The organism is Streptomyces sp. NPDC025638, from assembly GCF_055558775.1.
In genome coordinates this window covers 111069-167506 of record NZ_JBVHLX010000009.1, presented here as the reverse complement: position 1 = coordinate 167506, position 56438 = coordinate 111069, and the positions used below count along the sequence as shown (strand labels likewise).

Genomic DNA, 56438 nt, shown 5'->3' with positions numbered 1-56438 from the left:
GGTCCTCGGTCACGGTGGAGTAGAAGGGAATCTGCGGCGGCCGCGGGGCCAGACCCGACAGGGCCTGGTGCAGATCGGTCAGGAGCGGGTCGACGTGGGAGCTGTGAGAGGCGACGTCGACCGCGATGGGAACGGCGCGGATCCCGTGCCGTTCCCATCTGCTGATCAGCTGGGCGATCTGGTCGGTGTCGCCGGAGACGATGGTGGTGTCGGGTCCGGCCAGGACGGCGACGGACACCGCGTCGGTCCCGGCATCGGCCAGGGCGGCCCCCACCGAGGCCTGGTCCAGGCTGACGCTGGCCATCGCGCCCGTCCCGGCGATCCGCTTGAGCAGTGCCGAGCGACGGCAGATGACGCGGACACCGTCGGCGAGGGTGAGCGCCCCGGCCACGACCGCGGCCGCGGCTTCTCCCATGGAGTGGCCGATGACGGCGGCGGGTTGGACGCCGTGGGCCTTCCAGGCCGCGGCCAGGGCGATCTGCAGGGAGAAGATCGCCGGCTGGATCTGCGCGCATCCGGAGAAGGGTTCGCCGGCCCGGATCAGGTCCAGGACGGAGAAGCCGGCTTCGCTGCGGACGAGCGTGTCGACGGCGGACAGAGCTTTGGCGAAGGCCTCGTTCCGGGCAAGGAGTTCGCGTCCCATGCCGGGCCATTGGGAGCCTTGGCCGGAGAACACGAATACCGGCCTGCGGGGGGCGGTGACATCGGCCGTACCGGCAATGAGGGCCGGATCCGGCGTTCCGTTCACGAACAGCCGTAGCGCATCGATCGTCTCGCCGCGGGAACGGGCGATGACCGCGAGACGCCCTCGGCCGGGGCTGCGGCGCAGCGTCAGCGTGTGCGCGACGTCCCGCAGCGGGATGTCACCGCCGTCGGTTGCCAGCCAGTCGGCCAGACGGCGGGCGGCGGTCGGCAGGGCCCGGTGGGATCCTGCCGCCACCAACACCACCTCGGGTGGAGCCGTCCGGGGCCGGCGGGGGGCGGACAGGCCGGCACGGCGGGACTGCGGCGGCTCCTGCAGGATGACGTGGGCGTTGGTGCCGGAGAAGCCGAACGAGGAGACGGCGGCCAGCCTGACCGGCTGCTTCTTCGGCCATGGCGTGGCTTCGAGGGGGACGAAGAAGCGGGTCGCGTCCGCGTGGATGGCCGGGTTCCACTGGGTGAAGTGGAGGTTGGGCGGGATGATCCCGCGCTGAAGACACAGCACGGTCTTGATCAGCCCGGTGATGCCCGCGGCGGGCTCCAGGTGGCCGAGGTTGGTCTTGACCGAGCCCAGAGCGCAGGGAGACAGGCCGTTGCCGTACACGGCGGCCAGGCTGGCGAACTCGACCGGGTCACCCACGGGGGTGCCGGTGCCGTGGGCCTCGATCAGTGAGAGATGGGCCGGGTCGACCCCGGCCCGGGCGAGTGCTGTGCGGTAGAGAGCCTGCTGGGCGGTGGGGGACGGGGCGGCGAGTCCGTCGGAGCGCCCGTCCTGGTTCACGGCCGACCCGCGTACGACGGCGAGGATGCGGTCGCCGTCCCTGCGGGCATCGGCCAGGCGCTTGAGTACGACGACACCGCACCCCTCGCCGCGGACGAAACCGTCCGCGGCGGCGTCGAAGGTGTGGCAGCGCCCGGTCGGGGACAGCATGCCCATCCTGGCGAAGGACCGGGTGATGCGTGGGGCGAGCATGAGCGTGACGCCGGCGGCCAGCGCGAGGTCGCACTCCTCGCGGCGCAGCGCGGAGCAGGCCAGGTGGAAGGCGACCAGGGAGGACGAGCACGCGGTGTCGAGGGCGATGCTGGGGCCGTGCAGACCGAGGAGATAGGAGACGCGGCCGGCGGCGACACAGTGACCGTTCGTCAGGATGGACCCTTCGAGTTCCTGGGGGTGGCCGGCCAGTTGGTCCATGTAGTCGTTGTAGCTGAGGCCCGTGAAGATGCCCGTCGGAGAGCCGGCGAGCCGATCGGGAGGCAGCCCGGCATGTTCGAGGGCCTCCCAGACGACTTCCAGCAGGAGCCGGTGCTGGGGGTCGAGGACGTCGGCCTCGCGACCGGCGACTCCGAAGAAGTCGGCGTCGAACCGGGAGACGTCCTTCAGGTACCCGCCCTTTTGCAGGACGGGTGGTGCGTCGGTCGGCGCGCCCGCTCCGGGGTCGGTCGTCTCGCGGCCGGGAGGCGGCGCGCCCACCGCTTCCCGGCCCTCGATCAGCAGGCGCCATAAGGCGGCCGGGGAGTCGGCGTCTCCGGGGAGTCGGCAGCCCATGCCGATGACGGCGATGGGCGCGTGCGGGAGGCGCGGGCGATGGTTGTCGTTGGCCACGGGAGTCTCCTTGTCGTCCAGGGGAGAGGTGGGAATGGGTGCTGCTCGGGGAGAAGGAGGTGTGCCGCGTGGCGGGCCGCGCGGTAGGCGGACGGGCACGGGGAGGTGAGGGGGCGCCCCCGTAGCGGTGAGTGGGTCGAGCCCCGGAGGTGGCTCAGACGTCGGGGCTTCCCAGCAGGATCGCGCTTTTCACGCCCCCGACCTGGTAGTTGAAGCTGAGGGCGTAGTCGAAGTCGAGGGGGCGGGGCGCGGTCCCCGGCACCGGATCGAAGGTCAGACAGTCCGCAGGCTCCTCGCAGTTGGCCGTCGGACAGACCTGGCCGTGGTTCATCATCAGCAGGGTCAGCGCCACCCCGAGACAGCCCGCCGGGGCGCCGTTGTGGCCGAAACAGCCCTCCTGCGAGGACATGAGCAGGTCGCGGGACGCGGGGCCGTACAGTTCACGGACCGCGTTCGCCTCGAACGTCGTGACCACCACGTTGCCGTCGCTGCCCCCGTGGAGGTAGGGCACTTGGGTGATGTCCCAGGTGTCACCGAGGCAGCGACGCACGGCGGACACCAGTGCCTTCCCGGTCTCGTCGCAGGCCAGCGGATTGGCAAGTCCGTCGCGGGTGGTGGCCTGTGACAGGACCTGACCGTAGACGTGTGCATCCCGTCCGAAGGCGTGTTCCCGGCTTTCGAGGATGACGGTCGCGGCCCCTTCCCCGTGGTTGATGCAGTCGGCTCGCCGGTCATAGGGACGCATCAGAGCGTCGAACGACGGCAGCAGGCTGGGCATGTCCTGGGATCGCATGGCGTCGTAGGTCTGCTGGGCTCCGCTCAGCAGGCGCTGGATGTTGCGGATGAGTGTGACGCTGAAGACGTCGACCCCGGTCACCACGGCGATGTCGATCTCGCCGGCGGCGATCAAGCGCTGGGCGAGGCCGATCTGCAGGGCCGAGGACGCGCAGCCGCATGACACGGTGAAGTTGGCACCCTTCGACCGGGTGAGCGCGCCCTGGACCAGAGCGACGTCCGAGGGGGTGACGGCCTGTTCCGCGGCGACGAACATCTCCAGTGCCTCGGCGACGGGATAGGTCGCGGGATCGGCTCTCAGCACTGCGAGATAGCTGTCGATGTTGGCGTCCACCCCGCCGCGGCCCACCAGGATGGCGGCCTCTTCGAGATCGCGCTGGACATCGAGGCCGGCATCCGCGCACGCCTGGGACAGGGACACCAGTCCAAAGCGGTGGGCGTCCGTGTAGTGGCGTGAGAAGAACTCGGGAACGCCGGGGACCCGTTCTTCGAACGTGTCTTTCGGCAGGTCGACGCTGCCGTAGTAGACGCCCTTCTTGACGAGGCAGGACGTTCCGGCGGAGGCGATGTGCCAGAGGTCGTCCGCGGTGAACACCGCCGACTCCGTCCCCGGAAGACACAGCCCGATTCCGGTGACCACGGCGTCCCGGGCGCGTGTCCCAGTCCGCCGGCTCACGACTGACTCGCAGATGACAGAGGATTGTTCATGGCGTTTCTCCTTCAGGAACGCGATGGGTTATTCGGCCACATAAGTGCGGCGGCACCAGCGGTAGACGGGCAGGTGCTCGCCTTCCCGTGCGGAGTACGAGCCCGAGAACTCGAAGTGTTCATAGGCATTCCCGCACAGGATCTTCACTTTGGGTTCGGCTTCGAGGGACTCGACTTCCCATACGGCGGGAAGGGGAACCCACTCCGGTCCCTCGGAAAGAATGACCCGAATAGAGTTCGACACGTCCAGCTCCGGTATCGGTGTGACGGGCAGGGGACGGATGCTCACCCGTCATCCCTGCGATTTCCTTTTCCTTGGATGTGCCCTGCGTCACGGGGTGTTGCGTCAACTCCGTCCGCATGCGGCGACTTTGAGCTCTGGGCCGCGGGCGGAGAGCAGGCACGCGCGGGAAGCAGCAACCTGGACGCCCGGAGACAGGCTCGGCTCAGAGAATTGAGAAAGGCGACAACCAGCATGATGACCTCGCCATGTGAAGAATGGAGCCATCGCCAATGAAGGCCCCATGTCACCGGTTGGGCCGGGCATTCACCGTCGCCGCCGCAGCGACGGTGAATGCCCGGCTTTTACGGCCCCCCGGACCGGGGGCGCGTCGGTCCGGGGGGTGTCGATCCCGGCGTACGCCGGGCGGGAGGCAGGGGGTCCCTACTCAGGTACCCGCCTGTATGTACTGGTCAGCTCGCGTTGGCCAGCGCCTGGTCGATCGCGGAAGCGGTTGCCCGCTCGGCGCTCAGGGCCGCGCTGGAGGCGCCGACCAGGTTGTAGAGGGTGGCGCCCGCGTTGGTCCCGGCAGCCGTGACGATGTTGGCCCCCACGACCTGTGGCTGGCCGGCACAGTCGCCCATCGCCGCGACGAGGGAGGTGGCGGTGGACAGGTTGTGGGTGCGGGCGGTCACGGTGTCGCAGACCTGGTCGGCGGCGATGGCCTCGTTGTTGGACGCTTGCGCCGCCTCCAGATCGTTGACACACGGTGAGGCAGCCGCGGCCGGGGCCGCCATGGCCAGGGGGCAATGCCCACTACGGCGCCCGCCGCAAGAACGGCGGTGACGGTGGCGGCGGCAAGACGAGAACGAAACATGATGGCACTCCCTTGGAAAGATGACATACGCGCTCATTGGCAACGACGCCGGCGGGAGCGGAACCCCATTTGTTTCAGGGGACGTCCTGCATCGGGAACGAGAACTCGGCCTGATCGCCGCGCACTTCGCGCGCTGGGAGTGACGACCGGAACGGGTAGCAGTCACGTCCCCGGAAAGGATGGGCAACCCGCCGGTTCATAATCCAGTAATGCAGCACGGGCGAGTGATACCTCAAGAGGAGCGGTCCCTGCATCACTCGATCGGAGTACGGAACGACGTGCGAAACACGTGAAACCACATCCACGGCTCCAACAGAAGTGTGTGCTGAGCCTGGTGGTTGCCATTGTCCTGGCGTGCAGAGAATGACTGAAGTCGGCTGCTGAACCGCCAAGTTGGTCAACCCATCGGAGCGTCCGAGGTCTGGCGGGAGGGTACGAGGGGCACACTCCCGGCCGGTCTTGTGCTTTACTGTGACTTGCTGAAACGTCACGGCTGAGTGGGGATTCACTCTCGGTCTCTTGGCGCCTTCGGGGGCAACTCTTGGCACGGCCTTGGCGCCCAACTCCCCCAGAATATAAGGCTGTCATCCGTTCAGGGCACATATGAACGAATATTCCATCATACGAAGTACGCCATTCGGGTGTTGGAACACCGTCACCTGTTGCTGCCATATGCCGCCTGGACGGATAACGGTTACATCCAACGGTGGGCCGGCTGTCCTCTCCGGGGGAGTGGTTGCCCAACCCATGGAACGCGCCGGCTTCGTGTCGGCCGCAGAAGGACGGGCTGCCACGATGGGCACCCCATGAGAGGGGTTGGATCCGTCAGCCGACGCCGGCGCCGGCGTCGGCTGACGCGCTGCTCACGGCCCCCGGGGCCCGGTGGATAGGAGCAGGTTGCAGAACAAGGAGCTCCGTGAGCGCTCGTACTCACAGCCCACCATCAATCTGACAAGCCGCCGCTCCACCAGGGTGCGGTGGTTTCGCCGTCTCCGGCCCAGGAGAGGGCGGGACCGACGCAATTCGCCGGCACACCGAAGTGCCCTCGCGAGTACCAGGAGAGTCATGTTGACGACTGCACGTACGTGCGTGCCCATCACCATTTCCCGACAAGAAATCGAGCGCTGGCCCAATACGCCTTCGGCTCGCGCATTGACCGACATAGGACCCCGATCGCGCACCATCACCTTCCGACTCCCGGCCGTGGACCGCGCCGTCCCGGTCTGCCGGAGCCTCACTCGCTCATGGCTCGACCAGCAACACTTGACGGACGAAGACATTCGCCATACGGCCCTGCTGATCGCCACGGAACTCGCCACGAATGCCATCGTGCACACCGGCAGCGCCGTCATCAGCGCCAACCTGCAACGAAATAAGAATCACCTGCGGATCCAGGTGCGTGACCAAGGGACGGCAATGTCCGCCAAGCACTGGCACAACGCCCCTGGGTTCGGCCGCGGCCTGGGCATCGTCGCCAGCTCCGCCCGAGCACTCGGCACACGCATAGAACGAGACGGCACCCGATCGATCTGGGCTACCGTCCCCCTCACATGAGGTCCGGCTCACTCGGACATGCGGCGAGGCTGGATGTGCCCGCCGAACTGCCAAGGTCCAGGCCGGTGATCGGGGGCTGGGCGAGAAACTTCATGCTGATCATCATGCCGAAGGAGTGAACCATCACCATCATGACAGGTCAGCGCCCCTTTTCGTAGGAGCGAAGGCACAGCTCGCGCGCATTGTCCGTGCCACTGGGATCTTTCAGAATCGCCGTCATGAATCTTTCCGGGAACGTCGATGAATGCGATGGGTGGGACGCATTGTCCGAGGGGGCGCGGCCCTCTGAGGGCGTGGCGCGGGCATGGCTGAGCGGTCTCGGGCTGAATCGGGAGGCGCCTGTGGAGGTGCTCGTCCGTCTCCTTGACGCGGGGCAGCTGTGGTTCTTGTACTGCGAGGGCCTTCCCGCCGGTGTCCTGGACGCAGCTGTTGAGCACCCTGCCAGGAGGGTCCGGTTGGCGGCCGCCGAGTCGGGCCGGCTCTCGCCCGCACAGTGGGACAGGCTTCTGGCGGTCACACCCGGCCAGGCACTGCGCGAGGTGCTCGAAGAGATGGCGGCGGAACAGGCCGTGCGCCGCCCATGGACGACCGTGGGAAGGGGCATCGAGCGCCCGCCGCATCCCGAGGCGAAGCCGCCCACGACGCCGACCGAGATCGCCGTGCTGGCCGATGCGGTTCCCCATATCGGTCAGAACGACAGGACGTACGCGCTGTGGTGGGTTGCCGCCCTGTACGAAAACCCGGATGCCATGCGGCAGTTGGCGACATCCCCGAAGCGACGGATCCGTCGCAGCGTGGCCCGCGCGCCGCGGCTGCCGGAGGATGTGGTGAGCCTCCTCGCCCGCGACGAGGACCGCGTCGTGCACCTCTTTCTCGCCGAGTCCTGCGACGACGCTCCGGCTGAGATGCTTCTCGATGTGTGGACGTGGTGGTCGGGCAGCTTTTCGTTCCCCGGCCGCCCCCGCAACCACCCCAACTTTCCCCGGCACGATCTGCTCCGCTTCGCGGACGACCCGCGGCCGCGCATACGTCTGCTCGCGCTCGACGATCCCGACTCGCCCGACGAACTGGTCGAGCGGTTCAGCCACGACCCCGACCCCGACGTGCGCGCCCGCGCAGCCGCTGATCCGCGTCTGTCCACCGCATCCGCCGTCCGGCTGGCCGGAGACGCGGAGTACAGCGTCCACCAGCAGGCCTGGCGAAACGCGGCCCTTCCGCCTTCGGTGCTCGTCCCGCTGCTTCTCGACGAGCGCAGTGCCGAGGAGGCGTCCCAGAATCCGGCGATCCCCGTGGCCAGCATGCACCGGATGATTACGGCGGCCAGTCCGCCAAGCTGAGCTTCGGTGCTTGGGCACGGTATCGGCGCCCGACGGGTGAGCCGGACGCCGATACCTGCCGTCGGTCAGCTGTTAGAAGACGCCCGCGTTGAGGGCTTTCTGGAGCTGGCCGGTGGTGCTGGTGTCCCAGGTGTCCTGGGGCGTCAGGCCGAGGTGCTTGTTGAGGGCGGTGGTGGTGGCGGGGCCGGTGATGCCGTCCGCGGTCACGTGCAGATAGGTCTGCAGGGCCTTGACGGTCAGCGGTCCGAAGGCGCCGTCGACCTCCAGACCGGCGGACGCCTTGGTGTTCAGCACCCGCTGCAGGGCCGCGCAGGTGGCCGGCCCGAACTGGCCGTCCACATCGAGGAGTACCGGCACGACGACCACGGCCTTCGGCTTGATCACGCCGGTGCGCCCGGCGAGAGCTGCCTTCATGACGGCGGCGGTGTGCGGGCCGTACTCGCCGTCCACGGTGAGCTTGTGCTTGGCCTGGAAGGTGCGGACGGCCTTGTCGGTGGCGGGCCCGAACCGACCGTCGACGGTGAGGCCGGCCTTCTGGACGGTGTTGAGGTTCTTCTGCAGGGTCTTGACGGCGTTGCCGGCCGAGCCCAGGCGCAGGATGCCGTCGTGGCTCGGCATCGGGGCGGCGTTGTCGTAGGCGGGGCGGCCGTAGCCGACCACGCAGGACCGGCCCCGAACCCGGCGGCGGAACGCGTCGGAGGTGTTGCCCTCCAGGGTGGTGATGGTGCCGTTGGAGTGGACGGCCTCGACCAGGCCGACGTGCTTGATCGAGCTGATGGAGCGGCCGCCGGAGAAGTCGAAGAAGACGACGTCGCCGGGGCGGATGCCACCGACGCCGTAGTGCCAGCGGCCGTGGGACTGGAAGGCGCGGGCGTGGGCGGTGGTCAGGGCGAACTTGCCCATGACGGCCCTGAGGTTGTCGGAGTGTGCGGCCTCGTAGCTGATGGACATGTCGCACCACGGTCCCGAGAAGCCGTACCAGGAGGTGATGAGGTTGTGGTTCGAGCCGGGCGGGTGCTCGGTGGTGCCCAGCAGCTTGCGGGCGGCGGCGATCATTCCCTTTGCTGTTCCCATGGCGGTGTCAGAGCTCCATGTCGTCGGGGAGGGCGTCGAGGTCGGAGGTGACCTCGTGGTCGGGGTCCTGGCTGATGCCGGACTGGTCGGGGTCGACGTCGAAGATGCCGGCGCCGCCCTCCGGGTACGGCGGGGTCTGCTCGTTCTCGCTCATGAACACTGACTCCTTGTCGCTGTCTCGGTTGATGGGCCGCCTCGCCTCCGGCCCGCCCGGCACCACCACCTGCTCGTGGTGAAGCCGGCACCGGGAGACGGGGAGACCGCCTTGCACCACCGAGTTCAGCGAGCCCGGAATTGAATGGGCAGCGGGTTCCGTCACCCTGATCAATGGCCGCACCGCAGGTCATGGGGCCGGCGGCCGGCCGCTGACCAAAGACGGCGCCCCTGTCGACGGCGGGGCGGCCGGAGAGCCCACCGGATCCGAGCGCGGGACCGGTCCTGGGGAAAGGGTGAATCGCCCGGCGGCGGGGGCATAGTTTGAGATGTCCACGACTCGGGAGGGAGCCCGATGAGGCGTACGGAAGCCGCGAGGCAGTTGGGAAGGTTCGTGCGCGAGCACCGTACCGATGGCGCGCGACGCCTGCGGCAGGCGGGTATGTGGCTGATTTCCGGGACAGTGGGCATGGCCTTCGGGGTGCCGGTGGCGATCGCATCGGTGGGCACCACCGAGGGGGCCCCGGAACTGGCGGGGCTACTGCTCGGGGTCGGCCTGGTCGGGTGGGGCCTGGGGATCTGGCGCCTGGTGCAGGCGTTCCGTACCCGGGAGCAGTGCTTCGACATCCATGAACAGGGGTTCACCCACCGGGTGGCGGGCACCGCCACCGTGATCCCCTGGGAGGACGTCGCGCGGGTGAGCACCACCGGCGGTGACGGCCGGCCGCTCGCCGATGCCCGCGGCATGGGCTCCAGGTGCGAGATTCTGCTGCACGGCGGACGCCGGATCCGCGTCGATGCCTTCACCGAGGACATCCGGGGCTTGGCGTCGGTCGTCCATGGCGCGGTTCACCTCGGGCAGTTCCCCCAGGGCCGGGGCCGCTGACCGGCCCTGGCTGACGCCGGTCGGACAACTCCGATGTTCCGCAGGAGACCAGTGCTTACGAAGTCGCGGATCCTACGGTGACGCCTGCACGTGGCTGATCGTTTGCTGCCGCTGTGATGAGGAGTTCGGCAGTCTCGGGGTGAGGGCCGTTGTTCGCCCAGTCCAAGGGGGACCAACCCGTTCCGGACTCTTCACGAAGGTGCGGGTCGGCGCCGTGCGCCAACAGCTCGCGCACTGTCTCGGTGTGTCCCCAGCATGCGGCCGCGCACAACGGTGTGCCCTCCGAGCCGACTCCTCTGCTCTCGGTGTCAGGGAAGGCCCCGGCTTCCATGAGCAAAAGTGCGACCTCGGCTTCTCCCTGCACAGACGCCAGATACAGAGGGGTGGTGCCCTCGCTGTCCCTTCGCTCAGGGTTTGCCCCAGCCCGCAGGAGCGCCTTCACGCGCGCAGTGTCAGCCCCCAGAGTTGCTTCGAAGAGATGACGGGAGAGCTTCTTTTGCCGCCGTTGCTTCATGGTTGGCGAGGCTAGCGATCGTGGACGTGGCGGCACCAGTCGTATCCGTTCGTCGGATCACCAAGCCTCACAGAGCGTGATCAGTCGCGGTCGTGATCCGCTTTCGCGACAGAACGCAGCGGCAGCCGGCCGCCTCGGCGACCAGGAAGTGCGGCTCGTCATCGCAGGACGCGATGAGGATCTGCCGATCATTTACGGGCAGAAGGTCGTCCACGGCTGGGTTTTCATCAACTGGTGGTGTAGATAAGGCAGTTGTTGCGTCTCATAGATCGCGACAGGCGGTGATCGCGGTGGGTGTTCTGTCGCTTTGCCTGTGATCGCCGACCCCCCTCATGCACAGCGAAAGGCAACATCTATGGCGAACAACCGCATGATGCGCCATGGCGGACGGATGCTGGCGCTCTCGGTGGCTGCCCTGGGCGTGGTCGCGGCGATGGCCGCCCCGGCCTCGGCCGATGACCAGCCCACCCGGGCGCAGTTGATAGCCGACTGCGACTCGGGTGTGGGCAAGTGCACCTTCAACGAACCCCAGTTGGGCGAGGCGTACCTCGGAGACTTCCACCGGGTCTCCGACTCGCTCTACAACTGCAGCACTTCGGCGGCCACCCAGTCGATGACCTGGTCCGACACGGTCGGTTCCACGGACTCGGCGGGCGTGTCCGTGACCGTCGGCGGCAAGATCGCGGACATCATCGATGTCAGTGTGACGGCGACTTACAGCCACACCTGGTCGAGCTCGCACTCGGAGACCAGCTCCATCAACATGACGGTGAAGCCCGGTGAAGTCGGCTGGATCTCCCGTGCGCAGGTGATGCAGACCGTCTCCGGCACCTGGCAGACCCACTACGACGACCGGAAGTGGGGCCACTACTTCTGGTTCGTCCCCGACGTCGTCACGGGGCCTGCCCCGAACGGAACGGACGGCGAGAGCAACGCGGTGGTCGTCAAGTCCCGGAAGATGACCGCCAAGGAGAAGCAGTCCTGCTCCAGCCGGTCCGGTAAGGCCAAGACGTTCATCGTCCAGGGCTGACAGGGCTGACAGGGCTGACAAAGTCGACAAGGCCGATCCACTGATCGCACCCCGGCTGCCTCGCGGACCGCAAACCCGCGGGGCAGCCTTTGGGCAGTCGATGCAGTTCGGCAGGCGGTGGGCCGATCCGGGTCTACAACGGCGCCGGAGAAGAAGCCCCCGCGATCAGCAGGCGAGGAGTCCCCGTGCCGTTCGCGGGCACGCTCCACAGGTCGCTGCTGCCGACCTTGCCATCGGTGGGGAGGGCATAGGCGACGGTGTGGTCGTCGAGCCAGGTGGCCTGGTCGTCGACGCTGTGGCGTTCGGCGAGCGCCGTTTCCTTGAGAGTGCGCAGGTCGAGGACGTACTCGTGCCAGAGGGAGGTACCGGACAGGACCCGCTTCTTGAAGGCGACACGGGTCTCGTCGGGGGAGAGCGACGGACACTCCACGTTCTGGATCAGTGTGGTGACCGTATGCCGGGAGAGTGAACCGCGGACCAGGTACGTGTGGTTGGCGGTGTTGAGGGTGGCGTAGAACGTGTCGTCGTCGGAGGCGAAGGTGACGCCCCAGAAGTTGATGTCCGAGGCGTGGTAGGGCTTGCCGTCCTTGACGATGGAGAACGTCTCCAGGCTGGGAGTCAGCCGCATCGTGCGGGTGTCCAGGACCGAGGTCCGGGTGGAGAAGAAGGCCGACGAGTAGGACTCGCCGGAGACGAACACGGTCCAGGCGACGAAGCGGCCGCTGGGCGAGACCCGGGCCCGGCTGGGCGTGCCCGCGAGCGGAAAGGTGCGCAGGGTGCGGAGGTTGGCGTCAAGCAGCAGGGCACGGTTGCTCTGCTTGAGGACACCGGTGACGGACTGGAGGCAGACGCCCGTACCGGCCGCCGCGTAGAAACGCGCGCACTTCAGGCTCGTGGCGATCCGTCCGCCCCCGGGGTCGGCGGACGGCACCGAGGCGACCGCGGTGCGGTGCGGGCCGGCGGCCGCGTTGAGGAAGGCCAGGCGGCCCTTCTGGCTGAGCGTCAACTTGCCCGCGCTGACGGCGGGGCCGCCCGGCTGCGGCTGGTTCGCCCGATCCGCGCGGGCGGCGGCGTGCAGGACCACACCGGTCCCCAGCCCCGCGAGGAGCAGCACCGCCGTGACGAGTATGAGAAGGCGGCGGCGCAGCGGTGTCATCCGGATCCTTGTGGCGGTGGTGGTCATCGGGCTTCTTTCGTCGGCCGCAACACCATGCCCGCCACGGCCGCGCAGCACAGGAGGCCGACCGCTGCGCCGGCCAGCGCCCGGCCGTCTCCCCATGTCGTCCAGGCGGCGCCGAAGGCCAGCGAGCAGCAGAATCGGGCCAGCGCCTGACTGGTGCCGACGATGGCGAGGCCGCTGGCGCGCAGCTGCTCGGGCACGAGGCCGGCGAGGGCGGCGGGGAGCACACCGTCGGTGGCCGCGTAGAAGGTGCCGTGCAGGGCGAGTACGAGACAGGGGAGAGCCGGCGTGGCCGGGGCCCACAGCAGGAGGGCGTAACCCGTGAGCAGACCTGCGTGTCCGGCGAGGAACACCGTGTGCCGTCCGACCCGGTCGGCCAGTGCGCCGACGGGCACGGCCAGCAGCAGGAACACCGCGGCGGTGCCGAACGGCAGCAGCGGGAACCACTCCTCGCCGATGCCCACGCGCCGTTGCAGGAGCAGATAGACGAAGGCGTCGCTGACCGTGGTCAGGCCGAGCAGCGCGGCACAGCCCGCGAGCGCCCGCAGCCGTGGCAGCCGCAGCAGCGCCAGTGCTTCGCGTAGGCGGACGGGCCCTCTGCTGTCCGGTGCGCCTGCTTCGTCCGTCTGAGTTCTTTGCCGTCTGCCGGGTACGAACAGCACCAGTACGAGCACACCGAGCACGGCGACGCACGCGCTCACGCCGAACACGGCGTCGTAGCCGTCGGCGGCCGCGCGCAGGATGAGGAAGGCCGCCAGTGGACCGAGCATCGCGCCGGTGGTGTCCATCGCGCGGTGTACACCGAAGGACCGGCCCTGGTTCTCGGGCGGCGTGGACAGGGAGATCATCGCGTCGCGCGGGGCGGTGCGCAGGCCCTTGCCGGTCCGGTCCAGGGCGAGGACCGTGCCCAGCGTGCCAAGGCTGCTCGCGAGCAGGAGCAGCGGCTTGCACAGCGCGGACAGGCCGTAGCCGAGCCCGGCCATCAACTTGTGGTTGCGCACCCGGTCGGCGAGATGACCGCCGGTGAGCTGGACCAGCGCGCTGACGCCGTTGTAGACGCCGTCGAGGGTGCCGAACCCCAGCGGACTGAAGCCGAGGGTGGTGACGAGGTAGAGCGGCAGGACGGCGGTGACCATCTCCGAGGAGATGTCGGTGATCAGGCTGACCGTGCCCAACACGAGCACGACAGGGGCGACTTTGGGCCGAAGGCCGCGTCTTCGCCCCGGCTCGGAGTCGGCCGCCGGCGGCGCGGAGCGGTCGGTGAGATACATGATCAAGGCTCCAGGTGCGGTGCGATCAGTTCTGCCGGCTGCTCTCGTCCCGTAGCCAGGTGCCGAAGTCCTGTGCCCGGATGGCTTTTCGAGCCCCGCGCCGGGCTACGACCGCCGCCGCGACGAAGACTACGACAGCCGAGAAGAGCCTCGGCTCCCTGCGGAGCAGCGCTTTGAGATCTGTCGTACTCGTGCGTGCCGAGGCCTCTTCCGGGCTCTGATGCTGTTCGACCTGGGCAGTGGACACCGCGGCCCGGATCCGCCGTTTGATCAGATCCCGCCATGTGCGCGGCGGGTGGACCACGACTCGGGCCGAGTCGACCACGAGCCGTTCCTCGGGAGCGAAGGCCAGGGACGCGGCAAGGTCGTCCGCCATGAGGGGCGGCAGCGCGGCGATCCGGTCGTGCCCGGCCTTGGAGACGGCGATGACCCCTCGGCCGAACAAACCCTTGCGTACGGCGGGCAGTTGCTGCCACACCCGGTAGTAGGCCCGGACCCGCCAGGCGCAGGCGTCCAGCGGGATCTGCCGTTCGGGGGCGGCGGCGAGGATGCCCGAGGTGTCGTCGGTCAGGGGCGCGGTGAGCGCTCGTACGTCGGCGCCCGCGATCACGATGTCGGCGTCCACATAGACGCGGGGGAAGCCTCGCGCGTGATCGTCTCCGGCCCGCAGGGCGGTGTGCTTGGAGGGGACGGGGATCTCGACCACCCGCACGCGCGGGCCGCGGGCCGCCGCGATCCGCGCGGTGTCATCCGTGCAGCCATTGCATACGACCACGATGTCCGTCTCGTCCTGGGAGGATTCGCCCTCGGAGGTATCGGCCAGCAGCGAATCGAGGAGCCGTCCGATGACTCGCGCCTCGTTGTGGGCCGGTATCACGATGCTCGTCACCTGGGCAGTATGCCGCCGGTGTCGCTATTGCGATGTGTGTTTCGTCCAACTGTTCCCGCGGCTGCGTCCCGTGGTCTAGATTGAGGTTCGCCGGACCGGTTTGGGTGGGGAAGCTGGTCTTGACTGCTTGTCACGGTTCGGCTTGTTGAGTGTTTTTGAACAGTCAGTAACCAGCATGCTGGGGGCATCAGGCGGTTGGGGACCGCTGATGCTTCCTCGCTTTCCGGTGCCGCTGAGTGAAGGGCACTTCGGTCAGGGGTAGCCGCGCATGTGGGTGGGGGGAGCATGACCATTGAGGTCACGCATGAGCAATTGGTTGTGGAGCGCAGGAGTCCGGAAGCGCGCCGAAGACGTTGGGAACAGAAGTACCGGATCGTCCTGCTGGTCGCGGACGGATTAGCGGCCGCTGCCGCGGCCTTCTTGATCCACGCGGCCTATGGCCGCTGGGCGGTGGCCCTCGTGCTGCCCCCGACGTGGATCGCGGCCATGCTCGCCCATCGCTCCTACGACCGCAGCGCTCTGGGCGTGGGGACCGAGGAGTACCGACGGGTGCTGCGGGGCGGTGTCGCACTGCCGGCCCTGGCCGCGTGTGCGTACTACCTGTTCACGCAGGACTCCGGACTCCTCCATGACATGACCATGGCTGCCGTGCCGGCCACCGCGATCGCCCTGCTGGTCCGGTACACGCTGCGTCGACGGCTCCACAGACGCTGGGCACGGGGCCGGGACAGGAGCGCGACGCTCCTGGTCGGGCCGTCGCGCGGCATCATGGAGCTGGTCGCCGTGTTACGGCGCGGCGGCGTACAGGAGCTCCAAGCGGCCGGAGTGTGCCTGAGCGATCCGGAAAACGCCAGGGACATCCGCAAGTTGGGGCTCCCCGTCCTCGGCGGCGTCGGCGACATGAACGACGTGGTCCGAGCCCTGGGCATCAGCACCGTGGTGGTGCTGCCGGCACCCGAGTACGACGCCTCCGTCCTGCGCCGGATGTCCTGGACGGCGGCCGTGCAGGGAGTCGACTTCCTGCTGGCCCCCATGCTGGCCGACGTCTCCGCCTCCCGGCTGGCGGTACGGCCCACCAACGGGGTGCCGCTGGTGCGGATACAGGCACCGAACCTCTCCCGGGTCTCCCGGCTGCCCAAGGAACTGCTGGATCGTTCCTTCGCAGGGGCGCTCCTGGTCCTGCTCGCGCTGCCCATGCTGCTGATCGCCCTGATCGTCCGGCTGGACAGCACCGGCCCCGCGCTGTTCAGACAGCCGCGGGTGGGCCGGTACGGCGACCACTTCACCATGCTCAAGTTCCGCACGATGCGGCAGGACTCGGAGGCCCTGAGGACGGAACTGGAGCACCTCAACCAGAACAGCGACGGCCTGCTGTTCAAGGTGAAGGAAGACCCACGGATCACCCGGGTCGGCTCGTTCCTGCGGCGCAGCTCGCTGGACGAACTGCCGCAGCTCATCAACGTGGTCAAGGGCCATATGTCGCTCGTCGGGCCCCGCCCGCCGCTGCCCGAGGAGGTGGAGGAGTACACGCCGGACATCAAGCGCCGGTTGCTCGTGAAGCCCGGCCTCACCGGGCTGTGGCAGGTCAGCGGCCGCTCCGACCTGCCCTGGGACGAGGCGGTCCGGCTCGATCTCGGATACGTGGACAACTGGTCGATGGGCCTTGACCTGTCGATCCTGCTGCGCACCGGGTCTGCGGTGGTGCGCGGAACGGGGGCGTACTGATGGACCGACGGAAGAGGAGTCAAGTGACGCGGACCACGGAGCCGTTGGGGGTCGCGGTCGTCGGAGCCGGCTACTGGGGACCCAACCTCGTACGCAACTTCCAGGCCGGCGAGCAGTTCCGGCTGCGCTGGCTGTGCGACCTCGATGTGGACCGGGCCCAGCGGGTCCTCGGCGGCTACTCGACCGTCCAGGCGACCTCGGACTACGCGGCCGTCCTCGCCGACCCCTCCGTGGCCGCCGTCGCCGTGGCCACGCCCGCCGGAACCCACCTCGACATCGCGCTGGCCGCCCTCCGCGCCGGCAAGCACGTCCTCGTGGAGAAGCCGCTCGCGGCGACCTACGCCGACGGGATGCGCCTGGTGTCCGAGGCGGAGGAGCGCGGGCTCACGCTGATGTGCGACCACACCTACTGCTACACACCCGCCGTGGGCCGCATCCGGGAACTGGTCCGCTCCGGCGAACTCGGCGAGATCCACTTCATCGACTCGGTCCGTATCAACCTCGGGCTCGTCCAGAAGGACATCGACGTCATGTGGGACCTGGCCCCGCACGACCTGTCGATCCTGGACTTCATCCTCCCCGACAATGTCGAGCCGGTCGCTGTCGCCGCCCACGGGGCCGACCCGATCGGCGCGGGACAGGCCTGCGTGGCCTATCTGACGCTCCAGCTCAACACGGGCGCCATCGCCCACGTGCACGTCAACTGGCTCTCCCCGACCAAGGTGCGGACCACCATGGTGGGCGGCGCCAAACGCACCCTCATCTGGGACGACCTCAACCCTGTCCAGCGTGTGGCGATCTACGACCGGGGCGTGGACCTGGCCGCGCCGCAGGAGATCGGCGCGGACGAGCGCAGGGAGATGCTCGTGTCGTACCGCTCCGGGGACATGGTCGCCCCGGCGATCGGTGAGAAGGAAGCGCTGCGCAGCATGGTCGAGGAGTTCGCCGACGCGATCAGGGAGCGGCGGGCGCCACTGACCGACGGCCGGGCGGGCCTGCGGGTGCTGGACATTCTTGAGGCGGCATCCCGGAGTCTGGAATTCCGGGGTGCGGTCGTCGGCCTGCGTGCCGGGCGTTGACAGTCCTATTTCACTGAGAGGGCAAGGCAGTTGAGCAGCGTACGAGGCAAGAAGATCCTGGTCACCGGGGGAGCGGGCACCATCGGCTCCAACCTCGTCGACCTCCTGGCCGAGGGCGGCGCCCGCGAGATCGTGGTGCTGGACAACTTCGTGCGCGGGCGGCGGGCCAACCTCGCTCAGGCCCTGCCCAGCGGCGTCGTGGAGGTCGTCGAGGGCGACGTCCGGGACGCCGCCACCGTTCGGAAGGTCACCGAGGGCACCGACCTGGTGTTCCACCTCGCCGCGATACGCATCACCCAGTGCGCGGAGGAACCCCGGCTCGCCAACGAGGTCCTGGTCGACGGCACCTTCAACGTCCTGGAGGCGGCGGCCGAGGCCGGGGTGGGCAAGGTGATCGCCTCGTCCTCTGCGTCCGTCTACGGCATGGCCGAGACCTTCCCGACGACCGAACGCCATCACCCGTACAACAACGACACGTTCTACGGCGCGGCGAAGGCCTTCAACGAGGGCATGCTGCGCAGCTTCCACGCCATGTACGGACTGGACTACGTGGCCCTGCGCTACTTCAACGTCTACGGCCCCCGGATGGACATCCACGGCCTCTACACCGAGGTGCTCATCCGCTGGATGGAGCGCATCGAGGCGGGCGAGCCGCCGCTGATCCTCGGCGACGGCACGCAGACCATGGACTTCGTCGACGTCCGGGACATCGCCCGGGCCAACGTGCTGGCCGCCGAGTCGGATCTCACCGACGAGGTGTTCAACATCGCCAACGGCACGGAGACTTCGCTGCTCGAACTCGCCCAGGGCCTGCTGGAGGCGATGGGCTCATCGGACCTCGCGCCGGTGCACGGGCCCGCCCGCACGGTGAACGGCGTCACCCGGCGGCTCGCGGACACCACACAGTCCGCCGAACGGCTCGGTTTCACCGCGCAGATCGACCTGCGTACGGGGCTGCGGGACCTGGTGGAGTGGTGGCGTGCGGAGCGCGTCGCCGACGCCGCGGCCGGGGAGACCACGCGATGAGCGCCGACCGCATCCCCGTGATGATCCCCTGGCTCGGCGAGGAGGAGGCCAAGGCCGCCTCCGACGCTGTGCTGTCCGGGTGGGTCGCCCAGGGGCCCAGGGTCGCCGCCTTCGAGCGGGCCTTCGCGGAGCGGGTGGGCGCCGAGCACGCCGTCGCGGTCAGCTCGTGCACCACCGCCCTGCACCTGTCGCTCGTCGCGCTCGGACTGGGCCCCGGCGACGAGGTCGTGGTGCCCTCGCTGTCGTTCATCGCCACCGCCAACGCCGTCCGCTACGTCGGGGCCGAGCCCGTGTTCTCGGACGTCGACCTCGCCACCGGCAATCTGACCGCGGCCACCGTGGACGCGGTCCGCACCCCCCGTACCAAGGCCGTCCTCGCCGTCCATCAGGGTGGCGTACCGGCCGATGTACCCACCCTGCGTGCCGCCTGCGCCGACTGGGACCTTCCCCTCGTCGAGGACGCGGCCTGCGCCATCGGCTCGACCGTCGGCGGCAAGTCAGTGGGGCACGGCGCGCTGATCGCCGCCTGGTCCTTCCACCCCCGCAAGGTCGTCACCACCGGCGAGGGCGGCATGGTCACCACCGACGACGCCCAGTGGGCGGCACGCCTGCGCAGGCTGCGCGAGCACGGGATGAACGTCTCGGCGGCGGAGCGCCACGCAAGCAGCAAGCCCGTCCTGGAGAGCTACCTCGAAGTCGGCTACAACTACCGGATGACGGACGTCCAGGCCGCCATCGGCCTGGTCCAGCTCCAGAAACTCGACGCGATGACCGTCCGCCGCCGCGAGCTGGCCGCCCGGTACGACGCACTGCTGCAGGATGTCCCCGGCCTCACCCCCGTACGCGACCCCGCGCACGGGCAGAGCAACTTCCAGTCCTACTGGGTGCTGTTGGCCGAAGACTTCCCCGTCGGCCGCGACGACCTGCTCGCCGCGCTCGCCCAGGCCGGTATCTCCGCCCGGCGCGGGATCATGGCCTCGCACCTCGAACCCGCCTACAAGGCCCACCCCTGCGCCCCGCTGCCGGTCACCGAGCGGATCAGCCGCGACTCGCTCATCCTGCCGCTGTTCCACACGATGACCGAGGCCCAACAGGACCGCGTCGTGGCCGCACTGCGCGAACAGGCCCGAAGATGAGCGGGCTCCTGATCATCGGCGCGGGCGGCTTCGCCCGGGAGACCGCACAGGCCGTACGGGACGCGGGCGACACCGACCTGCTCGGGCACCTCGACGACAACGCCGCCCTGCACGGCACCGAGGTGGACGGCGTGCCCGTGCTCGGCGGCTGCGGCCTGGTCCACGAGCTTCCCGACGCCCGGGTGGTGATCTGCGTGGGCAACCCCAGGGACTACGCCGCCCGCGCCCGTCTGGTCCGCAGGCTCGACCTGCCCGCGGACCGCTACGCCACCGTGATCCACCCGACGGCGGCGGTGTCGGCGACCTCGCAGGCCGGGCCCGGCTCGGTCCTGCTCGCGCACTGTGTGCTCACCGCCGCCGTGCGGGTGGGCGCGCACGTCGCGGTGATGCCGCATGTCGTCCTCACCCATGACGACGTGGTCGAGGACTTCGCCACGCTCGCCTCCGGTGTCCGCCTGGGCGGGGGCGCACGGCTGGAGCGGGGGGCTTATCTGGGCTCGGGGGCCCTGGTCAGGGAAGGCACGACGGTCGGCGCCTGGTCGCTGATCGGCATGGGGAGCACCGTGCTCGGCGATGTGCCGCCGGGCGAGGTCTGGGTGGGGAGCCCGGCCCGGCGGCTGCGCGAGGCGGCCGCCCCGGCGCTTGACGAACTTGCGACGCGAACAATGGGGGGACCCGTCATATGAACCGGATTCCGCTGGTGGACCTCAAGGCGGCCCACGAGGAAGTCGCCGACGACGTACGGGCCGGATTCGAACGGGTCCTGGCCCACACCGCGTTCGTCGGAGGCGACGAGGTTCGCCGATTCGAGCGTGAGTACGCGGACTTCGGCGGTGTCGCGCACTGCGTGGGAGTCGCCAACGGTACCGACGCCGTCGAACTCGCTTTGCGCGCCGGCGGAGTCGGGCCCGGTGACGAGGTGGTCGTGCCCGCCAACACCTTCATCGCCACCGCGGGCGCGGTGGCCAGAGCCGGGGCGCGACCGGTGCTGGCGGACTGCCTGCCCGACACTTATCTGCTCGACCCCCACGCCGCGCTGGATGCCGTCGGCCCGGCCACCCGCGCGGTCGTACCCGTGCATCTCTACGGGCAGTTGGCCGATGTGACGGAGCTGACCGGCCGGCTTCCCGACCGGGTACGGGTCGTCGAGGACGCCGCGCAGTGCCAGGGCGCGACCCGCGACGGACGCTCGCCGGGCAGCGGCGGGATCGCGGCCACCAGCTTCTACCCCGGGAAGAACCTGGGTGCCTACGGCGACGCGGGCGCGGTGCTGACCGACGACGAGGAACTGGCCGGCCTGGTGCGCGCCATCGCCAACCACGGCGGCGTCGCCAAGTACCGCCACGACGTACCCGGGTTCAACAGCCGCCTGGACGGGCTGCAGGCCGTCGTCCTGCGGGCGAAGCTGGCGCGGCTGGCGGACGGCAACGCGGCCCGGCGGGCGGCCGCGGCCCGCTACGACGCGCTGCTCGCCGATCTGGCGGCCGCCGGCCGGGTCGTACTCCCGACCACCGCGCCGGGCAACGTCCACGTATGGCACCTGTATGTCGTCCAGGTCGCAGGGGCGGACCGCGACGACATCGTGGGCAAGCTCAATGCCGAGGGCATCGGTGCGGGCGTGCACTATCCCGCCCCGGTCCACCTCACGCCGGCGTACCGCCATCTCGGTCACGCCCGGGGCGACTTCCCGAACGCCGAGAAGGCCGCCGACCGGATCCTGTCACTGCCGCTCTACCCGCAGATCACCCCCGACCAGCAGCAACGTGTCGTGGACGCGCTCGCCGACGCGCTCGGAAGCTGATCGGCCACCGGTTTCACGCTCCGCCCCGACCGTCACGGGTCGGTCCTGCACAGCACCGCTGAGAGGTACACATGAACAGATGGAGCAGACGGATCCGGGGCAGCCGCCTCGCCGTTGTAGCGGCATTGATATGGGCGGTGCTCCCGCAGGCCGGGCCCGCGCTCGCGGCATCCGATCCGTGCGGAGCGGGCTCGAACGCAATCGTCTGCGAGAACTCCAAGCCGGGCAGCCCGAAGTCCGACTGGTTCTCACCCAACGCCTACGGTGACATCCAGGGTTTCACCACCAAGGAGAGCGTCCAGGCGGGTGACACCGTCCAGTTCAAGGTCCAGTCGAAGGTCTCGTACCGCATCGAGATCTACCGTCTGGGCTGGTACGGCGGTGACGGTGCGCGCGAGATGTCGACCGCGGCCCAGGCCGCGGTGACCTATCCGGCCAACTACTCTACGAACCCGGCCAGTTGCACCAAGAAGAGCGGCACCGGGCTGGTCGACTGCGGCAACTGGCCCGTGACCGCGAGCTGGACGGTGCCCAGCGACGCCGCGTCCGGCCTGTACATCGCGAACATCACCCAGACGGACGGCGACGGCCTGATGCCCTACCCGTTCGTCGTCCGCAAGGACTCCAGCACCTCCGACGTCGTCGTACAGACCAGTGACCAGACCTGGCAGGCCTACAACGACTACGGCGGCCAGGACCTGTACGGCGGCGCGGGGCCCGCGCCGGACGGCCGCGCCTACGAGGTCAGCTACAACCGGCCGCTGGACATCGGCGGCGACAACGGCATCTACGGCTCCGAGTACATGATGCTGTCCTGGCTGGAGCGCAACGGCTACGACGTCAGCTATCTGTCGGGCGTGGACGTGTCGGCCAACGGCGGCACCCTGCTGAAGAACCACAAGGTGTATCTGTCCTCCGGCCACGACGAGTACTGGACGCAGAGCCAGTACTCCAATGTCCTGGCGGCCAGGAAGGCCGGTGTGAGAGAGGCCTTCTTCAGCGGCAACGAGGTCTTCTGGAAGACACGGCTCGCCCCGAGCATCGACGGCACGAGCACCGCGAACCGGACCCTGGTCTGCTACAAGATGACCAAGATGGCCCAGAACAACGGCATCGCCGACCCCAGCGGCGTCTGGACCGGCACCTGGATGGACCCGACCAGCACCGACTACGGGCAGGACTACCAGCCGCCGAACATCCTCACCGGTTCCATGTTCCAGGTGAACGGCTACCGCAGCGACGCGATCACGGTGCCCGGCTCGTACGGCAAGAACCGGCTGTGGCGAAACACCTCCATCGCGAACCTCTCGTCGAGCCAGACCGCCACCTTCCCGGCCGGCACACTCGGGTACGAGTGGGACAGCGACCTCGCCAACAGCACCAGACCCGCCGGGGCGATCGACCTGTCGTCCACGACCGTGGACGTCAACGACGGCAAGTACCGCCTGGACTGGGGCAACACCTACGGCAACGGCACGGCGACACACAATCTCGTCGAGTTCCGCGACCAGGACTCCGGGGCCCTGGTGTTCGGCGCGGGAACCGTGCAGTGGTCGTGGGGCCTGACCAACATCCCGACGTACAACCCCGCCGACACGGTGGTCACCGAGGACGCCCGCATGCAGCAGGCGACGGTGAACATCCTCGCCGACATGGGCGTGCAGCCGAGGACCCTGCAGAGCAATCTCAACGCCGCCTCGGCCTCCACCGACACCACCGGCCCGGCCGTCACCGTGACGAGCCCGGCCTCCGGGGTGACCGTCCCGGCGCTGAAGCCGGTCACCATCACCGGCACCGCCAGTGACTCCGGCGGGGGCGTGGTGGCCCGCGTGGAGGTGTCCACGGACGGCGGAACGACCTGGAAGCCCGCCAACGGTCTGACGTCCTGGAGCTTCAGCTGGACCCCGACGACCCCGGGCTCGGCGTCCATCAAGGTCCGCGCGGTCGACGACAGCGTCAACATCGGCGCCGTCACCACCATCCCGGTGACCGTCGGCCCCCAGGCCTGCCCCTGCACCGTCTGGCCGGCCTCGGCCGTTCCCGGCACCGTCAACGCGGGCGACGGCAGCTCGGTGGAGCTCGGCGTCAAGTTCCGTACCACGGTGGCCGGTTCGATCACCGCGGTCCGCTTCTACAAGTCGCCCGCCAACACCGGAACTCACACCGGCAGCCTGTGGAGCGCCTCCGGCACCCGCCTGGCCACCGGCACCTTCACCAACGAGACGGCCTCCGGCTGGCAACAGCTGAACTTCGCCACGCCGGTGAGCGTCAAGGCCAACACCACCTATGTCGCCTCGTACTTCGCCCCCAACGGCGGATACTCCTACGACGGCGGCTACTTCTCCAGCGGCGACGCAGGCCTTGCCCCGCTCACGGCCCTGAAGTCCGGCACCGACGGCGGCAACGGCGTCTACCGCTACACCTCGACGAGCGCCTTCCCGTCCTCGCAGTCCTCCGGCAGCAACTACTGGGTAGACGTGGTGCTGGACACCTCTACCGCCAGCACCACCCCGCCCACCGTCACCTCGACCTCCCCGACGTCCGGGGCGACCGGCGTGTCGATCACGGCACCGGAGTCGGCCGTCTTCAGTTCTGCCATCGACGCCGACACCCTTGCGTTCACCCTGAAGGACGCGAACGGCACCACCGTGCCGGGCACCAAGACGCTCCCCGCGTCCAACAAGGCGACCTTCACACCGTCGACCGAGCTGGAACTGCACACCACGTACACCGCGTCCGTCCAGGCCTCCGACGTGTGGGGCAACGCCATGGCGGACCCGGTGACATGGACCTTCACCACCAGTTCCACCCCGCCCGCGGTCACCTGTCCCTGCATGTTGTGGAACTCCTCCACCATGCCGGCCACCACCGACATGACCGGTGACACCAACTCCGTCGAGCTGGGTACCCGGTTCACGTCCTCGACGAGCGGCTGGGTCACCGGCGTCACCTTCTACAAGGGCACCGGCAACACCGGCACCCACACCGGCAGCCTGTGGTCCGACACCGGCACGCTGCTCGCCACCGGCACCTTCACCGGCGAGACGGCCTCCGGCTGGCAGCAGCTGACCTTCGCCACTCCGGTGGCCATCACCGCCGACACCCCGTACGTCGTCTCCTACCACGCGCCGAACGGCAACTACGCGGTGGACGGCGGCTACTTCACGGCAGCCCACCAGTCCTATCCGCTGACCGCCACCGCCGACACCACCGCACACCACAACGGGCTCTACAGGTACGGCGCAGACTCGGCCTTCCCCAACAGTTCCTACGGCTCCGCGAACTACTGGGTCGGCCCCGTCTTCACCGCCGACAACCCCAGCGCGTCGCTGACGACGGCCACCGCCTCGGAGGAGGACGCGTCCACGGTGACGCACACCGCCGACGCGGGCAGCCCCCTCGTCACGACCCTGCCCGCTTCCGTCAAGCTGTCGTCCGTCAAGGCGACCGTGACCATCCTGCCGGGCCCCAACGCGGCTGCCGCCAGGAAGCTCCACGTCACGGCCGTCACCTCCTACGACCGGGCCACCCACAAGGTGTCCGTCCATCTGTCCTTCCCGTTGCCGGACGGCACCCGGTTCAAGGTCACGGTCACGGCAAAGGACAACAACCGGCACCCGGTGAAGTCCCAGAGCTGGACCCTGACCAGCAAGACCGTCCGCAAGAAGAAGAACTGACCGAAACAGAACCCACCGGTGGTGGTCTCCACCGAAGTCCGACGCAGACCACCACCGGGGATTGGCTTCCTCATCGATGAGCACCGTCAGTGTTGTGATCCCCTGCTACAAGTACGGCCATTTCCTCGCCGACTGCGTGAGCAGCGTCCTGGACGAGCAGGACGGCGTTGACGTCCGGGTACTCATCATCGACGACGCCTCGCCCGACGACTCGGCGGAGGCCGCGCACAAACTGGCCGCCTCCGACCCGCGCATCGAAGTGCGCGTCCACGAAACCAACAAGGGCCACATCGCCACCTACAACGAAGGCCTCCTGGAATGGGCCGACGGCGACTACGTCGCCCTGCTCTCCGCCGACGACCGGCTGGTCCCGGGCGCGCTGGTCCGGGCCGCCGCCCTGCTGGACGCCCATCCCGAGGCGGGGTTCGCCTACGGACGTCCCCTGCGCTTCCAGCACGGCGGCCCGCTCCCGTCGGCCCGTACACGGAGCACCGGTTCGGTCGTCTACCCCGGGCACTGGTGGCTGGAGCGGCGCTTCCGCGAGGGCACCGGCTGCATCACCTCGCCGGAAGTCGTCGTCCGCACCAGCCTCCAGCGCACGGTCGGCGGCTACGACCCGGCCCTGCCCCATGCCGGCGACATCGAGATGTGGATGCGGCTCGCCGCACACGCCGACGTCGGCTACATACGCGGAGCCGACCAGGCCTTCTACCGTGTCCACGGCAAGAACATGTCCACGACCGACTTCGGCGGTCAGCTCGACGACCTGCGCCAGCGCCTGGTGGCCTTCGACTCCGTGCTCGCCAAGTGCGCCGACCGGCTGCCCCACGCCGATCGCCTGGCCGACGAGGTCCACACCCGGCTCGCGCGCTTCGCGCTGCGCCGCGCCTACCGGGCCTACGACCGAGGGCGCACAGGGGTCGTACCGGTCGATGAATGCGTGGCGTTCGCCGAGCAGTGCCTGCCGGGATACGCGGCACTGCCCGAGTACCGCGCGCTGCGGCTGCGCAGACGGATAGGCCCGAAGGCCATGCCGTATCTGCAGCCGCTGGTGTGGTCCGCAGTGGCCGAGCGCGGGCGCGAGTGGCTCTGGTGGGAGTCGTGGAAGCGCCGCGGCATCTGATGGCCAGTCGGTTCGGCTCAGTTGGCCGCGGGAAACGGACCGGACTGCCGACGGCGGCCCGGCGGCATCCCACGGCGCTTCATGGCGTACCGGTCGAGCCACAGCGCGCCGAGAACGCCGGCGGAGCCGCCCAGCAGGGCCGCGCCCGCCAGACCCCGGGCCTTGTCGCCCTGCACCTCGGCGGCGCTCGGCGAGGTCAGGACCGAGGCGGTGATCCGCGCCCCGGTCGGCACATGCTGGGCCGTCTGCATCTGGTCGACATGCCGGGTGTACACGTCGATGATGCGGCGTACCGCCGTGACGGCGCGGTCGGGGTCGGACGCCTGCGACTGCACCTGCAGGGACGGGATCAAGTAGCGAGGCGTCGCGCTGGTGCCGCTGTTGCGGGGGACGAGGTGGTAGGTGCCGCCGACGCCCGCCGCACGCAACTCCCGGGCGCCGGCGGGGGATTCCAGCTGCCGGACGACCGCGTAGGAGACCACGGCGAGTGGCGGCTGCAGATTGGTGAGCTGGTTGGGCTGGTTCTGCGTCACCGGCGGCTTCAGGACGATCACCGCGGAGCCGACGTACTGGGGGGCGGGCCGCACCACGTGGTACGCACCGGCGGCCGTCAGCAGCAGCGCGACCACCACGACGTACCAGCGACGGAGCAGCGCATCGGCGACGTTCCCGGGCGACATACGAGTTCCTTCCCTCGCCCCCGATACTGGCAGGATGCGCGGTGGGATGCCACCGAACGGAGGGATGGTTCATGAGTCTTGGTGAGATATGGGCCATCCTGCGCAGACGTTGGTATTTCATGGTGCCCTTCACCCTGCTCAGCCTGCTCGGCGGCGCCTATCTGTATGTGACCGTCCCCGTCTCCTACCAGTCGCAGAGTTCGGTCGCGCTGCTGGATTCATCGGCCGTCTCCCGGCTGGCCCCCACCTTCGGCAACCCCATCTCGAATGCGGGCGGTTCGCTCATCGTCACGGCCGACGTGCTGATCAGAACCCTCGAATCGAACGACGCCGCCAAGGAGTTGAGCGGCCGGGGCGTCACGGACCCATACACCGCCGGCTTCGCGCCGGCCAGCGAGAGCCCGCTGCTCGTCCTCAGCGTCACCGGAACCGACCGGGCGAAGGTGCTCAGGGAGACCAACATCCTGACCACCTTCGCCGGCGAACAACTCAGCGCCCTGCAGGCCGCCGCCAAGGTCCCACACGCGTACTACGTGCAGACCGCGCCTGTCGTACTGCCGCAGACCCCGGTGGCGAAGTCGAAGAGCCGCTACCAGGACATCGCTGCCGTCGTCATCCTGGGCGTGGTCAGCGCGTTTTTACTGTCCATCCTGATGGAGGGCATCGCGGTGGTCCGCAGCCGGCGGCGCGTCACTAGGAGCGTCGCCGCGAAGCCGCGGCAGGCCCGCGCGCCGAACCGGGTACGGGCGGGCTGGCTGAGCCGACGGGTCGACGCCACGGCGATCCTCACCGTCTATCTGGTGCTGGCCTTCTTCATCCCGTCGAACCTGGCCCTGCCCGCGCTCGGCGGCGTCGGCACCCCGGCCAACGTCTTCGCCCTGCTGGGGCTGTTGTGGTACCTCGCGACCTGGCTGGGCGGGCGCATTCTCCCCGCGCCGGGCACCAGACTCGTACGGGTCGTGATGTGCCTGCTCGGGGTGGCGGTCCTGGCGGCCTACATGTCGGACGCGATGCGCGAGAGCTCGCACCAGGAGGTCCTCGGCGCCGACCGCGGGCTCATCGGGTTCCTGGTGTGGGTGTCGCTGGTCGTCCTGACCTCGGCGGGCATACAGGAGCGCGGCCGGCTGGACGTGCTGATGCGCCGGGTGGTGATCATGGCGTCCGTCGTCGCCGCGATCGGCTTCTACGACTTCTTCGCGGCCACCAACATCGCTGACTCCATCCACGTCCCCGGACTCCAGACCAGCGTGGCCCAGGTGAGCGTCATGGACCGCGGCGCCTTCACCCGGCCCCGGGCCACCACGGCCCAGCCGCTGGAGTTCGCGGGCATGCTCGCGATCCTCCTGCCCTTCGCGATCCAGCAGGCCTTCGATCCCGTACGCCGCCACCTCCACGTGGCGCGCCGCTGGGGGCCGGTGGCGCTCATGGCCGGTGCGCTGCCGCTGTCGGTGTCGAGGACCTCGATCATCGGCTTGCTGCTGGTGGCCCTGGTGATGGTGCCGCGCTGGAAGCCGGCGCGACGCTGGGCCGCGATCGGCGTGATGACGGCCTCCGTGGCCGTCTTCAAGGTGCTCGTTCCCGGATTGATCGGCACGATCACGGGCCTGTTCGCGTCGTTCCTTTCCAACTCCGACAGCAGCACACAGGCACGTACGGTCAAGTACAGCGCGATCGTGCCCTATCTGAAGGAGCATCCGCTGTTCGGACGGGGCTTTGGCACCTTCACACCGGATCTGTACTTCTTCACGGACAACCAGTACATGCTGGCCCTGGCCGAGATGGGCCTGCTCGGGCTCGTCGCCCTGCTCGCCCTGTTCGTCACCGGAGTCCACCAAGGCGGCGCCGTCCGGCGGCTGGCCCGCACCGAGTCCGACCGCGAACTGGGCCAGGCGTTCTTCGCCTCGTCGCTGGTCGCCCTCGTCAGCAGCGCCACCTTCGACTCGCTCAGCTTCCCGATGTTCGCCGGCATGTTCTTCCTGATGCTGGGGGCGGGTGCCAGCCATCTGGGCTTCGCCCGGCGCGCGGCGGTCGCCGCAGTCCCGGCCCCGCACAAGTCCTCCAAGGCCCAGGTTCCCCAACTCGTGGAGGCCCGATGAGCCCCGTCGCCGTCGTCATCGTCACCTGGAACAGCGCCCCGGTGCTCCCCGGATTCCTCGCCGCGCTTCCGGACGGCATGGCCGGCCTCGACTGGCGGCTGGTCGTCGCCGACAACGACTCCGCGGACGACACCGTCGAGGTGCTCCGGACGCTGGCCCCCGATGCCACCGTCGTCCAGACCGGCCGCAACGCCGGGTACGCGGCCGGCATCAACGCGGCCCTGGGGGCGGCCGGCGAGTGGGACGGCGGTTACGAGGCCGTGGTGATCTGCAACCCCGACATCCGCATGCGGCAGGGCTGCGCCAAACGCCTCGTCGACACGCTCGGCGACGAAGTGGGGATCGCCGTACCGCTGCTGTACGAAGACGGCCGGGACGCACCCCTGTTCTCGCTGCGCCGCGAGTCGAGCGTGTCCCGCGCCCTCGGCGAGGCCCTCATCGGCAACCGCCGCGCCGGGCGCTTCCCACGCCTGAGCGAACTCGTCACCGACCCCGCCGCATATCAGCGACCCACACGTACGGACTGGGCGACCGGCGCCCTCATGGCGATCTCGGCGAACTGCCTGACCGCCTGCGGTCCGTGGGACGAGTCCTTCTTTCTCTACTCGGAGGAGACCGAGTACTGCCTGCGTGCGCGCGACCGGGGGTACGTCACGCAACTGGAGCCGGCCGCCGAGGCCGTTCACCTGGGAGGCGACTCCCGAGTGTCGCCCCGGCTGTGGACCCTGCTCACGCTCAACCGCGTGCGGCTGTACGGGCGGCGCCACGGGGCCGTCGCCACCGCCTGCTTCCGTTGCGCCGTGCTGTTGCGCGAGACATCGCGGGCTCTCCTCGGCCGAAAGGCCAGCCGCGCGGCGGTCGCCGCCCTGCTCAGGCCGGGCTCGCTGCGGGCCACGCCGGGGCCGTGACGCCCGGTGGGGGGCGGCCCTGTCCTCAGGCGGCGCCGTCCCACGTCGTGTAGAAGCTCTCGGGGTTCACCAGGTACCGCACGGTGGCGTGCGGCACGTGGCACACGCTGTGGTTACGGCTGTACCGGTGGACGAGCTCCCAGTCCTCACGCGGAAGCACGTCCGGGGTGCGACGCAGACGACTGAAGCGCAAGGCCTCGTTGCGCCGGGCGACGAACGCGTTGGTGTCCAGGAAGGACTCCCGGGCTGCCCGGTGGCGGTCGAACGGCACGGACAGGATGTCCCGCTCGGTCCCGTCCGGCAGGACACGGCGCAGCGCCGTGTAGACGCCGTCGGGCCCTTGAGGCGACTCCAGGACCGCCAGCGCCCGTTCCAGATGGTCGGCTTCCCACAGGTTGTCGTCGTCCAGGAAGGCCACGTACCGCGAGCGACTGAGGCGGATGCCCACATTGCGCACGACGCCGGCCACGCCCGTGTTGCGCGCCAGCGAGACGGCGAACAGCCTTGGATCGTCCGGGAGTTCGGGGAGGCCGGCGCCGTCGTCGACAACGACCACCACCTGATCGCGAACGGTCTGGGCCAGGGCCGACCGGACGGCGGCCTGCAATTCGTCGGGGCGGCGGTGAGTGGCGATGACCGTGGCGACCAGCGCGGCGGGCATGGCGGCGGTGGCCGCCGAGAGGCGTCGGGTCTCGGCGGTTTCGATGCGGCAGAGCCGCAGCGCGGAGGGGGCGAGGAGGACCTTGTTGCGGAGCTCGAAGAGCACGAGCCAGCCGAAGGTGCGTTTGAGGAGCTCCCAGGGGGCGCGGGCGATGCGTCGCATGATCCTCTTCCTCAGCCGGCCGGTTCGGGGGTGATCGGGGAGCCGTCGGAGAACCGGTTGCCGCGCCAGACGTTGCCGGAACCGTCGGCGTTCCAGGCGGTGACCGCTCCGTAGTGGCCGGCATTGCGGTGGTAGCGGGTGGAGAAGACGTTGTTCGTGACCGTGATCCCGGTGGCGCCGTCGCCACCCCCGTAGAGGGCGTATGCGCCGCCGGCCAGCAGGTTGCCCTCGACGACGGTGTCGGAGACGTGTCCGGTGTCGGAGAACAGGCCGATGCTGGCGGACGCTCCTCGGTCGACGGCGACGGGGTTGAGCAGGGTGTTGTGACGGATGATGAGCTTGCCCTTGTTGCCGCCGCCGCTGATCACCGCGTCGGTGTGCTGCCACTCGCCGCCGGTGTTGCGGAAGGGCACGAGGTCGTGGACGTAGTTGTCGTGGATGTAGCCCTGGCCCATGGAGAGGGCGTTGCCGAAGATGGAGATGTCGCTCCAGCCGACCTCGATGGAGCTGGTGCCCATGTTGGACACGGCGTAGTCCACGCCGCCGTTGTCGGGACCTTTGCCGGGGACGGCGGTGACGGTGGTGTGGAGGACCCGCAGTCCGGTGTAGCCGGGGCGCAGGTTGATGCCCCACCAGTTGGTGGACGTGATCTTGGTGTCGACGATGGTCACATCGTTCGCGTAGATGTCGAGCGAGCCGGTGATGTCCCACCCTTTGATGACGGTCCCGTCGGCCTTGACGCTCATGTTGCCCGTGGCGTGCGGAGTGAGGGAGATGCGGGGGCCGGTGCTGCGGGCATCGGGGAATCCGGCTTCCCGGGGTGCCGCGGTGGTGGCGTGAGCGGTGCGATGGGTGCCGGTGGGGGCTCCATGGCCCTGGGCGGGAGGAGAGGGGTCGGCACCCCCGGAGCAGGCGGTGGCCAACGCCAGCGCCAGGACGGCGAGCAGGCGGCGAAGCCTGGTCATACGGTCTCCGGTGTCCGGGAGCCGAGCAGGAAACGGCGGCTGGGCAGTACGCACACCACATAGCAGGCCAGGGCAGCCGTACCGGTGACGAACAGGGCGAGGGTACCGTCGCCGAGGAGCCATTTCGCGGAGAGGATCACCAGGGTCATCACCGTTCCCCCGAACAGGGGCCAGGCGCAGGCCCCGGCAACGTGGCGGAGGCTGATCCCGGCCTGGCCGAGGGCGTAGAGGAAGGCGGGGACGACGAGGCCGGCGGCGACCAGGACGTGGCCCCGGGAGACGCCGACGATGCCGCCGAGGCGGGCGCCGAGGACGAGGACGGGGATGAGGGCGACGACCCAGAGGGCCTGGACGAGGACAAGGGCGCGGCGCTGCCCGGTGGCGACCAGGCAGTCGTAGGCGAGCTCGCAGCCGATCCGGATCAGGCCGAGGGCCATCAGCCACGGCAGCGCGTCGGCGGCGGGCAGCCATCGGCTCCCGTAGACGAGGTGGACGACCGGGCCGGCGAGGCCGGCGAGCAGCACGCACAGCGGGACGGTGCCGGTGACCAGTACCCCCAGGGCGCGGCTGAAGCCCTGGGCGAGGGCCCGCGGGGAGTCGGCGAGGCGGGAGAACCCGGCGAAGGAGACGCGTCGGGCCGCCTCGGAGATGATGCGCACCGGCCAGCCGGACATGTTGAACGCCAGGACGTAGAAACCGAGGGCGACCTGGCCGAGCGAGGAGCCGACGACCATGGTGTCGACGTTGACGACGGCGAGCGCGAGGAGGCTCGCACCGGCCAGGGGGAGCCCGAACTTCAGCAGCGCGCGGGCCTGTTCGGGGTCCCAGCCGAACCGCAGGGTGCCGGGGGCGGCCAGCGCGCAGCCTATGAGGGCGGCGATGTTGCCGGCGACCGCGCCGCAGGCGAAGCTCATCGCGCCCCAGCCGGCGAAGGCCAGCACCAGGGTCACGGCCGTGCTGAGCACGAAGTTGAGCGCATCGATGATCATGCGCTTGCCCTGGGCGAACTCCCGGGTCAGAAAGCCGGCGGGGACTTGCGCCACCCCGTCCAGCACCAGGCACAGGCACATCACCCGCAGTACGTCCGAGGCGTCGGGTGAGCCGAGCAGTCCGGCCACCGTCGGTGCCGAGAAGAAGATGGCGGCGTACAGCAGGCCGCTGGACGCGGTGCCGAGGGTCAGTACGGTCGGTGCGAAGCGGCGGGGGTCACCGTCCCAGCGGATGATGGCCAGGCCCACGCCCAGCTCGTTGGCGGAGAGCAGGACCAGGAGCACGGTCTGGGCGATGCCGTACACGCCCCACTCCGCCGGTCCGAGGGCGAAGCGTGCCAGCAGGATGCCCGTGCCGAAGTTGCCGAGGCGCATGACAACGGTGTTGATCAGGCTCCAGCGGGCCGCCGAACGGACCTTCCTGCCAAGGGAGTCGGGAGCGGGGGCGTCGTTCGCCTCAGAGGTCTCGCTGTCCGGTGTGCGAACGCTGTCCATGAGTCGACTCCTCGTCGAGCGGCTCGGCGGCAGGCGTCACGGCCACGGCGGGCCGTCCCGCCCTCGCCTCTGCGGCGGTCCCGTTCTCGGCGGACCGCGACCAACTGGGCGGCGACCGGAGGGCCATCGTCTGTTCCGCGACGGGTTCCCCGGCCGCGGATACGGGGGCGGTGTCCGGCTGTGCGCGTTCTTCCTGTTGCGCCGATGCGCGTGAGCGGCGGCGCGCCTCCACGTAGAAGACGGCGACCAGGCTCAGCACCAGGCCCAGGACCCCGGCCATGACCATGTATTCGAGCCGGGTCTTGGTCTGCGCCACCGGGTTCTGCGGGGGCACGATGGTCGTCATGCGGATCATGGCCTTGGGCGCGACCGACTGCTGCTGCTGGAACTGCTCCAGCCGATCCTTGGCATAGGTCGTCAGGATGCGGTCCGAGGCCTGGACGGCGGTCTTGTCGGTGCCGGTGACGGTGAGCCACATGAGCGGCCCCTGTGCGTTGTCGGCGAGCTTGGCCTCGAACGTGCCAGTGGCGCCACGGGACTTGAGCTCCCGGACGGAGACATCGGAGTTGAGATTGCGGGCCAGGCCGTCGGCCATGCCGGTGAGCGAGGTCTGGGTGCTGAGGAAGGGGTTGCCGTCGTAGGCGACGGTGGCCTTCTGGGAGTTCAGGAGAACCACTGTGCTCTGCGACTGATAGGTGACCGGAACCACCAGGGCCACGGCGGCCGTCAGGCCGGCCGTCAGCAGCAGTCCGGGCAGCAGGACGTACCAGCGCCTGCGCATGACCCGGAAGATCTCAGCGAGATCCATGGTGGCCCCCCTCGCGACCAGACGTTCGACGAGCATATGTTGCAAGCGGATCATACGGGGAAGGTTCGGTCGGTGGGTCTCGGTCGGGTGCTCGCGGTGCCTCCCTCCAGCAGTACGTCTGCGATGCGTTCGCTCGCGCGTCCGTCCCACAGTTCGGGGCGGCGGGGCGCGGGAGGCTCGTCCAGCACCCGGTTGACGGTGGACACGATCCGCGCCGGGTCCCGGCCGGCGAGCACATTGGTGCCCTGCTCGACGGTGATGGGCCGCTCGGTGTTGTCCCGCAGGGTCACACACGGCACGCCCAGCGCGGTGGTCTCCTCCTGTATGCCGCCGGAGTCGGTCAGTACGACGCGTGCGGAGTCCTGCAGGGCGATGAAGTCCAGGTATCCGGCGGGCGGTACGAGCCGGATGCCTCCGGGGACACCGATGTCGGCCAGCCGTCCGGCCGCGCGCGGGTGCACGGGCAGCAGGAGCGGGCAGCGGCCTGCGATCTCGCCCAGGGCTTTCAGGAGCGAGGCGAGGACCTCGGGGTCGTCGACGTTGGCGGGGCGATGCAGGGTGACCAGGCCGTACTCGCCTCTGTCCAGGCCGTATCGGCTGAGGATGTCCGAGGCCCTGGCCCGTTCCAGATTGGCCAGCAGGGTGTCGATCATGACGTTGCCGACGAGGTGGATCTGGTCGTCCCGGTACCCTTCCGCGCGCAGGTTCTCGGCGGCGTCGGGGGAGGGGGCCAGCAGGTAGTCGCTGACGCGGTCGGTGGCGACGCGGTTGACCTCCTCCGGCATGCTCCAGTCGCGGCTGCGCAGACCGGCCTCGACATGGGCCAGCAGCGGTCCGGCCTTGGCGGTGACCAGGGCGCAGGCCAGGGTGGAGTTGATGTCTCCGACCACGACGACGATGTCCGGTGACACCTCGTCGAGGAGTGGCTCGAACGCGGTCATCACGCGTCCGGTCTGCACGGCGTGGGTGCCGGAGCCGACCCCGAGGAACCGGTCGGGCGGACGGATGCCGAGGTCGGTGAAGAACACGTCGTTCATGGTCGGGTCGTAGTGCTGGCCGGTGTGGACGAGGACCACCTCGGTGCCCCGGCGTTCCAGGGCGTCCATGACCGGTTTGATCTTCATGTAGTTGGGTCGCGCCCCGGCGACGCAGATGATCCGCGGCATGGTTCAGAGCACCTCGATCGTGGGTCCGGACGGCAGCCGCCGACGGCAGTCGAGGACGAACGGGGCGTGTTCGGCGATGAGTTCGTAGTCGAAGCTGTCGTGGTCGGTGAGCAGGACCACCACGTCGGCGGCCGCCAGCTCGTCCGGTGCCGGTTCGACCCGGACCAGCCGGGTGTCCACCGGCAGGGTCTCGACCACGTGCGGATCGGCCGCCCTGACCTGGGCCCCCATGTCGAGCAGCAGTTGGGAGATGCGCAGGGCGGGCGACTCACGGGCGTCGCCGGTGTTCTTCTTGTACGCCAGGCCGAGCAGCAGGATGCGCGAGCCGTTCACGGAACGACGTCTTTCGTTGAACAGGTCGCTGATGCGGCGCGTCACGTACTCGGGCATATGGCTGTTGATGTCGTTGGCCAGCTCCACGAAGCGGAAGCTCTGGCCGAGTTCGCGCTGCACCCGCCAGGACAGGTACGAGGGGTCGATCGGCAGGCAGTGACCGCCCACGCCCGGCCCGGGCGTGAACTTCATGAAGCCGAAGGGCTTGGTGGAGGCGGCGTCGATGGCCTGCCAGACGTCGATGTCCAAGTGGTGGGCGAACATAGCGATCTCGTTGACCAGCGCGATGTTCACATGCCGGAAGGTGTTCTCCAGCAGCTTGGCGAGTTCGGCCTCCTTGGGCGAGCGCACCGCAACGGTGGTGTCGACGAGTTGCGCGTAGAAGTCCTGAACGGCCTTCAGGGACGCTTCGTTGACGCCGGACACGACCTTCGGGGTCTGCTGGAAGCCCCAGACGGTGTTTCCGGGGTCGATGCGCTCGGGGCTGTAGCCCAGGTGGAAGTCGGTGCCCGCGGTCAGACCCGAGCCGTCCTCCAGGATCGGGGCGAACAGCTCCTGGGTGGTGCCCGGATAGGTGGTCGACTCCAGGACGACCGTGGCTCCCGGGCGCAGATAGCGGGCCAGGGTGACCGCCGATTCCTGGATGTAACGGAGGTCGGGAGTGCCCTCGTGCAACGGCGTCGGGACGGTCACGACGGCGACGTCGAATCCGCCGCAGTCGCGGGCCGCTTCGCTCGGGCGGTAGGTGCCGCGGTCCAGTGCCGCGCGGATCCGTTCGGAGGAGACGTCCTCGACGAAGGACACACCGGAAGCAAGGCTCTTGACCCGCCGGGAGTCGACGTCGTAGCCGATCACCTCGTGTCCGACCTCCGCGGCGCGGATGGCCAGTGGCAGGCCGACGTATCCCTGTCCGACCACGACGACGCGCATCAGTGACTCCTGTTCGCGGAGGCGGGCGACGGGGTGAGCCGGATGAGCTCGCGCGCCGTCATGAGGAGGAAGGCAGCATTGGTGGTGACATAGCGCCGGCCCAGGCGGCGCGGCTCCTGCAGCGCGCGGTAGAGCCACTCCATGCCCCACCGCTGCCAGGACTCGGGAGCCCGCTTGGTGACGCCCGCCAGGATGTCGAACGAGCCGCCGACCCCGTGCACGACGCGGGCTCCGGTCTGTGCGCCGTATGCGGCGGTGAAGATCTCCTTCTTCGGCGAGGTCATGCCGAGGAAGAGCATCTGGGCACCGCTGTCCGCGATCGCGTCGGCGATCGCCTCCTGCTGGGAATCGTCGAAGTAGCCGTTGCGGCTGCCGGCGACCTTCAGGCCTGGGAAGCGCTCGGCCACCCGACCCACCATGCGCTCCAGCACGTCCTGTTCGGCGCCGAGGAAGTACACCGACACGCCCGCCGACTCGGCCTCGGCCAGCAGCCGCAGGAACAGATCGATACCGGCCACCCGTTCCGGCAGTGGGGCACGTAGTAACCGGCCGGCCCAGACCACGGCCTGGCCGTCGGCGAGGACGAGATCGCAGCCGGACACGGCCTCGGCGAGCCGGGGGTCGCGCCGCATGTTCACCAGCTTCGCGGCGTTGACCACCCCGATCTCGAGCTGCCTGCCGTCCTGGACCGCAGCGAGGCAGCGCTCCACGGTCTCGTCCATGGTCAGGGGGTCCAGTTCGACCCCGAAGAGAGACTGACGCCCGCTCATATGCGGCCCCCCTGCCAGGCGTAGAGCATCCAGCCGAATTCGTACGGCCGGCACTCGCGGTCCACGAAGACGGGGCGGTACACCCGGTCCAGGGACTTCAGCCGGAGGTTCGGCGCGAGCCGGGTGCCGAGCCCTCGGGCGGCCCGTACGGCCTTCTTCGGATCGCCGCGGTAGACCTTGCGCCAGGTGGCGCCGAGCTTGTCGAGGATCAACGGCTCCCGCTTCTCCGGGCGGGCGGCCAGTTCGGGCACGTCCGTCATCCAGCGCAGGCCCCGGCGGATCGAACGGCCGAAGTCGGTGCCGCCGGCGTCGGCGAGATCGAACAGGGCGGTCGGTGCCATCGCGTGCTGGTGGACGCTGTAGACCGGGTAGCCCTCCACGACACCGCCGGTACGGGCGTCGTAGTGCCACCACCACTGCCCGCCGTCGCCCTGCAGCTCGCAGATGCGCGCCGCGCACGCCTCGGACGCGGCCAGCGCCTCCGGATCGCCGTCTCCGTCGCCGCTCGCGTGGGCGCGGGCCAGGGCCTGGATCGGGTACGTCTGGTCGGCGAAGCAGCTCACGTGCGCCCGGTACCAGGGCACCAGGCCGGGACCGGTGGCGTGCGCGAACAGCGGGCTGTCCCCGATCCGGGCTCGCAGCAGCCGGTCGCGGGCCGCGGTGAAACGTCTCTCCACATCGACCGTGTCCCGCGCCGCCGCAAGGGCGGACAGCACCCACGCCGCCTCGACGGTGTACTGCGGGCGCCCCTCCTCGTCCAGGGCAGTCACCCGCTCCAGGGCGTCGGACAGTTTGGGGTGTCCGGTCTCGGCGGCGGCCCAGGCGATCAGCGCCGCGTCACCGAGGTTGGTCACCGCGGGCAAGGACTCGACCAGCAGACCCGTGAATTCCTGGGCCGTACGCCCCCCGAGCACCGCGCGCTGACGGTCTTCGGGGAGGAACTGGGCGCCCAGCGCGGTGATGGCCGCGTACCGTGTGCTGGTCCCGCGCCGCTCCGAGGTCCAGGAACCGTCGGGCGCCTTCCGTCCGGCCATGGTGAAGGCGAAGGCCTCGCCGCCGGGAAGCAGCATGGACGGAAGCCCCGACTCGGCGACTGTGAGCAGTCGTTGGGCGAGCGCGAGCAGCGGTGGCTCCTCATGACCGAGCGCCGCCAGACGTGTGGTGGTCATCGCTTGGGCACACCAACCCCCCTGTGGGTCCTTTACATGGACAGGCTTGTGATCGCCGCGTCGTGGACGGCCGCGCGGCGAAAGGTCGACGTCAGGCGTCGGAGCGGTTGTCACTCCTGGCCTCAGGCACAGGTGTCCCCACCCGGCAACCCCCCCTGGGCACGACCGGTTTGCGTGCTCACTGTGCTAGGTCTGCACAGTTCGCACACATGTTATGCATGCGGATGTTCGAGGAGTGGCGTTTTGGGAGAAATCAGGGAGTCATACGCGCTCGACGAGTTCGCCGCCCTTCTCGTCGTACAGCGCGCCCGTCTCGGGGCACTCCCATGCGCCCAACTCGCCCTCCCGCTCGACCAGTCGGGCGCCGGCCCGGCCGACCCAGCCGATCCGGCGCGCCGGAACACCCGCCACGAGCGCGAAGTCCGGCACGTCCCGGGTCACCACCGCACCCGCCGCGACCAGCGCCCAACGACCGACGCGCACCGGCGCCACACACACCGAACGGGCCCCCAGCGATGCCCCCTCGGCCACCTCCACCGCCACGGCCTCCCAGTCGCCACCGCGCTTCAGCCGGCCCTGCGGGTCCACCGAGCGGGGGAAGTAGTCGTTGGTGAGCACCGCGGCCGGGCCGACGAACACCCCGTCACCGAGCACGGCGGGCTCGTAGACCAGGGCGTAGTTCTGGAGCTTCACGTTGTCGCCGATCCGCACTCCCGGGCCGACATACGCTCCCCGGCCCACGATGCATCCGCTGCCGAGGCGGGCGTCCTCCCGTATCTGAGCCAGATCCCAGACCGTCGTCCCGTCACCGATCGCGGCGCTCTCGTCGACCTGGGCGGTCGGCTGGATCCTGAAGCTCATCGGGCTGAACCTTTCTTCGCGCCAGTCGTCGGCGATCGAGGTGGAGGAGCCCACGACCGGTACATGTTGTTTCGCCGATGTATGGGTGATGGGGCGCAAACGGGTACCCGAGCCACCAGACAACAGGAGTGCCTTCACGAGATCACCCTACTTACGGGGGACTCGTGGACGAAGAGCTTCCGTGCACGTACGGTCGGTTCCGGACAGTCACGGGCAGCGTTGCGCGCACTGTGCACCGAAACCAATTTCATGCGACATATGGTGCGCGGCGCCCAGTGGGTCTTCCGCTGACCGTGCTGATCAGCGTCGGCGGGCCTCTGGCGGGTACGTCGGACACCATCGACGACGATCAGTGGCACGCCGCCTTCGAGTCGGTCTTCCTCGGTGCGGTGCGGCTGTCCCGCACCGTCGCGGCGGAGCTGGGCGAGAGCGCCGTCATCGGCTTCGTCCTCTCCAGCTCCGTGTACAAGCCGATTCCCGGCCTCGCGATCTCCAATGCCTTGCGGCCGGGCTTGGCCGGTTATGTGAAGAATCTGGCGAATGAGCTGGGTTCGAGAGGTATACGTGTCGTCGGCCTCGTGCCTGCCCATATCGAAACCGACCGGGTGTGCGAACTCGACGCGTGCAGTGGCGACCCCGATGCCGCCAGGGCCCGGGCGACCGCCGACGTACCTCCGCGTCGCTACGGAACCCCGGACGAGTTCGCCCGGAGCGCCGCCTTCCTGCTGTCTGCCGCGTGACTAGCGGACGATGCGCACAACCGCTCCGTCTGCGGGGTTCCCGTACTTCGAGATCAGTTGCTCGTCGCTCATGCGGTCGACTTCTTCGTTCCGCGTGACGGGAAAGATCACGTGGGTGTCCTTGTCCGTCCAGTACTCGACGACGCGGTGTGTGGCGGTGGCTCGGCTCATGGGGGGCTCCCTTGCGACGCGTGGGGTTCAGGTTGCGTCTGCGAAGGTTGAGGGTCAAGAGGAAAGGGGGCTTCCGTTTCGGTTGTCGGAGGCGTAGGTTCCGCTTACCCCGCGTCGGCGCCTTGCGAGGTGCCGGCCCGCCGGTCCCGGGATGGCGGGCCACGCGGGGGCCAAGCGCATGGCCACCGGCGAGGGCTCGGAGACGTGCCGCGCCTGGGCGGCAGGCAGACGCCGCGCCTCCCACAGGTGTGCCGCCGCGTCCACGGCCTGAGGGGTCGGAGACGCCGGCATCTCAGACAGGAAGACGCCGGTCAGGGCGGCCAGTTCGAGGGCGTCGGTCTCCAACAGGGCGGCGAGATTCGTCACCAGGCGGGGCGTCAGCTCCTTGTGGCCCGAGCCGATCACGCCGTACGTGGCAAGGCGGAACGCCGTTCCTCTTGCGGCGGTGACCAGATGACCTGCCGGAGCTCCCGCTGTCCCGCCGCCGAAAGGTGCACCGCATCCGTCACGACGTGCGGCACCCACCGTGCGGCCTGATCTCCACTCCCTGGACGCGGAGTTGGCCAAAGCCGTACTACCGGAGCTCCCGCACCGACGTGGCCCGTGCGACATCCCTGTGCCGCATGCGCCAAGTCCGCGACCTCAGAGGCGAACGCGCTCGGATGGATGTACGTTTAGTCGTAGTGGCTGCGTGACCGCCGTGGGCGGCCGGGCAAGGGGCGCCCGGTTCGTGATCGGCGTACCGGAAGGGGCTCCGCATGAGACCGCGGCAGGCACCATCCCATGGTCCGAGAGGGAAGAGGGCGGTCTGGCCTGTCCCGCTGCTGTCGCTTGCGCTGGCGGGCGCAAGCCTGGGCGGCGGTTACCCCTCGCACGCTGCGGTCGTATCGGAGGCACCCGCTTCGACGACGAGGAGTACGACGGCGACGGCGACCTGCGTCGATAAGGTCTTCGGGGCAATGACCGGGCCGCAAAGAGTCGGCCAGCTCTTCATGGGCGCCGTCGCCGCCTCGAACCCCGACCAGAACCGGATCCAGGTTCTGCGCCAGTACCACGTCGGGTCGGTCTTCCTGGCCGGACGGAGTACGGCCGGTACGAAGGCGACCAAGACCCTGGTCGACGGTCTTCAGGCGAAGGCCGACACCGTGTCGGGGCACCGCGTGGGCCTGCTGGTGTCCACCGACCAGGAGGGCGGCAAGGTGCAAGTGCTGTCCGGCCCCGGGTTCTCGACCATGCCGAGCGCACTGGTGCAGGGAACCTGGTCGACCTCGAAGCTCCGTACCGAGGCCACCACATGGGCGAAGCAGCTCAAGTCGGCCGGTGTGAATCTGAACCTCGCGCCCGTCGCCGATGTCGTCCCGGCCAGCCTGGGCAGGAACAACGCACCGATCGGCCGGTACGACCGCGAGTTCGGCCACACAGCCGCGACGGTGACCCCCCACAGCGACGCGTTCGCCGCCGGTTTCGCCCAAGCCAACGTACTGGCCACGCTCAAGCACTTCCCGGGACTCGGCTACGTCCGCGGCAACACCGACACCACGGCGAACGTGGTGGACTCGGTGACGACGAACAAGAGTTCGAGCATCATCCCGTTCAGCTCGGGAATCAAGGCGGGCGCACCCTTCGTCATGATCTCTCTGGCCACGTACAGCAAGATCGACCCGAAGCATCAGGCCGTGTTCTCCCCCACGGTGATCCAGGGACTGCTCCGCAAGACACTCGGCTTCAAGGGCGTGGTGATCTCGGACGACCTCGGGAACGCGGTGGCGGTGAAGGCAGTGTCCCCGGCCAACCGCGCCCTGAACTTCCTGTCGTCCGGCGGAGACCTGGTCCTGACCGTCGAACCGAACCTGGTCCCGGCCATGGCCAAGGCCGTACAGATCCGGATGGCGAAGGACGCGACCTTCCGTGCGCAGGTTGACCAGAGCGTCCACCGCATCCTGGCCGCCAAGCAGAAGGCGGGCTTGCTGTACTGCGGCTGACAGCGGCGGTTGCCGAGAGCCGGTCGGTCGAGTCGGCCAGGCGGGTCAGCTCTTCGGCGGGATTGCCGAGGAGATCCTCATAGGCAAGCGTGGTGCGCCGGCCTACGGGCAGTTGGCTGAGGAACTCCGTTCCCTCGGTGACGAGTTCGGACCACAGAGCGCCGAACATCCTCAGGGGGAGGTCCCGGTCGCGTACGAGCGCGGGATCAAAACGCTCGTCGAGCAGCGGCGACAGATCGCCGGGCAGGGCGGGAACACCGGTGGTCTCCGCTGAGTACCTGCCAGGGCGGCGCGTGTAGAGGAACTCCGGCATCGGCAGCCCGCTGCGGATCATCCGCTCGAAGTGCGGGGCGGGCCGGAAGAGCCACTGCCAGAACTCTTCACCGGTCACGATCTCCTCCGCAGCTTCGTGATACTCAGGACCGAACCCCAGCTACCGCGGGCTTTTACCCGATCGATCCCGTGCGGTCAAGTCACGACTCATCGGAACGTGACCGCGTGACGCCGATGGGGCGTACTTGAAGTGCGGTCCTCACCGGAGAGGAAATCCGGAAAGGAAATCCGCAAAGGAATGACAAGAGCGCCTTAATCGGTAGGAGAGAAATTATGACCTGCATTTTTCACACGCAGAACAACGGCCGTCCCAAGCGCCGGGGCTTCCGCCTCGCGGCGTTCGTCGCCTCGGCCGCGGTGATCACCGGGGGCATCGTCCTTCCGGCGTCCGCCGCGACCGCCGCCCCGATGCCCGCCACGGGCGTCGTGAGCTTCGTCCACGGCGGCGGTGCCGGCGGTGCCGGCGGTGACGGGGGCGGCGGCCTGATCGGCGGCGGCGGTGGCTCCGGCGGCTCCGGAGGCGGCAGCGTCCTGGGTGTCGGCGGCAACGGCGGCAACGGGGGCAATGGCGGCAACGGCATCCTGGCCGGTGGTGGCGGCGGCGGCGGTGGCGGCGGTGGCGACGGTGTCATCGGCGGCAACGGCGGCAAGGGCGGCAACGGCGGCACCGGTCTGTTCGGCGGCAACGGCGGCGGCGGTGGCGGCGGTGGCGACGGTGTCATCGGCGGCAACGGCGGCAAGGGCGGCAACGGAGGATTCGGCATCTTCCAGGGCGGCAATGGCGGCAAGGGCGGCGCCGGTGGGTTCGGCGTTCTGTTCGGCGGCCAGGGCGGCGGCGGCGGCGCCGGGGGCGGCAGCATCTTCTGACCGCTCCACCCGGTGGGGCGGGGGCTCGTACGGCCTCCGCCCCCATTGATCAACGCGAGCGGAGTCGGGCAAGCCGACGCAGCGCCCGCAGAACCACATCCTCGCTCAAGGAAAACGGAGAACCCCATGTCCAGAATTCGCTGGCGGCGGCCGCTCGTGCTGGCAGTGGCCTCGGTGGCCCTCGCCACCGGCACCGCGTGTGCCGCCCAGGCGTCGCCGGGTCTCACCCCGGGCGTCAGCCAGGTGGCCCCGGCCGACCATGCCCACTGCGGCCAGGGCGGGGAGGGCGGCAAGGGCGGAAAGGGCGGTGCGCCCGGTGAGCCGGGGGAGCCGGGCAAGCCCGGCGGGCGCGGCTGCTTCACGCTCGGCGACCTGCCCGACAAACCCAAGTCCGAGCTCACGGCCGTGGACAAGCTACGGATCGTGCTGATCGTGGAGTCCGGGCACGCGAAGAAGTCCGACGTCGCAAAGAAGTACAAGATCTCGGAGAAGGAGATCGACACCTGGGTCAAGCAGGTCCGCGACGGTGACTGGACCGCACTGCTGAATCTGAATTCCCTCTTCGGCTCCTGAGAGGCACACCGGACGCCCCGACTCGATGCGGGTCGGGGCGTTCCTGTCAAATCCCGAATTCTCGTAACGGAAAACAATTCTTCGAAAAGGGAAACATCATGCGTGTGCATTCTTGGAAGGCCCGTCTCGGACTCACCGTCTCCACGGCCCTGACCGCCGGTCTGGCGGCCGGAGCGATGGCGCCGACCGCGATGGCGGCACCGATGCCGCAGAGCCATACGGCCACGACGGCTGCCGCCGGCCAGCTTCCGGCCGAAGGCACCCAGCCGGGTGGCGGGCAGTTCGGCAGCGGGTCGTTCGGCTCCGTCACCGTGGGCAACGGCAGCCTGCGCATCGGCGACCAGGTGTGTGCGGGCAACTGCAACGGGACCGTCAACGGGAGCAACGGCGGCAAGGGCGGTATCTGTGCCGGGCTGTGCGAGGGCAGCGCCAACGGCGGCACCGGCACGACCGGCGCACCGGGCCGTGAGGGCGGCATCGGGGGCAAGGGTGGCATCTGTGCCGGGATCTGCGGCGGCAGCGCGAACGGCGGCACCGGCGGGACGGGCGGGGTCGCGGTGGGCACCGGCGACGGCGGCAAGGGCGGTAAGGGCGGCACCGGAGGGATCTGCCTCGGCCTCGGCTGCGAGACCGGCGGCGCGGGCGGCAAGGGCGGCACCGGCGGCAGCGGTTGACACCCGTCGCCACGGGCCGACAAGGTGGCCGGGATTGGGGAGTTTTGCGGCTGATGGCAGGCCGCTCGGCGGGCACCGGGGGCGGGGCAAGAAGCTCCCGAAGCCACGCAGGAGGAGCGAGATGGGGGAGTCATGAGGCCGCTCGAAGCGGGTGATCCCGCCTCTGTCGGGGAGGGCAAGTACCGGCTGGTCGGCAGGCTCGGCCAAGGCGGGATGGGCGTCGTCTACTTCGGCCGGTCGCGGTCGGGTCGGGCGGTGGCCGTGAAGGTCGTACGGCCGGAGTTGAGCACGGAACCGGGCTTTCGGCGCAGGTTCGCCGACGAAGTGGCCGCGGCTCGTCGCGTCGGCGGCTTTCATACCGCGCCTGTCGTGGACGCCGACCCGGAGGGCGAGCCGGCCTGGCTGGTGACGGCCTTCGTGCCCGGACCCACGCTGCAGGCCGTGCTCGACCGGGTGGGTCCCCTGCCCGTGGACACGCTCACCGTGCTGGCCGCCGGCCTCGCCGAGGCGTTGGGGGCGATTCACCAGGCCGGGGTCATCCACCGCGACCTGAAGCCCGCCAACATCATCATCGCGGAGGACGGCCCCCGAGTCATCGACTTCGGCATCGCGCGGGCCCTCGACGGTACGGCCCTCACACAGACCGGGTTCCAGATCGGCACCCCCGGCTTCCTCGCGCCGGAGCAGCTCACCGGCGGCACGCTCACTCCCGCGGTGGACATGTTCGCCCTGGGTGTGGTGCTCGGCCAGGCGGCGGGCGGCGCTCCCTTCGGCGACGGGGCGTCGGCGGCCCGGCACTATCGCGTCGTCCACGAGCAACCGGACCTCACGGGAGTCCCCGGCCAACTGCGCGGGCTCGTCGCGGCCTGCCTGGCCAAGGACCCACGGGAGCGGCCCAGTCCGGCGGAGTTCCTGAATCACCTGACGGTCCACCATCCGTCGGACGGCGTCTGGCTGCCCGCGGAGGCGACCGCGCTCGTACGGGGCCAGGACCCGGCGGCGTACGTCGCACCGCCGGATCGCCCGACAGTCGCGCCCACCGACCCGCGCACGACCATGGCTGCCCCACCGACGGTTGCCGAGGGGACGGCCGTGGCCTCCCACCCCCGGACCGTCCAGCCGCCGCCCGGCCCCGGCTTCGGGCCCGCGCCCACCTTCAGACCTGACCCTGCACCGCCGACCGGCGGCCCCGTCCCGCCCGGCAGGCCCGGCCCGGTGGGCGGTGTCGAGGAGCGGCGCGGCCGCCGCGGGACGGTCGTCGCCGTGGCGGCGCTGCTGGCCGCGGCGGCCACCGCGGGCCTGCTCGTGTGGCAGCCCTGGGCCGGTTCCGGCAAGAGCGGCGACCATGCCAAGGGTGGTTCGTCGCCCCGACGATCGACCCCCGCGGCGTTTCCCGACGCCCCGCTGCTCGTCCGGCTGGACACGGCCCCCGGATCGTCGACGTCGACATGCCACAGCGTGATCGGCCGCCGCGACTCCACCACGGACAACCCCAAACAGCTGATCGACGGCGCATGCGACGTCCTCCCGCAGTGGTCCCCCGACCACAAGTCGATCGCGTTCACACGCAAGATCGGGCAGGAATCGGCTGTCTGGACGGCGAACGCGGACGGCACCGGCGTCCGCCGTATCGCCGCCATCTCGGGCGGCCGGGTGTCCTGGTCCCCGGACGGCAGACAACTGGCCGTCCTGCGCCGGCAGGACGGCGTGCAGCAACTGTTCGTCGTGAACGTCTCGGACGGCTCCGCCCAGCAACTGACCACCGGCACCGGGAAGGTGGAGGACCCGGCGTGGTCCCCCGACGGCAAGCACATCGCCGTCTGTCTGCAGAAGACGTCGGGCTGGCAGATCCACCTCGTCGATCCGTCGCAGCCGGGCAGCGAACCCCAGCAGGTGACCCACCAGTCCCGGCGGGCGCTCGACCCCGTCTGGTCCCCGGACGGCAAGTACTTCGCCTACACCGCCGGGGCGCCCGGCGTGGGGACAGGGGGAGACATCCACATCATCAGGACCGACGGCACGGGCGACAGGGCACTGGTGGAGACCTCCGCCCAGGAGATGGACCCGGTCTGGTCACCGGACGGCAAGTGGGTGGCCTTCGTCCGCGGGCCCTTCGACCAACCGGCCGTCTGGGCCATCCGCACCGACGGTACGGGCGACCGCAAGCTCACCACCGGCAGTACGCCGGAGGGCCACCCTTCCTGGCGCTGAGCCACGGGGCACGGTCACGGGCGTCGGCGCTTGTCAGTGCACGACTGTCAGTGCACGACTGTCAGTGCACGACGTCGAAGACCTGCTTCTGCAGGCCGTTGGCGTAGGCGTCGTGCTCGACCAGCTTCAGCTTCTGGGTGTCCTTGTCCGCGGTGCTGAACAGACGCTTGCCCGCGCCGAGCAGCAGCGGGAAGACCAGCAGGTGGTAGCGGTCGATCAGGCCCGCGTCCGAGAGACTGTGGTTCAGGGAGGCGCTGCCGTGGACGATGATCGGGCCTCCGTCGGTCTGCTTCAGGGCGGCGACCTGGTCGATCGAGCGCAGGATCGTGGTCTCGCCCCAGTTCGAGACGAGGTCGGCGTCGGTCAGGGTGGTGGAGACGACGTACTTCGGCATCGTCTTGTAGTCGGCGAATTCCTCCATGTCCGGCCACACCGGGCTGAACGCCTGGTAGCTGACCCGGCCCAGCAAGATCGCGGTGGCTTCCTTCTGCTCCCGCCCCTTGATTTCGAACGCCTCGGGGAGGAACTCGACGTCCTTGAAGGTCCATCCGGCGTTCCGGTAACCGGCTTCGCCGCCCGGCGCCTCGACGACGCCGTCGAGCGAGATGAAGGCAGTGCTGATCAGAGTACGCATCCTGGCTTCCTTGAGGTCTTGTGTCCGGATTTTCTGGTGCAGTCCGCTGACCGGGCGGTGCCTGCGGCACGCTCCCAGCATCGGTCCGACAAGAAAATTTGTCAAGGAAAACTGAGTTGTCGGATGGTGGGGAATCCGGGTGCACGGGGGGCGGGGGCGCTGGCAGCATGCAGCCCATGATCTTTTCCGATGCCGCCCGTGATTCCCTGGAGGGCCTGGCCCTCGGGGACGCTTTCGGGGAGCGCTGGTTTCCGCGCTTCCGTCCCGCTCCGGAGGCTTTCGAGGCGATCCAGGAGCGCCGGACGCCAGAGGAGTCGGCGTGGCACTGGACCGACGACACGGCAATGGCGCTCTCGGTCTGCCGAGTCCTGGAGACGCACGGCGCGGTTCACCAGGACGACCTGGCGGCGACGTTCGCCGCGACCTACCTTGCCGACGCCGCCCGCGGCTACGGATACGGCATGCATGAACTGCTGCCCAAGCTCGCTGAACGGCCGTCGAGTTGGCGTGTCCACACGCGCGGCCTGTTCGGCGGCCAGGGCAGTCTCGGCAACGGGGCGGCGATGCGGGTGGCGCCGTTGGGCGCGTGGTTCTGCGACGACCTGGAGGAAGCAGCCGAGCAGGCCGCGTTCTCCGCCGAGGTCACACACGCCCACCCGGAGGGTGTCGCGGGCGCGGTGGCCGTGGCAGTGGCGTCCGCCCTGGCCGCGCGCAGCCGGAACCAGCCTGCGCCGCAGGGGCCGGAGCTGCTGCGGCAGGTCGCCGAGCGCACGCCCGCGGGGCCGGTCCGCGACGGCCTGCAGGAGGCGGTCGGTGTGCCCGCGGCCACGCCCCCGTGGCAGGCCGCCGACATCCTGGGCAACGGTCAGCGGATCCGGGCGAGCGACACCGTACCGTTCGCGCTGTGGTCCGCCGCCCGGCACCTCGACAGTCTCGTCGACGCGTTGTGGACCACCGCGGAAGGGTTTGGCGACGTCGACACCACCTGCGCCATCACCGGCGGCACGGTCGCGGCACGGACCGGCCTGACCGGGATCCCCAGGACGTGGCTGGAGCGTCGCGAAGCACTGCCCGATTGGGTCGGCAACGTGGAACGCGGAACGGGCTCAGCGGGATGAGGTGAGGTGGGCCGGAGGCGGTGCGAGGTGCGCGGTGGGCCGAGGAGCGATGGGCGCTGGGCGATGGGCGCTGGGTCAGACGGGTGTGAGTCCGATCTGGGCGCAGCCCTGGCGCAGTGTGTCGGGCCGAAGGCGTCGGCGGGGGAGACGACTCCGGGGGTGAAGCCGGTTCTGGTGGCGAGCCGGTCGGCGGCCCAGGCCATGAGTTCGCCGGTGAGGTCGTGGATTGCCGGGGCCTTCGAGGTGGACTTCGGCGAGCGGCGCGGTGCCGGGGGCGCCCGAGGCCACGGCGACGACGTGGGTGCGGGTCCTTGCGCGTTCCGCGGCGTCCGGTCCGCCGGGTGGGCCGATGAAGGGACGGGTCAGTGTGTCGATGAGCCGGCGGCCGGTGGGATGCCGTGCCGCCGCGGTGCCGGCGAGTGCGGACAGCACGGTGGCGGGGCGGCTGAGCGGCGGGAACCAGCCGTTGTAGACGGTCACGGGGTCGAGCCGGGGGAATGCCTCGGGAAGGAAGAGAACCTCGGTGCCGGAGACGAGGAAGGCATTCTTCCGCCGGTCCCCGACGCTGAAGGTGTGGGTGTGTGCCGCGGTGCGTTCGTCAACGGGCGCTCGACTCGCTGATCGAGTTCTGGGTGCGCTACTTCTACGAGCATCCGCGTGAACGCGCCCTGACCGCGGCGGCCAACCTCGAACCCGACCCGACCGCGCCCGCGGCCGTCCGCGCGGCGGTCAATCGCCATTACCTCGCGGTCGTGCGCTCCCTCTTCGACAAAGGAGCCGCGGCAGGGTGGCTCGACGACGGCGCCGACACCGAGGCCCTGCTCTCACTGATGCTGTTTCTGCTCCCTCACCTGGCGCTCGCGCCGCACGTGCAGGGACTGGATCCGGTCCTGGGCATGGACGGGGCCGACGCCGACCATGCGGTTGCCGCGGCCCAACGGCTGCTGTCGACCCTCCTGCAGCCGTACCGGACCAACGGCTGATCCACCCCCTGGCCGCATGAGCCCGGGAGCAACTCCTCGAACTGGCCGGGCGTGGGGCGATCGGTGCCGAAGCAATGCATGGTCCGTGTGCGGCAACCCCTCGTCACGGAGCAGACGCCCGCCGGTCACTCGCCGTCGATGTTCGGCCGGACCTCGACGATGGCGTCGGCTTCCTCCACCTCGCCCACCTCGTCGCGCCAGAGACAGACCCGTACGTGCTTCGCTCGGTGAAGGCCGCGCGCCTTCCACTCGCTCATCAGGTCGGCGACGACGAGCGAGAGGGCGTACTGAGGGCCCTCGCTCGAATCGTCGGCGGTGATCGTGCCCTGCCACCGTTCGGGTTCGCTGCCGTAGGGGCGCCATCCCTCCGAGCCGTGCGGCTCGAACACCCGGTACGCCCAGTCCGTCTCGGTGCCCATAGCACCGATCGTGTCACTCAAGAGCGTCGTGCGCCGTATCGGATCGATGCCCACGACCGAGCGGCATGAGAAGCGGCCGCCGGTCGTCGGCCGACTCACTCGGACAGGGGGCGACACGGTCGCTCTCGACGTCCGTATGCGCGCGTCCGAGGGCGTACGCCCGCGTCACGTCCCCTCGGCGGTGAGGCGGCCGACGGCCCGGATGATCTGCCGCCGGGTGGCCAGCCGGCAGGCGAGGAAGGCCATCACCCGGTTCATGCGTCCCGCGATGACGCTGGGCGGCGGGTTCCTGCGGTCGAGGGCGGCCAACGCGGTGCGGACGACGTCGACGGGCGAGGCGAGCCTGGTCCCGCCGGCGGCCCGTTCGGTGCCGACGACGTCGAAGAACTCGGTCCGGGTGGCACCGGGGGACAGGGCCAGCACCCGCAGACCGGTGCCGCGGGACTCCTCCCACAGCGCCTCGGTGAGGCTCATTACGAACGCCTTGGTCGCCCCGTAGAGCGCCATACGGGGGTTGGGCTGGGAGGCGGCCATGCTCGCCACGTTGACCAGCACCCCGCGGCCCGCCGTCCGCAGCTGCCCGATGAGGGCGCGGCTGATGTCCGCCACCGCGGTCACATCGACGGCGATCTCGCGCCGTAGCCGTTCGGGATTCGCCTCGTGGAAGGGGCTGAAGCCGGCGAACCCGGCGTTGTTGATCACGCTGGTGACGTGCAGGCCGAGCCGCCCCAGCTGCTCGGCCAGCGCCTGCCCGGGGTTGCCGGTGGCGAGGTCCATCGCCAGCACGTGCACCTGGATCCCGTAACGTGCGCGCAATTCGGCGGCCAGCTCCTCCAGGCGTTCCTTGCGGCGGGCGACCAGCACCAGGTCGGAGCCCCGGGTGGCAAGTTGGCGGGCGAACTCGGCGCCGAGGCCTGCGCTGGCACCGGTGATCAGGGTGGTTTGGCCTTCGTAGTCGACCGCTGTCATGATGCCCTCCTTATTGCAGTCACTGCCTACCTGGCAGTCAATGCCAAATAGGCGGCTGCTGTCCAGAGGGACGGTAGCCTTGGGCCTCATGACGACCTTGTGGGACCGAACGCGGCAGGCCGCCGTCCAGGCGATCCTGGACACGGCGCTGCGGCTGTTCGCCGAGCAGGGCTACGAGCAGACGACGATCGCGCAGATCGCACGCGAGGCGGGGATCTCGCAGCGCTCCCTGTTCCGCTACTTCGGGACCAAGGAAGATCTGGTCTGCGGGGACCAGGAGGCGCTGGGTGAGCTGCTGAAACAGACGGTGGAGCGGCAGTCGGCGGAGGTGTCCCCCTGGGATGCCCTGCGGGCCGGATTCGAGGTCGTCCTCACCGCCAACCACACCCCGGAGCGGGTGCTGGAGCTGTCCCGGCTGATCTTCGCGACCCCCTCGCTGCGCGCCCGCTACGTCGAGAAGCGGCTGCGCTGGCAGGCCGACCTCGTCCCGGTCGTCCAGGCCCGCCTGGGCCCCGGTCCCGGCCCCGACCAGGCTGCCGGCGGGGCGCGTGGACCGGCCGTCGACCCACGCGCCAAGGCGATCGTCGCGACCGTCTTCGCCTGCGTCGACACGGCCACCGAGCTCTGGGCCGAGCACGACGGACGGCTCGACCTCGCGGATCTCTACGACCAATGCCTCGCGGCGGTGCGGGACAGCGGCTGAGGCGCGCATCCGCTTGCCTGCTTGCGGGGAAGGGGTCGCTGAGTCCGTACGGGATGGGGCCGAGACCGGTCGCCGACTGCCGTCTTACGGGCGCCAGTCCGCCTCCAGGTCATGGGAGTCGGTCTTGGTGAGCTGGGTCAGTCCGGTGCCGTCGGCCCGTACCAGGTAGAGGTGCTCGGGGTCCGCGTCGTCGGCACCGCCTCTGGTGAAGACCAGGCGGCTGCCGTCGGGGGACCAGGAGGGGTTCTTGTCATTGAGTCGGGCGGCGGTGATGCGGTGCAGTCCGGTGCCGTCGGGGCGGACGAGGTAGAGGCGGGCGAAGCCCGAGGAGTCCACACGGCTGAAGGCGATCCGGTTGTTGCGCGACCAGTCGGGCGTCCAGTCGTGGGAGCCGGCCCCGGTGATGGCCTTCTGCGCCAGGGTGGACAGCCGGATCCGCATCACCCTGCTGTGTCCGGCCGCGTCCGCGCGGTTGAAGGCCAGGTACTTGCCGTCCGGGGACCAGGTCGGATGGAGGTCGTCCGCGGCGGTGTGGGTGAGCCGGGTGGCCGGGGTGCCGTCGACGTCGGCCACATAGATCTCGCGCTGGGTGCCGACGGGCTTGGCGTAGGCGATCCGCTTGCCGTCCGGGGACCACGCCGGGTCGGAGGCGCCCTTGGTACCCGGGACGGCCTTCAGGTCGCCGCCGGCGCTCTTCATCGTCCAGATGCCGTCGATGGCGCCACCGGATCCGTAGCGGACGAAGGCCACCCGCTTGCCGTCCGGAGACCAACTGGGCATCACATCGCTGATGGTGGAGGTGTGGGTGAGCTGGACGGGCGTGCCGCCACCGGGGGAGATCGCGTAGAGGTCTTCGACGGGCGCTGTTGCGGTGTAGCGGGCGAAGACGATCGGGTGGTCCCCGGCCGCCCCCGCGTCTCCTGCGGCCCCGAGGGTCAGCGGCACGGCCATGACGAGCGCCGTGGCGCTCACCGCCGCCCGGCGCCGCGTTGTGCCGAATGTGCCGGTCCTGCGAACTCTCCGAGCGCTGTTGGCGGTTCTGCCGTTGTCGGTGCCGTGCTGTTGGCGCGTCAAGGTGTCCACCCCGTTTTCTCCCGGCGACCCGCTGAGGGCCGCTTCGGCCGGTAAAGATCCCATCCGGTGGGGCTCCGGGGGAAGCGACGGCACCTGTCGGTACGAGCCCTGTGACATGTTCCGTACCTCGCTGTCACATGTGATGCGGTGCGGACGCGCGGTGGCCGTGGATCAGGGTGCACGGCGGCCTGCGCACCTGTACCCCCGGTAGGCCGGTCGCGTGCCGCAACCTTCTGGCACTCGCCCCTCGCCCGGCTGATCACCGTGACCGAACTGCGTGAGTCGGGAGTTCATCTGATTCTGGCGTGCGGAGCTGAACCGACCCCGTGCTGGGCGTACGATTACTGACCGTACACGGAGGGGTGGGGCCCATGGACCGTGCAGCTGTCGGGGTGTTGGTCGAGGCCGCCGCCGATGGTGACAAGGCGGCGTGGGACGCGCTCGTGGAGGAGTTCAGCCCGCTGGTGTGGGCCGTCGTACGCGGGCATGGGCTCTCGGACGCCGACTGCGATGAGGTCTACCTGGAGGTCTGGTTCCGCTTCGTCGTAACTTTGAAGGACTTCCCTGAACCGGAGGGGGCCGGGGTCTGGTTCGCGGGCACCGCGCGCCAAGAATCCCTGGAAGCGCTGAAGAGCCCAAGGCGTGACGACCCCAGGTTGCGCGACCGGATGACCGGGGATCGCGTCCCCGAGGAAGCGCGGCCCGGTTTGGCATCAAGTGCTGCCGAGGCTGATCGCATCAGGATCCTGTGGGAGGAGTTCGAGCAACTCGGGCCGCGGTGCAGGCAGTTGCTGCGCATTCTGATGACCTCCCCGCCGCCCAGCTATGCAGAAGTGTCCGCCGCGACAGGCCTCGCGGTGGGCAGCATCGGGCCGATGCGTCAGCGGTGTCTACGCCGCCTTCGAGCGCGCGTCGATGCGCGGTGGGACAGCGTTGCCGGTCGCAATGGCGGCAGTGGCGCTGTCGATTCTGGACAGTCTGCGCGTCCCAGTGGCTGTCCGCATGGCCCTGAGACGGTGGCTCAGGACCCGATTGACGTCATGACGGGCGGCACCGCCCATCCCTCTCCGGTCACAGATGGCGACGGGGTGTTTGCCGATCCGTCGGCCCTGCCGGGCTGTCAGGTTCACTTGACGCTGCTGGATGAGGTTCCCCGCGCCGGGGTATCCGTGCGTCTGGCTGTGCAACTTGTGGCCGAGGCCGCGCATCCCTGGGCCCGCCCGGGTGCCCGACCCACACTGGACGTCGTGGCGAAGCCGATGAGTGCCGCGGAGGTTGTGCCGGCCACGATGTCGTACGGCTCTGGGACCGTTGATTCCGTGCAGTTCCGTGTCACGGCTGCGGAATCCGGCACGCACCGGATCCGGTTCACCTTTCTGCACCACGACACGGGTATCGTCCTGCAGCAGGTGGAGACGGACCTTGACATCGCGCCTCGTGAACCCACTGGGTCGGGGAAGCCATGGTCGAGGCCGGGCAGGGGGAGGTCCTGACCCAGTGCCCCGCACCTTGACCACCCGGGTCGTCCAGGACCCCAGCGACGGTTTCCGCTTCGTGCCGCACCTGGAGACGAAGCCGCCCGATCTCCGTGTCAGCTTCGATGTCCTCGGCGGCGGGCGGATTCGGGCCCGGATGTCGGGCGCGTCCGTTCCGGCGCTCCAGGGCACCGAGCACAAGACCGACCTGAGTGTCCGGCCCGATGAGGTCCACAGCGCGGCGGCCCGACTGTGCGCCCGCTGGAAGGAGACATTCGTTGATTTCCAACCGGTCGACGATCAAGGCCGGACTCTGCGGGACCGGCGGCGCCCGTATGCAACAGTCGCCGACCTCAGTGCCGAACCAGAGGATGAACTGCGCCGGGCAGTGGCCCATCTGGCCCGCGGCGGGGAATCTCTGCTGTTCGACGTTCTGTTGCGCGGAGACGACGCATGCACTGAGATGTTCCGCACGTATCTGCGGTCGGCCCTGTCCCGCGAGGGGTTAAGGGTGAGGTTCGACTCCGATCTGCATCTGCCCTGGCCCATGCTCTGTGTGGCCGATGATTCCACCACGTCCGCGGCGCCTTTGAACGTTCTGTTCGCCGGTTTCCTCGGCCATCGGCATCAGATCGAGCACACGGGCGACGCGTATGCGTGGATCGGGCCGCCCCGTACGGCATCGCAGCGGCCCATGGTCAGCCTGAACCATGATGTCCGCGTGGGCCGCACCACCCGGGCGGACGAGGTCGCGAAGGCATTGACGGAGGGCACGACATGCATCGTGCGGACGACCTACGAGGATCTGGTCCGCGACTTCGGGACCCCGGATCTGGACGAGCAGTTGATGTACTTCTGGTGCCATGGCGAGTTCATCGGCAACGCGCCCGAACCCCACGTCCTGGCAATCAGGCTCACGGACGGTATCCCTTTCGACGGCCACACCGTACGCGAACTGCGGGCACGTCACCGGCACGGCAGTTTCCGGCCGCTTGTTCTACTGAATGCCTGTCATGCCGGAGTCTCCGGGGCGAGCACGGACCGCGCGTTCCTCGGACGCATGCTTATCGAGCACGGTGCGCAGGGTGTGATCGGGCCTCAGATCTCGATGCCGCAGGCGTTTGCCGCCGAGTATGCGCTTGAGTTCATTACGCGATATCTGCGTGGCGAGGCGACCGCCGGCCAAATCGCATACGAACTGGCCCGGCACTTCGCCACCCGGTACCGCAACCCTCTTGGTTTCGCCTACGCACTGCATTGCGGCATGGACGCCACTCTGGAACGGACGAGCGGAGGTGAGACATGAGCCGTGTCGCCGAGATCGAGACCGTCGACCTGGACGAGACCGGCTGGCTGCTCGACGCGGGTTCCGGTGAGCCAGTACCCGAGCACCGGCTGCGCGAGTACTTCGCGGAGCGTCTCGCCCCGCCCGACTGGGCGACGGACATCCTGGTCTACGTCCACGGCTGGCAGACCTCCCCTCGTTCTGCCCGCCGCACCGCCGAACGGCTGTTGACCTTGGCGCGCGGCAACCTGGCGGCGGCCCCGGCCCGGTATCCGGCCCTGTCGGCCGAGGGCTTCAGCCCATGGTGCGTCGCGGTGCGCTGGCCATCGTCCAGTCCGGTCACCCCTGCCGGCTACCGCAGGATCCGGGATCGGGCGCACGCAATGGGTGCACGCGACGGGGGCGGACATGCCGCGCACGTCCTGGGCGGGCTCCTCGGCTATCTGAACGCCGAGCGCGCCGATCCTGAGGAGGCGCCCATGCTGGCCAACCGCGACGGGCAGTACCTCCACCTTGTCGGGCACTCCTTCGGTTGCCGGTTCCTGTGCGAGGCGGTGCAGTGGGCGGCGGACGCTCGGCTCGACGACACACTCGATTGGAGCGCGGCGAGCCACTCACCTTCCCACCCGTTCACTGCGGACAGCATGTTGTTGTTCCAGATGGCCGCACGGCGCGACGCGTTCCTCTCGCTCTTCCGGAACATCCTGCCGAGTGAGGGGCACGACGGAGCTCCTCTGAGGGGCCCCGTCGTCGCCACGTACTCCCGCCACGACCGGGCGACGGGGTTCTGGCATCTGCGCGCCGAGCGCCAGCCCGGCATCGGGCACTCCGGGATTGGTACGGCACCCACGCCTGTCTTCACCACACGTCTGCT

52 protein-coding genes and 2 pseudogenes (2 of these 54 cut by a window edge) are annotated in these 56438 nt (G+C 69.5%); 26 read left to right on the top strand and 28 right to left on the bottom strand.

Annotated features, from left to right (window positions below; all coding sequences use genetic code 11):
- The 4 genes from ACZ4EG_RS23935 to ACZ4EG_RS23920 form a co-directional block, all read right to left on the bottom strand.
- Positions 1–2305: the beginning of an SDR family NAD(P)-dependent oxidoreductase gene (locus tag ACZ4EG_RS23935; RefSeq protein ID WP_467792011.1), read on the bottom strand. It extends 4025 nt beyond the left edge of the window; only the first 2305 of its 6330 coding nucleotides appear in the window; the start codon lies at positions 2303–2305; the stop codon falls past the left edge of the window.
- A 154-nt stretch (positions 2306–2459) separates the two neighbouring features.
- Positions 2460–3740 carry a beta-ketoacyl synthase N-terminal-like domain-containing protein gene (locus tag ACZ4EG_RS23930; RefSeq protein ID WP_453549413.1) on the bottom strand — a complete coding sequence of 427 codons (1281 nt, stop codon included), beginning with the start codon at positions 3738–3740 and terminating at the stop codon, positions 2460–2462.
- Between the two features lie 96 nt (positions 3741–3836).
- Positions 3837–4097, bottom strand: coding sequence for a DUF5988 family protein (locus ACZ4EG_RS23925; RefSeq protein WP_453549018.1), 261 nt, complete (start codon positions 4095–4097; stop codon positions 3837–3839).
- Positions 4098–4501: 404 nt separating this feature from the next.
- Positions 4502–4825: a hypothetical protein gene (locus ACZ4EG_RS23920; protein ID WP_467792010.1), complete on the bottom strand. Its 324-nt coding sequence runs from the start codon at positions 4823–4825 to the stop codon at positions 4502–4504.
- A 1169-nt stretch (positions 4826–5994) separates the two neighbouring features.
- Here ACZ4EG_RS23920 and ACZ4EG_RS23915 point away from each other — a divergent pair.
- Both ACZ4EG_RS23915 and ACZ4EG_RS23910 read left to right on the top strand, forming a co-directional pair.
- On the top strand, positions 5995–6459 hold the full coding sequence (locus tag ACZ4EG_RS23915) for an ATP-binding protein (RefSeq protein ID WP_467792009.1): 465 nt from the start codon (positions 5995–5997) through the stop codon (positions 6457–6459).
- A gap of 341 nt (positions 6460–6800) precedes the next feature.
- A complete protein-coding gene (locus ACZ4EG_RS23910) occupies positions 6801–7796 on the top strand; it encodes a hypothetical protein (protein WP_467792008.1) in 996 nt (331 codons plus the stop codon).
- 72 nt (positions 7797–7868) lie between these two features.
- On the opposite strand, the gene ACZ4EG_RS23905 is transcribed toward ACZ4EG_RS23910, so the two are convergent.
- Entirely contained in the window at positions 7869–8870 is a 1002-nt protein-coding gene (locus ACZ4EG_RS23905; protein WP_467792007.1) for a peptidoglycan-binding protein, read from the bottom strand.
- A gap of 7 nt (positions 8871–8877) precedes the next feature.
- On the bottom strand, positions 8878–9024 hold the full coding sequence (locus tag ACZ4EG_RS23900; RefSeq protein WP_363297729.1) for a hypothetical protein: 147 nt from the start codon (positions 9022–9024) through the stop codon (positions 8878–8880).
- Positions 9025–9417: 393 nt separating this feature from the next.
- On the opposite strand from ACZ4EG_RS23900, the gene ACZ4EG_RS23895 reads away from it, so the two are divergent.
- Positions 9418–9909 carry a hypothetical protein gene (locus tag ACZ4EG_RS23895; protein WP_467792006.1) on the top strand — a complete coding sequence of 164 codons (492 nt, stop codon included), beginning with the start codon at positions 9418–9420 and terminating at the stop codon, positions 9907–9909.
- Positions 9910–9964: 55 nt separating this feature from the next.
- Here ACZ4EG_RS23895 and ACZ4EG_RS23890 read toward each other — a convergent pair whose 3' ends face one another.
- Positions 9965–10423: an ankyrin repeat domain-containing protein gene (locus ACZ4EG_RS23890; RefSeq protein ID WP_467792005.1), complete on the bottom strand. Its 459-nt coding sequence runs from the start codon at positions 10421–10423 to the stop codon at positions 9965–9967.
- Between the two features lie 67 nt (positions 10424–10490).
- A complete protein-coding gene (locus tag ACZ4EG_RS23885; protein WP_467792004.1) occupies positions 10491–10637 on the bottom strand; it encodes a hypothetical protein in 147 nt (48 codons plus the stop codon).
- Positions 10638–10778: 141 nt separating this feature from the next.
- Here ACZ4EG_RS23885 and ACZ4EG_RS23880 point away from each other — a divergent pair, with 141 nt between their 5' ends.
- Positions 10779–11453, top strand: coding sequence for a hypothetical protein (locus tag ACZ4EG_RS23880; RefSeq protein WP_467792003.1), 675 nt, complete (start codon positions 10779–10781; stop codon positions 11451–11453).
- 133 nt (positions 11454–11586) lie between these two features.
- Here the strand turns inward: ACZ4EG_RS23880 and ACZ4EG_RS23875 are convergent, their stop codons facing one another.
- The 3 genes from ACZ4EG_RS23875 to ACZ4EG_RS23865 are packed head-to-tail and all read right to left on the bottom strand — an operon-like array spanning position 11587 to position 14793.
- A complete protein-coding gene (locus ACZ4EG_RS23875; RefSeq protein ID WP_467792002.1) occupies positions 11587–12636 on the bottom strand; it encodes a TolB-like translocation protein in 1050 nt (349 codons plus the stop codon).
- Positions 12633–13904 carry an MFS transporter gene (locus tag ACZ4EG_RS23870; protein WP_467792001.1) on the bottom strand — a complete coding sequence of 424 codons (1272 nt, stop codon included), beginning with the start codon at positions 13902–13904 and terminating at the stop codon, positions 12633–12635. The genes ACZ4EG_RS23875 and ACZ4EG_RS23870 overlap by 4 nt, the downstream gene beginning before the upstream one ends.
- Positions 13905–13929: 25 nt before the next feature.
- Positions 13930–14793 (bottom strand): glycosyltransferase family 2 protein, encoded by an 864-nt coding sequence (locus tag ACZ4EG_RS23865; protein WP_467792000.1) that lies wholly within the window; start codon positions 14791–14793, stop codon positions 13930–13932.
- 285 nt (positions 14794–15078) lie between these two features.
- Between ACZ4EG_RS23865 and ACZ4EG_RS23860 the strand changes: the two genes are divergently transcribed.
- The 8 genes from ACZ4EG_RS23860 (at position 15079) to ACZ4EG_RS23825 (ending at position 26360) form a co-directional block, all read left to right on the top strand.
- Positions 15079–16518, top strand: a complete 1440-nt coding sequence (locus tag ACZ4EG_RS23860) for a sugar transferase (protein WP_467791999.1) — start codon at positions 15079–15081, stop codon at positions 16516–16518.
- 23 nt (positions 16519–16541) lie between these two features.
- Positions 16542–17597, top strand: coding sequence for a Gfo/Idh/MocA family protein (locus tag ACZ4EG_RS23855; RefSeq protein ID WP_467791998.1), 1056 nt, complete (start codon positions 16542–16544; stop codon positions 17595–17597).
- A 30-nt stretch (positions 17598–17627) separates the two neighbouring features.
- On the top strand, positions 17628–18623 hold the full coding sequence (locus tag ACZ4EG_RS23850; RefSeq protein WP_453549048.1) for an NAD-dependent epimerase/dehydratase family protein: 996 nt from the start codon (positions 17628–17630) through the stop codon (positions 18621–18623).
- Positions 18620–19759 carry a DegT/DnrJ/EryC1/StrS family aminotransferase gene (locus ACZ4EG_RS23845; protein WP_467791997.1) on the top strand — a complete coding sequence of 380 codons (1140 nt, stop codon included), beginning with the start codon at positions 18620–18622 and terminating at the stop codon, positions 19757–19759. Before ACZ4EG_RS23850 ends, ACZ4EG_RS23845 begins: the two co-directional genes overlap by 4 nt.
- Positions 19756–20445: an acetyltransferase gene (locus tag ACZ4EG_RS23840; protein WP_467791996.1), complete on the top strand. Its 690-nt coding sequence runs from the start codon at positions 19756–19758 to the stop codon at positions 20443–20445. Before ACZ4EG_RS23845 ends, ACZ4EG_RS23840 begins: the two co-directional genes overlap by 4 nt.
- Positions 20442–21560 (top strand): DegT/DnrJ/EryC1/StrS family aminotransferase, encoded by a 1119-nt coding sequence (locus ACZ4EG_RS23835; RefSeq protein ID WP_467791995.1) that lies wholly within the window; start codon positions 20442–20444, stop codon positions 21558–21560. Before ACZ4EG_RS23840 ends, ACZ4EG_RS23835 begins: the two co-directional genes overlap by 4 nt.
- 71 nt (positions 21561–21631) lie before the next feature.
- Positions 21632–25237 carry a DUF4082 domain-containing protein gene (locus ACZ4EG_RS23830; protein ID WP_467791994.1) on the top strand — a complete coding sequence of 1202 codons (3606 nt, stop codon included), beginning with the start codon at positions 21632–21634 and terminating at the stop codon, positions 25235–25237.
- A 76-nt stretch (positions 25238–25313) separates the two neighbouring features.
- The gene (locus tag ACZ4EG_RS23825; protein WP_467791993.1) at positions 25314–26360 is read left to right on the top strand and encodes a glycosyltransferase family 2 protein; all 1047 of its coding nucleotides are present in this window, start codon (positions 25314–25316) and stop codon (positions 26358–26360) included.
- A gap of 17 nt (positions 26361–26377) precedes the next feature.
- Here ACZ4EG_RS23825 and ACZ4EG_RS23820 read toward each other — a convergent pair whose 3' ends face one another.
- Positions 26378–27040, bottom strand: a complete 663-nt coding sequence (locus ACZ4EG_RS23820; protein WP_453549062.1) for a GumC domain-containing protein — start codon at positions 27038–27040, stop codon at positions 26378–26380.
- A 71-nt stretch (positions 27041–27111) separates the two neighbouring features.
- On the opposite strand from ACZ4EG_RS23820, the gene ACZ4EG_RS23815 reads away from it, so the two are divergent.
- Together ACZ4EG_RS23815 and ACZ4EG_RS23810 are read left to right on the top strand one after the other, a co-directional pair.
- Positions 27112–29136 (top strand): O-antigen ligase family protein, encoded by a 2025-nt coding sequence (locus tag ACZ4EG_RS23815; protein ID WP_467791992.1) that lies wholly within the window; start codon positions 27112–27114, stop codon positions 29134–29136.
- On the top strand, positions 29133–30044 hold the full coding sequence (locus ACZ4EG_RS23810) for a glycosyltransferase family 2 protein (protein WP_467791991.1): 912 nt from the start codon (positions 29133–29135) through the stop codon (positions 30042–30044). The genes ACZ4EG_RS23815 and ACZ4EG_RS23810 overlap by 4 nt, the downstream gene beginning before the upstream one ends.
- 25 nt (positions 30045–30069) lie before the next feature.
- Here the strand turns inward: ACZ4EG_RS23810 and ACZ4EG_RS23805 are convergent, their stop codons facing one another.
- The 10 genes and pseudogenes from ACZ4EG_RS23805 to ACZ4EG_RS23760 all read right to left on the bottom strand — a co-directional run.
- Complete coding sequence (locus tag ACZ4EG_RS23805) at positions 30070–30867, bottom strand: glycosyltransferase family 2 protein (RefSeq protein ID WP_467791990.1); 798 nt, start codon at positions 30865–30867, stop codon at positions 30070–30072.
- A gap of 11 nt (positions 30868–30878) precedes the next feature.
- Positions 30879–31832, bottom strand: coding sequence for a hypothetical protein (locus ACZ4EG_RS23800; protein ID WP_467791989.1), 954 nt, complete (start codon positions 31830–31832; stop codon positions 30879–30881).
- Positions 31829–33316 (bottom strand): oligosaccharide flippase family protein, encoded by a 1488-nt coding sequence (locus tag ACZ4EG_RS23795; protein WP_467791988.1) that lies wholly within the window; start codon positions 33314–33316, stop codon positions 31829–31831. Before ACZ4EG_RS23795 ends, ACZ4EG_RS23800 begins: the two co-directional genes overlap by 4 nt.
- On the bottom strand, positions 33279–34124 hold the full coding sequence (locus ACZ4EG_RS23790) for a YveK family protein (protein ID WP_467791987.1): 846 nt from the start codon (positions 34122–34124) through the stop codon (positions 33279–33281). Before ACZ4EG_RS23790 ends, ACZ4EG_RS23795 begins: the two co-directional genes overlap by 38 nt.
- Before the next feature lie 50 nt (positions 34125–34174).
- Entirely contained in the window at positions 34175–35290 is a 1116-nt protein-coding gene (gene wecB / locus ACZ4EG_RS23785) for a non-hydrolyzing UDP-N-acetylglucosamine 2-epimerase (protein WP_467791986.1), read from the bottom strand.
- Positions 35291–35293: 3 nt separating this feature from the next.
- Complete coding sequence (locus ACZ4EG_RS23780) at positions 35294–36553, bottom strand: nucleotide sugar dehydrogenase (protein ID WP_453549079.1); 1260 nt, start codon at positions 36551–36553, stop codon at positions 35294–35296.
- Entirely contained in the window at positions 36553–37323 is a 771-nt protein-coding gene (locus ACZ4EG_RS23775) for a WecB/TagA/CpsF family glycosyltransferase (RefSeq protein WP_467791985.1), read from the bottom strand. The genes ACZ4EG_RS23780 and ACZ4EG_RS23775 overlap by 1 nt, the downstream gene beginning before the upstream one ends.
- Positions 37320–38492 (bottom strand): hypothetical protein, encoded by a 1173-nt coding sequence (locus ACZ4EG_RS23770; protein ID WP_467791984.1) that lies wholly within the window; start codon positions 38490–38492, stop codon positions 37320–37322. The genes ACZ4EG_RS23775 and ACZ4EG_RS23770 overlap by 4 nt, the downstream gene beginning before the upstream one ends.
- Before the next feature lie 261 nt (positions 38493–38753).
- Positions 38754–39353 carry an acyltransferase gene (locus ACZ4EG_RS23765; protein ID WP_467792142.1) on the bottom strand — a complete coding sequence of 200 codons (600 nt, stop codon included), beginning with the start codon at positions 39351–39353 and terminating at the stop codon, positions 38754–38756.
- Positions 39354–39398: 45 nt separating this feature from the next.
- Positions 39399–39491 (bottom strand): annotated as a pseudogene (locus ACZ4EG_RS23760) (sugar phosphate nucleotidyltransferase); the annotation flags it as partial.
- 155 nt (positions 39492–39646) lie between these two features.
- Between ACZ4EG_RS23760 and ACZ4EG_RS23755 the strand changes: the two are divergent.
- Positions 39647–40093, top strand: a pseudogene (locus ACZ4EG_RS23755) (SDR family oxidoreductase); the annotation flags it as partial.
- Here the strand turns inward: ACZ4EG_RS23755 and ACZ4EG_RS23750 are convergent.
- Entirely contained in the window at positions 40094–40264 is a 171-nt protein-coding gene (locus ACZ4EG_RS23750; protein ID WP_467791983.1) for a hypothetical protein, read from the bottom strand. It lies immediately after the preceding pseudogene.
- A gap of 959 nt (positions 40265–41223) precedes the next feature.
- Here ACZ4EG_RS23750 and ACZ4EG_RS23745 point away from each other — a divergent pair.
- From ACZ4EG_RS23745 to ACZ4EG_RS23725, 5 genes are all read left to right on the top strand, one after another.
- Positions 41224–42246, top strand: coding sequence for a glycoside hydrolase family 3 N-terminal domain-containing protein (locus tag ACZ4EG_RS23745; protein WP_467791982.1), 1023 nt, complete (start codon positions 41224–41226; stop codon positions 42244–42246).
- Positions 42247–42852: 606 nt separating this feature from the next.
- Complete coding sequence (locus ACZ4EG_RS23740; protein WP_467791981.1) at positions 42853–43446, top strand: hypothetical protein; 594 nt, start codon at positions 42853–42855, stop codon at positions 43444–43446.
- 126 nt (positions 43447–43572) lie between these two features.
- Complete coding sequence (locus ACZ4EG_RS23735) at positions 43573–44019, top strand: DUF1153 domain-containing protein (protein ID WP_467791980.1); 447 nt, start codon at positions 43573–43575, stop codon at positions 44017–44019.
- A gap of 98 nt (positions 44020–44117) precedes the next feature.
- Entirely contained in the window at positions 44118–44693 is a 576-nt protein-coding gene (locus tag ACZ4EG_RS23730) for a hypothetical protein (protein ID WP_467791979.1), read from the top strand.
- Between the two features lie 132 nt (positions 44694–44825).
- Positions 44826–46904, top strand: coding sequence for a protein kinase domain-containing protein (locus tag ACZ4EG_RS23725; RefSeq protein WP_467791978.1), 2079 nt, complete (start codon positions 44826–44828; stop codon positions 46902–46904).
- 61 nt (positions 46905–46965) lie between these two features.
- On the opposite strand, the gene ACZ4EG_RS23720 is transcribed toward ACZ4EG_RS23725, so the two are convergent.
- Positions 46966–47538, bottom strand: coding sequence for a dihydrofolate reductase family protein (locus ACZ4EG_RS23720; protein ID WP_467791977.1), 573 nt, complete (start codon positions 47536–47538; stop codon positions 46966–46968).
- Positions 47539–47714: 176 nt separating this feature from the next.
- Here ACZ4EG_RS23720 and ACZ4EG_RS23715 point away from each other — a divergent pair, with 176 nt between their 5' ends.
- The gene (locus tag ACZ4EG_RS23715; protein WP_467791976.1) at positions 47715–48656 is read left to right on the top strand and encodes an ADP-ribosylglycohydrolase family protein; all 942 of its coding nucleotides are present in this window, start codon (positions 47715–47717) and stop codon (positions 48654–48656) included.
- A 75-nt stretch (positions 48657–48731) separates the two neighbouring features.
- Here the strand turns inward: ACZ4EG_RS23715 and ACZ4EG_RS23710 are convergent, their stop codons facing one another.
- Positions 48732–49136 carry a hypothetical protein gene (locus ACZ4EG_RS23710; protein ID WP_467791975.1) on the bottom strand — a complete coding sequence of 135 codons (405 nt, stop codon included), beginning with the start codon at positions 49134–49136 and terminating at the stop codon, positions 48732–48734.
- Between the two features lie 101 nt (positions 49137–49237).
- Between ACZ4EG_RS23710 and ACZ4EG_RS23705 the strand changes: the two genes are divergently transcribed.
- A complete protein-coding gene (locus ACZ4EG_RS23705; protein ID WP_467791974.1) occupies positions 49238–49639 on the top strand; it encodes a hypothetical protein in 402 nt (133 codons plus the stop codon).
- A gap of 125 nt (positions 49640–49764) precedes the next feature.
- Here ACZ4EG_RS23705 and ACZ4EG_RS23700 read toward each other — a convergent pair whose 3' ends face one another.
- Positions 49765–50058 (bottom strand): hypothetical protein, encoded by a 294-nt coding sequence (locus tag ACZ4EG_RS23700; RefSeq protein WP_453549105.1) that lies wholly within the window; start codon positions 50056–50058, stop codon positions 49765–49767.
- Positions 50059–50223: 165 nt separating this feature from the next.
- Complete coding sequence (locus tag ACZ4EG_RS23695) at positions 50224–51027, bottom strand: SDR family NAD(P)-dependent oxidoreductase (protein ID WP_467791973.1); 804 nt, start codon at positions 51025–51027, stop codon at positions 50224–50226.
- An 88-nt stretch (positions 51028–51115) separates the two neighbouring features.
- Here ACZ4EG_RS23695 and ACZ4EG_RS23690 point away from each other — a divergent pair, with 88 nt between their 5' ends.
- On the top strand, positions 51116–51730 hold the full coding sequence (locus ACZ4EG_RS23690) for a TetR/AcrR family transcriptional regulator (protein ID WP_467791972.1): 615 nt from the start codon (positions 51116–51118) through the stop codon (positions 51728–51730).
- 84 nt (positions 51731–51814) lie between these two features.
- On the opposite strand, the gene ACZ4EG_RS23685 is transcribed toward ACZ4EG_RS23690, so the two are convergent.
- Positions 51815–52702: a hypothetical protein gene (locus tag ACZ4EG_RS23685; RefSeq protein ID WP_467791971.1), complete on the bottom strand. Its 888-nt coding sequence runs from the start codon at positions 52700–52702 to the stop codon at positions 51815–51817.
- A gap of 473 nt (positions 52703–53175) precedes the next feature.
- Between ACZ4EG_RS23685 and ACZ4EG_RS23680 the strand changes: the two genes are divergently transcribed.
- The 3 genes in view from ACZ4EG_RS23680 to ACZ4EG_RS23670 are tightly spaced (at most 4 nt apart) and all read left to right on the top strand, a layout consistent with a single transcriptional unit that may run on beyond the window.
- Positions 53176–54297, top strand: coding sequence for an RNA polymerase sigma factor (locus ACZ4EG_RS23680; protein WP_467791970.1), 1122 nt, complete (start codon positions 53176–53178; stop codon positions 54295–54297).
- Between the two features lie 4 nt (positions 54298–54301).
- Positions 54302–55585, top strand: coding sequence for a CHAT domain-containing protein (locus ACZ4EG_RS23675; protein ID WP_453549117.1), 1284 nt, complete (start codon positions 54302–54304; stop codon positions 55583–55585).
- Positions 55582–56438, top strand: the 5' portion of a protein-coding gene (locus ACZ4EG_RS23670) for a hypothetical protein (RefSeq protein WP_467791969.1). The gene runs 172 nt beyond the window's last position; the window shows 857 of its 1029 coding nt (coding positions 1–857); the start codon lies at positions 55582–55584; its stop codon lies beyond the right edge, outside the window. Before ACZ4EG_RS23675 ends, ACZ4EG_RS23670 begins: the two co-directional genes overlap by 4 nt.

Coding starts and splice junctions, on each gene's coding strand:
- ACZ4EG_RS23920 (WP_467792010.1), bottom strand. CDS start 4,825: ATGGCGGCCCCGGCCGCGGCTGCCTCACCGTGTGTCAACGATCTGGAG.
- ACZ4EG_RS23905 (WP_467792007.1), bottom strand. CDS start 8,870: ATGGGAACAGCAAAGGGAATGATCGCCGCCGCCCGCAAGCTGCTGGGC.
- ACZ4EG_RS23900 (WP_363297729.1), bottom strand. CDS start 9,024: ATGAGCGAGAACGAGCAGACCCCGCCGTACCCGGAGGGCGGCGCCGGC.
- ACZ4EG_RS23890 (WP_467792005.1), bottom strand. CDS start 10,423: ATGAAGCAACGGCGGCAAAAGAAGCTCTCCCGTCATCTCTTCGAAGCA.
- ACZ4EG_RS23880 (WP_467792003.1), top strand. CDS start 10,779: ATGGCGAACAACCGCATGATGCGCCATGGCGGACGGATGCTGGCGCTC.
- ACZ4EG_RS23875 (WP_467792002.1), bottom strand. CDS start 12,636: ATGACCACCACCGCCACAAGGATCCGGATGACACCGCTGCGCCGCCGC.
- ACZ4EG_RS23870 (WP_467792001.1), bottom strand. CDS start 13,904: ATGTATCTCACCGACCGCTCCGCGCCGCCGGCGGCCGACTCCGAGCCG.
- ACZ4EG_RS23860 (WP_467791999.1), top strand. CDS start 15,079: ATGACCATTGAGGTCACGCATGAGCAATTGGTTGTGGAGCGCAGGAGT.
- ACZ4EG_RS23845 (WP_467791997.1), top strand. CDS start 18,620: ATGAGCGCCGACCGCATCCCCGTGATGATCCCCTGGCTCGGCGAGGAG.
- ACZ4EG_RS23840 (WP_467791996.1), top strand. CDS start 19,756: ATGAGCGGGCTCCTGATCATCGGCGCGGGCGGCTTCGCCCGGGAGACC.
- ACZ4EG_RS23835 (WP_467791995.1), top strand. CDS start 20,442: ATGAACCGGATTCCGCTGGTGGACCTCAAGGCGGCCCACGAGGAAGTC.
- ACZ4EG_RS23830 (WP_467791994.1), top strand. CDS start 21,632: ATGAACAGATGGAGCAGACGGATCCGGGGCAGCCGCCTCGCCGTTGTA.
- ACZ4EG_RS23825 (WP_467791993.1), top strand. CDS start 25,314: ATGAGCACCGTCAGTGTTGTGATCCCCTGCTACAAGTACGGCCATTTC.
- ACZ4EG_RS23820 (WP_453549062.1), bottom strand. CDS start 27,040: ATGTCGCCCGGGAACGTCGCCGATGCGCTGCTCCGTCGCTGGTACGTC.
- ACZ4EG_RS23815 (WP_467791992.1), top strand. CDS start 27,112: ATGAGTCTTGGTGAGATATGGGCCATCCTGCGCAGACGTTGGTATTTC.
- ACZ4EG_RS23810 (WP_467791991.1), top strand. CDS start 29,133: ATGAGCCCCGTCGCCGTCGTCATCGTCACCTGGAACAGCGCCCCGGTG.
- ACZ4EG_RS23805 (WP_467791990.1), bottom strand. CDS start 30,867: ATGCGACGCATCGCCCGCGCCCCCTGGGAGCTCCTCAAACGCACCTTC.
- ACZ4EG_RS23800 (WP_467791989.1), bottom strand. CDS start 31,832: ATGACCAGGCTTCGCCGCCTGCTCGCCGTCCTGGCGCTGGCGTTGGCC.
- ACZ4EG_RS23795 (WP_467791988.1), bottom strand. CDS start 33,316: ATGGACAGCGTTCGCACACCGGACAGCGAGACCTCTGAGGCGAACGAC.
- ACZ4EG_RS23790 (WP_467791987.1), bottom strand. CDS start 34,124: ATGGATCTCGCTGAGATCTTCCGGGTCATGCGCAGGCGCTGGTACGTC.
- wecB (WP_467791986.1), bottom strand. CDS start 35,290: ATGCCGCGGATCATCTGCGTCGCCGGGGCGCGACCCAACTACATGAAG.
- ACZ4EG_RS23780 (WP_453549079.1), bottom strand. CDS start 36,553: ATGCGCGTCGTCGTGGTCGGACAGGGATACGTCGGCCTGCCACTGGCC.
- ACZ4EG_RS23775 (WP_467791985.1), bottom strand. CDS start 37,323: ATGAGCGGGCGTCAGTCTCTCTTCGGGGTCGAACTGGACCCCCTGACC.
- ACZ4EG_RS23770 (WP_467791984.1), bottom strand. CDS start 38,492: ATGACCACCACACGTCTGGCGGCGCTCGGTCATGAGGAGCCACCGCTG.
- ACZ4EG_RS23765 (WP_467792142.1), bottom strand. CDS start 39,353: ATGAGCTTCAGGATCCAGCCGACCGCCCAGGTCGACGAGAGCGCCGCG.
- ACZ4EG_RS23750 (WP_467791983.1), bottom strand. CDS start 40,264: ATGAGCCGAGCCACCGCCACACACCGCGTCGTCGAGTACTGGACGGAC.
- ACZ4EG_RS23745 (WP_467791982.1), top strand. CDS start 41,224: ATGACCGGGCCGCAAAGAGTCGGCCAGCTCTTCATGGGCGCCGTCGCC.
- ACZ4EG_RS23740 (WP_467791981.1), top strand. CDS start 42,853: ATGACCTGCATTTTTCACACGCAGAACAACGGCCGTCCCAAGCGCCGG.
- ACZ4EG_RS23735 (WP_467791980.1), top strand. CDS start 43,573: ATGTCCAGAATTCGCTGGCGGCGGCCGCTCGTGCTGGCAGTGGCCTCG.
- ACZ4EG_RS23730 (WP_467791979.1), top strand. CDS start 44,118: ATGCGTGTGCATTCTTGGAAGGCCCGTCTCGGACTCACCGTCTCCACG.
- ACZ4EG_RS23725 (WP_467791978.1), top strand. CDS start 44,826: ATGAGGCCGCTCGAAGCGGGTGATCCCGCCTCTGTCGGGGAGGGCAAG.
- ACZ4EG_RS23720 (WP_467791977.1), bottom strand. CDS start 47,538: ATGCGTACTCTGATCAGCACTGCCTTCATCTCGCTCGACGGCGTCGTC.
- ACZ4EG_RS23715 (WP_467791976.1), top strand. CDS start 47,715: ATGATCTTTTCCGATGCCGCCCGTGATTCCCTGGAGGGCCTGGCCCTC.
- ACZ4EG_RS23700 (WP_453549105.1), bottom strand. CDS start 50,058: ATGGGCACCGAGACGGACTGGGCGTACCGGGTGTTCGAGCCGCACGGC.
- ACZ4EG_RS23695 (WP_467791973.1), bottom strand. CDS start 51,027: ATGACAGCGGTCGACTACGAAGGCCAAACCACCCTGATCACCGGTGCC.
- ACZ4EG_RS23690 (WP_467791972.1), top strand. CDS start 51,116: ATGACGACCTTGTGGGACCGAACGCGGCAGGCCGCCGTCCAGGCGATC.
- ACZ4EG_RS23680 (WP_467791970.1), top strand. CDS start 53,176: ATGGACCGTGCAGCTGTCGGGGTGTTGGTCGAGGCCGCCGCCGATGGT.